The sequence below is a fragment of the Amycolatopsis sp. NPDC104775 genome (assembly GCF_055583325.1).
On record NZ_JBVJOE010000003.1, the window covers coordinates 57409 to 113397 of the forward strand.

Sequence of the window (55989 nt, forward strand, 5' to 3'; positions counted from 1 at the left end):
TTGAACTCGGCGACCAGGTCGTCCCGCAGTTTTCCCCCCGCCTGGGTGAGGGTGCGCAGGGTCGGGTACTTCGCCGGGTCGAACTTCAGCCGGCGCAGCATTTCGTAGTGATAGGGCACGCCGGACAGCGAAGTCACGCCGTGTTCCTTGACCGCATCCCAGAATCCGCGACCCAAAACGCCCGACTGTTCGATAACCACAGTCGCACCACGCAGCAGATGCGAATTCAGCACCGAAAGGCCGTAGCTGTAATGCAACGGCAGGCAGGTCGGCGCGACCTCGTCCGCGTCGATCTCCAGCACCTGCGCGATGGCGTCGGCGTTGGCGAGCAGTCCCTGCCGGGACAGCCGGACCAGCTTCGGATTGCCAGTGGAACCGCTGGTCGGGAGCAGAACGGCGAGGTCGGGATGCGGGACGGCACCGTCGGCCGCCTCGCGCACCCAATGCCCGTCTTCGGCCCGGTAGCCCTCGGGCTCGTCCGCTTCGGGCGCGGCCAGGACGGCAGCGGGCCGGAACCGGGTGATCAGGCCTTCGAGCACCTCCGCGTCGAGCGCGGGGTCGATCAGCGCGATCGCCCGTCCCGCCTCGAACGCGCCGAGGTACCGCAGCACGCTGTCCAGGTCCAGCGACATCCGCGCGAACAGCACGCCGGACGGGAGCTCCGTCACCGCGGCCGCGGACCGCTTGATCTCCGCCGTCAGCTCGTCGCCCGCCAGCGTGCGGCCCCCGGCCACATCGACCAGCCGGGCCCCTTCGCCAACCAGATTCACCGAACCTCCTCGCCCTCGCGAGCGCACTTCACAGCACCAAGCCGCCGTCGACGCCCAGCACCTGACCGGTCACGAACGACGCCTCGTCGCTCACCAGGAAGCGGATCGCCTTCGCCACGTCCTCGGCCACGCCGAGCCTGCCCAGCGGCGTGCGGGCGATGTTGTCCGCCTTCGCGTCCTCGGCGAGGCCCGCGGTGAGATCGGTGTCGATCACGCCCGGCGCGACCGCGTTCACGCGGATGCCGGAGCGGCCGAGTTCCTTCGCCGCCGAACGCGCGATGTTCGCCACCGCTGCCTTCGACGCCGCGTAGACCGTCTGACCAGCACTTCCGTACTCGCCGACGATGCTCGCCAGCACGACGATCGAGCCTGTCTTCTTCCGCATCATCGCCCTCGCGGCGGCTTGCACGGTATGCAGCGTGCCGGCGACGTTGGTGCTCAGCGTGGTGTCGACCAGGTCTTCCTTGATCATGCCGAGGAGCGCGTCCTCCATGATCCCGGCGTTGGCGACGACGATGTCGAGCTTGCCGTGTTCCTTCGCCACGCCGCGCACCAGCGTGGAGACCGCTTTGGCGTCGGTCACGTCGAGCGCGAGCCCGGCCGAAGCGCCGGCGGCGGCCGCGGCCTCCTTCGCGCGCGATTCGTCACGGCCGGTCAGCACCACGGTGGCCCCGGCCTCGGCCAGGGCCTTCGCCGTGGCGAGGCCGATCCCGCGGGTCCCGCCGGTGACGAGCGCGACGCGTCCGGACAGATCAGTCATTCTTCGACTTCAGCTCGGTCACCATGTCGACCGCGACCTTGAAGCTCGACATGTCGATCACCTGGTCGGTGTCGAACTCGACGTCGAACTCGTCCTCGATGGCGGCGACCAGCGCCATGTGGCCGACCGAGTCCCACGCCTCGAGGTCGCGGTACTTGAGGTTCTCGACGTCAACGTCCCCGTCGAGGTCCAGCGCCTCGACGAAGACCTCGCGCAGCTTGGGGGCGATTTCCGACATTCACAGCTCCTAGTGTTCCTCGCGCGGGCGGGCGTCCCACGCTTTGACCACGGTAGAGAGGTCCCCGGGAAGGCGATCGGCCAGCCCGTCGTCCGGCAACGGGCCCTTGCCCTTGAGCCACGGCGAGAGCGCCTCGATCGTCGCCTCGTCGAGGCCGCGCCGGGACAGCCCGACCACATTGACGCCGGTCACCCTGGCGGGGTTGCCTACCGCGATCGTGAAAGCGCCCACTTCGCGGCGGACCGCCGAGCTCATCCCGACCATCGCGCCCGGCCCGATCACGACGCGCTGGTGCAGCACCGTGCCCATGCCGAGGTTCGCGCCGTCCCAGATGTGGCAGTGCCCGCCGGTGATCACGTTCGACGCGACGGTGACGCCCGAGCCGACCAGGCAGTCGTGCGCGATGTGGCCGCCGCGCAGGTAGTAGCTGTCGCTGCCGAGGGTGGTGGTGCGCCAGGTGCCCTGGTGCACGCTCACGTACTCGCGGATGCGATTGCGATGGCCGATCACGACGCCGTAGCCGTCCTGGTCAGGATCACCGGTCGGCGCTTCTTCCCAGGCCGCTGGATGCGGACGCCCGCGGTCCTCGCCGGGCGTCCCGATGGTCACGTGCGGGCCGATCCAGTTCCCGTCGCCGATGCGGGTCGGGCCGACGATGACCGCGTACGGTCCGATGACGTTGCCTTCGCCCAGCTCCACGCCCTCGCCGACGACTGCCGTGGGGTGGATCCGGTTGGGTGCCGCAGGTGACACAGTCGATGATCCGTTCGTCGCTTCCGGCCGGGACGGCCTGGGGTCGAGGGCTGGCGGCGGCGCCCGGTAACGTGTGGCCCGCGTGCACGCAGGGCGTCCGGGCGCAGAACCGGCGGCTTTCCGGCCTCGCGGCCGGAGCGCCTAGCACTGTACCGGACGCATCGATTTCCCCAGCCGAGAGAGACTGCCGATGATCCCCATTACCGTGGTCGACGTCCGAGACGCGGAGGACCTGGTCGTCGAGGTGCTGCGATCCGGCGCCATCGCTCAGGGGCCGATGGTCAAGCGCTTCGAGGACGCGTTCGCGCATGTCGCGGGCACGAAGCACGCCATCGCTGTCAACAACGGAACGACCGCGCTCGTCGCGTCCCTGCAGGCACTCGACCTGCAGCCCGGGGACGAGGTGGTGACCTCGCCGTTCACCTTCGTCGCGACCCTGAACGCGATTCTGGAAGCGGGCGCGACCGTCCGGTTCGCCGACATCCGGCGCGACGACTTCGCGATCGATCCGGACGCCGTCGCGGCCGCGATCGGCCCGCGCACCAAGGTCCTGATGCCGGTGCACCTCTACGGCCAGACCGCCGACATGGGCAAGCTCGCGCCGCTCGCCGCGGAGCACGGGCTGCACGTGGTCGAGGATTCCGCGCAGGCCGTCGGCGCCTCGTTCGAGGGCCGCAAGGCGGGGTCGTACGGCATCGGCTGCTTCTCGCTGTACGCGACGAAGAACGTGACCACCGCCGAGGGCGGCGTGATCACCACGGACGACGACGCGCTGGCGGACAAGCTGCGCGTGATGCGCAACCAGGGCATGAAGGCCCGCTACCAGTACGAGATGGCCGGGCACAACTACCGGATGACCGACCTGCACGCCGCGGTCGGCATTCCGCAGCTGGAGAAGCTCGACCAGCTCACCGCGGCCCGTCAGGCCAACGCGAAGCGGCTGTCCGAGGGCCTCGCCGGCACGCCGGGCCTCGAGGTGCCGCAGGTGCTGCCCGGCCGCGAGCACGTGTGGCACCAGTACACCGTGCTGGTCGGCCCGCACGCGATGCTCTCGCGCGAGGAATTCGCCGCCGCGCTGACCGAAAAGGGCATCGGCAACGGGATCTACTACCCGAAGATCGTTTTCGACTACGACTGCTACCGCGGGCACCCGCTGATCCCGGACGCCCGGGTCGAGGACTTCCCGGTCGCGTCCGCCGTTGCCGCGCAAGCGCTTTCGCTTCCGGTGCACCCGCATCTGACCGAGTCCGAACTGGACCGGATCATCGAGACCGTTCGCGAGGTACTCGGCGCATGACGCACCGCATCGCACTCGTCGGCACCGGCAACATGGGCTCGCTGCACGCGCGGGTCCTGTCGCAGAACGACCGGGTGGACCTGGCCCGCGTGATCGATCCGCGCGAGGAAGCGGGCCGCGCGGTCGCCGAACGCTACGAAACCCAGTGGACGCCGGAAATCGGCTCACTGTCCGATGTGGACGCCGTAGTGCTCGCCTCGGCCACCGAGGTGCATTACGAGCTGGCGCAAGAGATTCTCGGCCAGGGCAAGCCGATGCTGGTCGAGAAGCCGGTGTGCAACAGCCTGGAGTTCTCGCAGGAAATCGTTGCCCTGTCGGCGAAAAAGGACGTCCCGCTGATGTGCGGGCTCCTGGAGCGCTACAACCCGGCCGTGATGACCGCGCGGGCGCTGGTGAACGAACCGGTGCACCTGATGGCGCGCCGGCACGGCCCGTACGCGCCGCGGATCAAGACCGGGGTCGCGTGGGACCTGCTGGTGCACGACGTCGACCTGGCGATCCAGTTCTTCGGCGGGGCCACGCCGGGCCGGGTCACCTCCAGCGCGGGATATTTCCACCCGCAGTCGGTCAGCGGGGCCGAGGACACCATCGAAACGGTGCTGTCGTTCCCCACCGGGCTGGCCACCGTGTCGGCTTCGCGGCTGGCGCAGCGCAAGGTCCGGTCGCTGATGGTGTCCGAACTGGACCGCATGGTGGAGATCGACCTGCTGCGCCGCGACGTGACGATCTACCGGCACGTCTCGCACGATTCGGTCACCCCGGACGGTCTCGGCTACCGGCAGCAGACCGTCATCGAGATCCCGGAACTGGTCACCGCCCGCGAACCGCTGGCGACTCAGCTGGACCGGTTCGTCGACCTGCTGGAGGGCAAGGTCGACGCGGACGTCGAACGGGCGCTGATCCTGCCGTCGCACGAGGTCGTGGCGCAGGTGCTGGCCGAGGCCGCCTGATTTATTCGGTGAGGCGTTTGCCGTCCGCGGAGTAGGCGACCAGCGGGGTCGCCCTCTCCGCGGACGGCACGTCATCCTGGTCGAACCAGAACACGACCACGTCCGGATCCTCGCTCCAGCGCGCCGTGTGCGCCGGGATCGTGCGACCGTCCACTGTGGTCTCGATGCGCGCGGCCGGTCCGCTGAAATAGCCGTACACCGGCACCCAGACGTCGGACACGGTCATGCCGCCCGAGGTGGCGTGGAAGCCGAAAGTGCGGTCCTTGCCGTCGGATTCGTTGGCGAGGTAGAGCGGACGCAGGTTGCCGTCTGGCTCGTACAGGCTGGCCATCACTCCGAATTGGACATCCGGAAGGTTGTCCGGGTCGTCGACTTCCGTCGCGTAGAAGACAAGTTCCGCGCCGTCGGCGTAGGTACCGGTGGAAATCACCTCGCCGAGCGGCTTCGATCGAGCCGTCGTCGGAGCCGGGGCCGGGATTGTCGAGGACACGCTCGTCACCATCGGCGTCGGTGCCGCCGCCGCGTGCACCTGTTCCGGCGCACTGCCCGGCGAACGCAGCCAGACCGCGCCGAACACCACGGCGACCACGGCCGCCGCCGCGCCCGAGGACGTCAAAAACCGCCGCCGCCGCCGGATCCGCCCGCCTTCTTTGAAGATCCGGTCGAGATCGGGCTCCTTGAAGGGTTCGGCGGGCGCTTCCTGAAGCGCGGCGCGCAACCGGTCAAGTTCGTCGGTCATGCGCTCACCTCCCCGACCAGCGCGTCGCCGTCCACACGCAGCTTCGCCAGTGCACGCGAATTGGTGCTCTTCACCGTGCCGACGGACACGCCCAGTTCCTCGGCGACTTGGTGTTCCGGCAAATCGAAGAAATGCCGGAGAACCACTACGGCCCGTTCCCGCGCGGTGAGCCGAGCCAAGGCGTCGGAAAGCCATTCCCGATCGGTGACGGCGTGCGAGATGTCCGGGACTTTCGCCGGTTCCGGCATCTCATCGGTGGCGTATTCGCGAATCGGGCGGCGCCAGAGGTCGATGACGTGATTGGCGAGCACGCGCCGGGCATAGGCGTAGGGGTTCTTGCGCCGCACTCTTGGCCAGGCGGCGTAAGTGCGGGTGAAGGCGGTTTGCGCGGCGTCCTCGGCCTGGTGGCGGTCGCCGGTGAGCAGGTAGGCCGCGTGGGTGAGCCGAGCGGAACAGGACCGCACGAAGTCGGCGAACTCGTCGTCCCCGCGCACTGTCCCACCTCTGTTTCCCGGTCCCGCTGTGGTGTCCAGGTTACGTGGGTGGGAGACGTGCGTCGATGTAATGGCTGGTCAGTCTGATCTCACTGGCGACGCATGGTGTTCGAGGTGGTGCTTGGTGTCAGCGTTGGGCGCGCGGGTCGATCAGCGCGTCCAAATCGAACTTCACCGGAACCCCCGCGACCTCCAGCTCCACCGCGCCGGAATACTCGCCGAAATTCTCGTAATCGCCGTCGATCAAGCGGTACGCGATCATGCTCACCGGCGCGTCCAGATCCACGATCCAGTAATGCTCGATCCCCGCATCGGCGTACTCGAAAAGCTTCGCACCCAGATCGACGTCCTTGGTGGCGGGCGAAAGGACCTCGACCACCAGGGAAACGTCGCTCGCCTCGACCCGCGGGACGTTGGCTTCGATGAGGTCCGACGGCGCGACCAGCACGTCCGGCACCCGCACTGTCGGCGGGACGTCGGCCAGTACCGTCTCGAATTCTCCGACCGCTACCAGCTCCGGCGGCAGCTGCGTCGTCAGCAGATACGGCAGTCTGCTGACGATCAGCTGGTGGAGCGACATCGGACGCGGCGACACTGACAGGACCCCTTCGACGACCTCGACTCGGACCTCCGGGTGCGCCGGAAGGTCCGCCCAGTCGTCAAGGGTCAGGAGGTGGTGAGGCCATTCCAGGACACTCATGACTTCTCCTTCACCGACAGTGACTGAGAACAGTGTCCCATGTTACCCGGAGCATCCGCCAGCGCGTGACGCACCGTGTCCGAATCACTTCCCCGTGAAGTCACCCGACGGGGATCCCCAGCCGGACGGGTCGTCCGACAGTGCGCGGCGGCGGGCGTTTTCCTCGCGGACCCGCTTCACCTCCGCCTCGATGTACTCCTCGTCGTAGCGCTGGAACACCCGCGCCGGGTTGCCCGCCACCAGCGAGCGTGCCGGGACGTCCTTCGCGACCACCGAGTTCGGCTGCACCGTCGCGAAGTCGCCGATCGTCACGCCCGGCATGATCACCACGAGGCCGCCGATGAAACAACCCTTGCCGATTTTCACCGGCTTGCGTTCGATCAAATCACTGCCGGAATGGTTTTCCAGCGCCATGTTCGCCAGCCAGCTCGAATGCGTGAACACCAGCGTGTTCAGCCCGATGCTGGTGTGCTCGCCGATTTCCAGGCCGCCGCTGGCGTCCAGCGCCGCGCCCTCGCCGATCCAGCAGTGTTCGCCCATCGTGAGGTTGTCCGGGCTGATGATCTTGACCCGTTCCCGCACGCGGCACGATTCCGGCAGGCCGTAAAAAGCCGCCCGCTCGGCGTCGTTCATGTACTGCGCGACGAGGTCGTTGAGGATCATCGGACGCAGCCGGTTGCTGCGCTCGTCGTCGAAGAACATCAGTTGTCCGCCACCAGTTTCGTGAGCACCCGCAGGTGTTCCTCGGCCACCACGTCCAGTCCGAAGTTGTCCCGGACCATCGCCGCTTCCCGTTCGGCGATCCGCGCGCGTTCCTTCGGATCGTCCAACAGGGACAGTACGGTCGCCGCGACCGCCTCGGAGTCGTTCGGCCGCACCAGCAGGATGTTCTCGCCGTTGTGCAGTTCGATGCCGGGGTAGTTGTCCTCGGCGACCGACGCGATGGTCGCGGTGCCGGACAGCATCGCCTCCAGCGACGCGGTGCCGCAGCCGCCGTTGAGGTCGTGCGTGACGATGTCCGCGGCCGCGAAATACGCCGGCACGTCCGCCTTCGGCACCGCGCCGGTGACGATCAGCGCGTCGGACACACCCAGTTCCTCGGCTCGCTGCTGGAATGCTTCGTGGTACACCCGGCCGACGATCACCACGCGCAGGCTGGGGTGCCGCTCCAGGATCGCGGGCAGCGCCTCGATCAGCGGCAGCCGGTTGCGGAGCGGGATCACGTGCCCGAGCGACACGATCAGCGGCGCGTCCCCGATTTCCAGTTCCGCGCGCACGTCCTTGGTCACCGGCTTCGCGAAATGCCCGGTGTCCACCGCGATCGGGAAGTACTCGGAGTTCTCGTCGCTCGTGCCGTAGCGCTCGACGCAGTAATCCACGCCGAGCTTGTCGAGGATGATGAAGCGCGGGCGCAGGTATTTCAGCACCGGGTTGACCAGCATCGCGTCCAGCGCGCGGAAAACCCGGCCGTACATCTTGTTCTCGCTGATCAGCAGCGTGTGGATGGTCAGCAGAACGGGCAGCTTGTGCCGGCGCGCGTAGATGCCGACCATCCAGGACAGGTCGAAGAACTGCCCGTGCAGGTGCACCGCGTCCGGTTTGAACTCGTTCAGCAGCTTCCACAGCCGCCGCCAGTTGCCCGGCCGCATCGACGCGAACGTCATGTCGAAGTCGATCGAAAGGCCGAGCTGCGGCATCTTCACCGCGGGAAGGCGCACGACGCGGTATCCGTCGCGCTCCTCTTCCGCCGGCGCGTCACCGTAGGCGGCGGTGATCGCCAGCACCTCGTTCCCGGCGGCCGCGTACTCGGCGGCCAGCGAGGCCGACATGTGCGCGCTTCCGCCCACTCGCGGCGGGAAGAAGTTGTTCACCACCACGATCCGCATGGGCTTTCCTTCGGCCGGGCCCGCAGTGCTCATTACGCATTCCCCTCGGAAGACGCGCCGGCGGAGAGGCTCACGCGGAGTCCCGCACCAGGGCGCGCATGCCCTCTTCGACCGTGATCTGCGGCTCCCAGCCGAGCACCTCGCGGGCCCGGGTGATGTCCGCGGCGCGACGCGACACGAGGACGTCGCGCTTGTTGAACACCGGCTCGACGTCGACGCCGACCGCCTCGATCAGGATCTTCGCCAGGGTGGCGATCGAGGTGTCGATGCCGGTGCCGATGTTGATCGGCAGGTTCGACTGCTCCGACTCCAGCGCGGCGACGACGCCCTTGGCGAGGTCGGTCACGTGCACGAAGTCCATCGACTGGTCGCCCGCGCCGTCGATGATCGGCGGCTGGCCGGCGCGCAGGCGCTGGATGAAGTGGTTGATGACCGAGGTGTAGTACGCCTCGATCTTCTGGCCGGGGCCGTACACGTTGAAGAACCGCAGGGCGTTCCAGGACAGGCCCTTGGTGCGCTCGTAGAACCCGAGCAGGTCCTCGCCGGCGCGCTTGGAGATGCAGTACGGGGTGAGCGGGTTCAGCTTGTCGTCCTCGTGCATCGGCAGCTTCTCCGGCTCGCCGTACACCGAGGCGCTGGAGGCGAACACCAGTCGCTCGACGCCCTCGTCGGCCGCGGCCGCGAAGACGTTGTTGTTGCCGACCATGTTGATGTCGATCGACTCGCCCGGGTCCGCGATCGACTTGTTGATCGACACGGTGGCGAAGTGGATCGCGTGCGTGCAGCCCCGCATGGCCTCGCGGACGCCAACGCCGTAGCGCACGTCTTTCTCGACCAGTTCGACCTTGCCGGTGGCGACGAACTCGTTGACGCGGTCGCGGTCGCCGCGGGTCATGTTGTCGAAGATGCGGACCGTGTAGTCCTTCTCCAGCAGGATCGGGATCACGTGCGAGGCGATGAAACCGCCGGCGCCGGTGAAGAAAACTTTCTTGTCGGACATGGGTTCTCCTCAGGAAGGTCGGCGGGGTCAGGAAAGAGCGGACACGGCTTCGCGCACGGTGGTGACCACACGCTCGACTTCGCTGTCGGTGAGTTCCGCGTGCATCGGGATCGCCAGCTGGCGGCGGAAAGCGTCGGCGGACACGGGCAGCGGCTGCTGCTCGCCGTACACCGGCTGCAGGTGGGAGGCGTAGGTGCCGAAGTTGCACTGCACGCCCTGCTCGCGGATCCGCAGAGCCAGCGCGTCGCGGCTGATCTCCGGGGCCACCGTCATCAAGTATGCCTGCCACGGGTGTTCGCGGTCGGGCGCCTCGACCGGCACGGTCAGCGCGTCGACGTCCTCGAACGCCTCGTGGTAGCGCTTGGCCACCGAGCGGCGGGCGGCGAGCAGGTCGGGCAGCCGGTCGAGCTGGACGCCCATGATCGCGGCCTGGATGTCCGACAGCCGGAAGTTCCAGCCCAGCTCGTGGAAGGTCGGGATCGGCAGCTCTTGCGAGCCCTCGCGGCTGATCGCCGGTTCGATGCCGTAGGTGTGGATCTTGCGCGCGTGCGCGATCAGGTCCTCGCGGTTGGAGACCAGCGCGCCGCCTTCGCCCGCGGTGATGCCCTTGCGGCCGTGGAAGGAGAACGCGGCCAGGTCGGCGAGGCTGCCCGCCGGGCGGTTGCGGTAGGTCGCGCCCGCGGAGCAGGCGGCGTCCTCGAACAGCCACAGGCCGTGCTTGTCGGCGATGGCGCGGTACTCGTCGAAGTCGCCGGGCTGGCCGGCGACGTCCACGGCGAGGATGCCCACCGTGCGCGGCGTGATGAGCGCTTCGATCGAGGCCGGGTCGGCGCTGAAAATGTCCGGGCGGATGTCCGCGAAAACCGGCTTCGCGCCCGCCTGCAGCACCGAGTGGCCGGTCGCCGGGAAGGTGTAGTCGCCGACGATCACCTCGTCGCCGGGCTGGACACCGAGCACTTTCAGTCCCAGGAACAGGGCGGAGCCGCAGTTGCTGGTGGTCAGGGCGTGCGCGGTGCCGGTGGTCTGCGCGAACCGCTCCTCGAAGCGACGGCACGCCGGGCCCGCGCCGGCCAGCCAGCCGGAACGGAACACTTCGGCGACGGCTGCGAGCTCTTCGTCGCCGACGGTCGGCTTCCCGAGCAGGACGGGTTCGCCCACTGTAGATCTCCTGTGCATCGGGGTGTCCCGCATTGCGCGGGGTCGCGCCAAAGTGTATAGAAGTCGCGCTTGGTGCCTGTTTCGGGGACAGAACCCACGGGTAAGCACCCGTTCGGGGCATAGGCTCACCGCATGCGGATCGGGGTGCTGGGGGCCGTCGTCGCGTGGGACGGCGCGGGCGGGACGGTCGCCGTGGGCGGGACGCGAGGCCGGACGCTGCTGGCGTTGCTCGCGGCGGACGCCGGGCGGTTCGTGTCCGCCGAACGGCTCATCGACGGGCTCTACGGCGAGGACCCGCCGGAAGGCGCGGCCAACGCGCTCCAATCGCAGGTCTCGCGGCTGCGCGGTGCGCTGAAACTGCCGATCGAACTCACCTCGGCGGGGTACCGACTCCGGATCGAACCGGACGAAGTGGACGCGCACCGCTTCGAGCGGCTGGCCGGCGCGGGCCACCGCGAGCTGGCCGAGGGCGACCCGACCCGGGCCAGCGATCTGCTCGGCGAGGCGCTCGCGTTGTGGCGCGGACCAGCGTTCGCCGACGTTCCCGCGGCCGAGGTCCAGGCCACTCGGCTGGCCGAACTGCGGGCCGAGGCGGCAGCCGACCGGGTCGACGCGGAGATCTCGCTTGGCCGCGCCGCGGACGTCCTCGACGAGCTTCGCGCCACCGTCGCCGAACACCCACTGCGCGAGCGATCGCGCGCCCAGCTGGTGCGGGCGCTGCACGCGACCGGGCGGACCGCCGAGGCGCTGGCCGCGTTCGAAGACGCCCGCCGCACGCTCGCCGACGAGCTGGGCGCGGACCCTGGTCCAGACCTCACCGAGGCGCACCTAGCCGCCTTGCGCGGCGAGTCCGCGAACGCCGCGACGCCGTTGCCCGCGCAGCTCACCAGCTTCGTCGGCCGCGACGACGAGCTGCGCCAGGTCGCGGACCTCCTGCGACAGGCCCGGCTTGTCACGCTGCTCGGTCCGGGCGGGACTGGGAAAACCCGGCTGGCCATCGAAGCCGCGGCCGATGCGGGACCGTGCGTCTTCGTGGAACTGGCCCCGCACCTCGCCGACGACGTTCCGCAGGCCGTCCTTACCGCGCTCGGTTTGCGCGAGGGGGCCCGCGGTCGGCAGGACCCGGTCGACCGTCTCGTCTCGGCATTGCGCGACCAGGCGACGCTGCTGGTGCTGGACAACTGCGAACACGTCATCGCCGCCGCGGCGCGGTTGGTCGCACAACTGCTGCCCGCTTGCCCTGGGCTACGCATCCTCGCGACCAGCCGGGAACCGCTCGGCATCACCGGCGAACAGCTCGCGCCGATCCCCCGCCTGGCCGTTCCGCCGCCCGGCGCGCCCGCCGTCGAGACTTATCCCGCGGTCCGGCTGTTCCTCGACCGTGCCCGGGCGAGCGACCCGGCATTCCGGCTGACCGGCGAAACGGCGGCCGATGTCGTGCGGATCTGCACCGCGCTCGACGGCCTCCCGCTCGCGCTGGAACTGGCCGCTGCCCGCGTGCGCACGCTGCCGGTCGCCGACATCGCCGCCCGGCTTGACGACCGCTTCCAGCTTCTTGCCCGAGGGAGCCGCACCGCGGACGAACGGCATCGGTCGCTTCGTGGTGTCGTGGAATGGAGCTGGGATCTCCTCGATGACGACGAACGCCGCCTCGCCCGTCGGCTGACCGTCTTCACCGGAGGCGCGACGCTCGCCTACGCCGAGCAGGTATGCGACGTCCCCGTCGACCTGCTCCCCGAACTCGCCGACAAATCGCTCGTGGAACCGTCGAGCGGGCGTTACCGAATGCTGGAGACGATCCGCGCGTTCTGCGCGGAAAAGCTCGACGCCGCTGGCGAGACCGAACAGTTCCGCCGCGCGCACGCAGAGGCGTTCCTGCGGCTCGCGGAAGAAGCCGACCCGAAGCTGCGTACCGCGGAACAGCTGGACTGGCTGCGGAAAATCGACGCTGAGTACGACAACATCGTGGCCGCGCTCCGGTGGTCAGCAGCGGCGGATCCTTCGCTCGCCCTGCGGATCGCCACCGCGTTGTCGATGTATTGGTGGCTGCGCGGACGACGCTACGAAGGCGCGGCGCTGTCGATGGAAATCGTGCGGCACTGCCAAGCGGAACCGCCGGAAGGACACCGCGAGCAGTTCCTCATGTGCCTGCTGACCGCGATGGCCGGCGCCCCCGAAGCCGCCGAGACCGCGAACTATCGGTCCTATGTGGAGCAGTACCTCGTGGACAGTTCGTGGACCCCGGAGCATCCGATGATGCTCATGCTGTCCGGCGTCGTCCTCGGCCCGCCGGAAGACGACGACGCTCGGCTCAGGTTGTCCGGGCTGAAAACGCATCCCGACCCCTGGCTCACCGCGCTCGTGCCGATGGGCGACGGCCTGCGCGCAATGCTCGCCGGGGAATTGGACGAAGCCGAACGGGGCCTGAGAGAAGGCGAAGCACGCTACCGGGCACTCGGCGAACGCTGGGGGTTGTCGATGGCGCTCGACCACCTGTCGCAACTGCTGGTTTTGCGCGGCCAGCACGAAGAAGCGCTCGCCGCGATGACCGAGTCCCTGTCGCTCATGCAGACGCTCGGCGCGACCGACGACTACGCGGACCTGCTCTGCCGTCGCGGCGACAGCCGAGCGTTGCGCGGCGACCTCGATGGCGCGAAGGCGGATTACGAACGGACCGTCGAACTGGCCCACCGCACCGGCATGCCGGAAACGCGCGCCAGCGGTCACGTCGGCCTGTCCGGCCTCGCCCGCCGCTCCGGCGACCTGGCCACCGCACGGGCCCTCGCCGAGCAGGCGCTCACCGAATGCACGGCAGACTCGTTCTCGGCCGCCATCGTGCGGGCAGCCGCGTCGATCGCGCTCGGCTGGATCGACGTCGCCGAGAACCGCCCGGAGGACGCTCGCCGCCGGATGCGGGTGGCTGTCGAGACCGCGCACCGCTGGCATGACCACGGGTCACTGGCCACCGCGTTCGAGGGGGTCGCCGGGGTCTGCGCGGCGGAGGGCCAGTTCTCCGACGCCGCCGCTCTGCTCGGCGCGGCGGCCTCGGTGCGCGGGGCCGCCGTGCCCGGCCAGCACGATGTCGCGCAGGTCACCGCGGCCGCCGAAAAGGCACTCGGACCGGACGGATTCGCCGCCGCCTACACCACCGGTAAGCAGCTAGAACCGCATCAACGCCTCGGGCTGGCCGGATTCTCCCCGGTTCAGTGAACGGGTACCACGCCGTCGGGGGGTACGCAGCGGCGCACCGGAGCGCGTAGCCTTCCCTGCCGTGCGGAACGTCGTGGTGATCGGTGGGGGAATCGTCGGGCTGTCGGTCGCGTGGGAGCTGTCCCAGCGCGGTCAGGACGTGACGGTGCTCGAAAAGGAAGCTGGCTGGGCTGCGCACCAGACCGGGCACAACTCCAATGTCGTGCACGCTGGGCTCTACTACAAGCCGGGCTCGTTCAAGGCGCGGATGTCGGTCGGCGGCAACCGGTCCATTGTGGATTTCGCCCGGCAGTACGGGGTGCCGGTGCAGGTGTGCGGCAAGCTCGTCGTGGCCACCCGCGAGGAGGAGATCCCCGCGCTGAACACGCTCGCCGAGCGCGCCGAGGCCAACGGCGTGCCCGCCAAGCGGATCACCCCCGCGGAGGCTCGTGAGTACGAGCCGGAGGTGTCCTGCGTCGCCGCGCTGCGCGTCGAGTCGACCGGGATCATCGACTTCCCCGCGGTGTGCGCGGCGCTCGTGCGGCTGCTCGACGAGGCGGACGCGGACCTGCGGCTGAACGCGCCCGCGCTGGGCATCCGCCCGGCTCGCGGCGGCGGCGTCGAGGTGGCTACCGGCTCCGAGGTGTTGCACGCGGACGCACTGGTCAACTGCGCCGGTCTGCACGCGGACCGCGTCGCCGAAATGGCCGGCATCAAGCCGAGCGCGCGCATCGTGCCGTTCCGCGGCGAGTACTACGAACTGAAACCGGAGCGCCGCCACCTGGTGCGCGGCTTGATCTACCCGGTGCCGGACCCGACGCTGCCGTTCCTGGGCGTGCACCTGACCCGCATGCTGGACGGCAGCGTCCACGCGGGCCCGAACGCCGTGCTCGCGCTGCGCCGCGAGGGCTACCGCTGGGCGGACGTGTCGGTGAAGGACCTCGCTGACGTCGCCCGGTTCCCCGGTGCCTGGAAGCTCGCGCGCAAGTACGCGTACCCGACCGGCCTCGAAGAAGTGCTGCGGTCGTTCTCGAAGAAGCGCTTCGCCGCCAGCCTCGCGCAGCTCGTGCCCGCGGTCACCGAGGACGACATCGTGCGCCACGGCTCCGGCGTACGGGCGCAGGCGCTTCGCCCGGACGGTTCGCTGGTGGACGACTTCCTGATCGAGTCCACGAAGGACCAGGTGCACGTGCTCAACGCGCCGAGCCCGGCGGCGACGAGCGCGTTGGAGATCGCCAAGTACATCGCCGACCGGGTCACCGACTGAACCGTCCGATGTAGACGGTTCAGCTCGGCAGATTCCCCGACACCATCGGGATTCCGGCCTTGATCACGTCGCACGCCTTGCTCTTGTCCGACAGCTGCCCGCTGACGATCTGGATCGAGGCGGTGTCCGAAACCGCGAGCCCGGCCGCGCAGATCACGCCGCCGGAATCGTTGAAGTTCGGGAACAGCGACCATTTCCGGCCGTTCGCGTCGATCTGCTCGGTCGGCGCGACTTCCATGCCGGGCCAGCGTTTCAGCGGCACGTCCGGACCGACCCAGACCTCGAACGGCTTCTGCCCGCCGTCTCCGTCGGTGTCCTTCCACAGGCAGTAGGTCACGTTCGGCGAGATGACCTTGGAGCTGTCCAATTCGCCCTGCGGCACCATTTTCAGCTGCTGCGCCTGCTCCGGCTTGAGCAGCTGACACGGGTTGACCGACGCGAGCGGCCCCGTCGGCGCGGTGCCTTCCGGCGGCGTGCTCGGCGTGATCGGCGGCGCGGGCTGCCCACCCGGCAGATGCGCGGCGACCTGCGGGATGACCTTCTTCGTGCGCTCGCACGCCTGCGCGTCGTCCGGATAGGACACGCTCACGAAGGCGAACGACTTCGGCCCGAGCGTCGTGTACAGATCGCAGCTGCCGCCCATGAACCCGGCGTAGCGCGTCCACTGGAACCCGCCGAGCGGCACCGGATCGGCCTTCTTGATCGCGCCCTGGAGGTAGTCGTCGAGGCTCAGATCCACCGACCAGCCGACGGACATCACCACGGTGTGCTCGGTGTCCGTCGCGGTCCACAGGCACATCGCGGGCGCGCGCTGTTCCTTGCTGGCCTTCACCGACCTGCCCGGCGGCTTGTACCCAAGCCCGGCGAGCTGCTTCGCGTCGAGCAGCTTGCACGGGTCGACGACCGGCGTCACCGGCCCCTGTCCCGGCACCGGCGAAGCCACGCCGCTCACCTGCTGCGTGCACCCGGCGAGCAGCATCGCGGCCGCCGCCAGGGCGACCGCCGCTCCGTTGAACCTCATCGGCTGTCTCCTCCTCCGCCCCGCACCCTACTGACCAGTGCGGTTCCGCACCCGCGGAACGGCGAGGAACGACCCGGCGATCACGGCTTCGGCACCGCACGGCGCAGGACGAGCGCGGAAACCCCGGCGGCCACCACGACCACCGCGGCGGCGGCGATCGCGATGGCCATCGTCGTCCCGCTCACCCGCGGCCGGAGCGGATGCGAGTTCGGCACCAGCAGAATGACGCCGGAGCCGATCGCCGCGAGCAGCAGGCCGAAAAGCCAGATCCGCACCGAACCCTGGCGAAGCGTCGCGAGAAACTTCGCGTCCGCGGACCGGAACATCGGCCGCCGGTCTCTCCCCCGGAGCAGCATGACCCCGTTGACGACAAGGCAGAACGCCGCGCCGCCGATCGCGATCAGCCCGAACCGGAACGACGCGTGCGTTCCCTTTTCGGCGGTAAAGAGCAGCCAGCCGGCGACCGCCAGCGCCGCGAAGGCCAGCGTGTAGTCCACTGTGGCCAGCGAACCCGCCTTGCGCAGAGCAGGGATCAGGGCTCTGTCGGATGCCATCTGAGGTTGTCTCGCCTTCGCGAAGTTCAGCGCTTGACCGGCTCCAGCACCTCAAGCCCGCCGAGGAACGGGCGCAGCGCCACCGGCACCCGGACCGAACCGTCGGGCTGCTGGTGGTTCTCCACGATCGCGACGATCCACCGCGTGGTCGCCAGGGTGCCGTTCAGCGTGGCGGCCGTCTGCGGCTTTCCGTTGTCGTCGCGGTAGCGGACCGACAGCCGGCGGGCCTGGAAGGTGGTGCAGTTGGACGTCGAGGTCAGCTCGCGGTAGGTCTCCTGCGTCGGGACCCACGCCTCGCAGTCGTACTTGCGGTAGGCGGACGTGCCGAGGTCGCCGGTCGCGGTGTCGATGACCCGGTACGGGACCTCGATCGCGGCGAGCATCTCCTCTTCCCAGCCCAGCAGCCGCTCGTGTTCGGCCTCGGCGTCCTCCGGCTTGGCGAAGACGAACATCTCGACCTTGTCGAACTGGTGCACCCGGATGATGCCGCGGGTGTCCTTGCCGTACGACCCGGCCTCGCGGCGGTAGCACGACGACCAGCCGGCGTAGCGGCGCGGACCGGCGGCGAGGTCGAGGATCTCGTCCGAGTGGTAGCCCGCGAGCGGGACCTCCGACGTGCCGACGAGGTACAGGTCGTCGTCGCGCAGCCGGTACACCTCCGACGAGTGCGCGCCGAGGAACCCGGTGCCGGCCATGATCTCCGGGCGGACGAGCGACGGCGTGATCATCGGTGTGAAGCCGTTCGCCGTCGCGCGCGCCACGGCCATGTTCAGCAGCGCGAGCTGCAGCTGCGCGCCGACCCCGGACAGGAAGTAGAACCGCGAGCCCGACACCTTCGCGCCGCGCTCCATGTCGAGCGCGCCGAGGCCTTCCATCAGGTCGAGGTGGTCGCGCGGGGTGAAGTCGAACGACGGCACCTCGCCGACGGTTTTCAGCACCGCGAAGTCGTCCTCGCCGCCGATCGGCGCGTCCGGGTGCACCAGGTTCGGCAGGACGCGGAACAGCTTGTCGAACTCTTCCGAGGCCTCGTTCTGCTCGACCTCGGCGGCCTTGACCTGCGCCGACAGGTCCTTGGCGCGGGCGAGCAGAGCGGGCTTGTCCTCCGGGGAGGCCTTCGGCACCTGCTTGGACACGGACTTCTGCTCGGCCCGCAGCTTGTCGGCGGTCGCGATCGCAGAGCGGCGGCGCTGATCGAGGTCGAGCAGCTTGTCGACCACTCCCTCGTCCTCGCCACGGGCACGCTGCGACGCGCGCACGGCTTCCGGGTCTTCGCGCAGAGTCCTGGGGTCAATCACGGACAGAAGGGTAGTCGCAGGCCAGCCACGACTTCGACGCGGTTTCCCGTACACACTGTGCGGCGCCCCGCGGACAACCCGACAGTCTGATCGTTGTCGCCCGTTTCCCGCGCTCCCCATACTCGCTAGAACCCGGAGCGGAGGGAACTCACATGACCGACGACCTGCTCGCGCGCCACCGTGCGGTGCTCCCGTCCTGGATGTCCCTGCTGTATGACGAACCGATCGAAATCGTGCACGCGCAGGACCGCCGGCTCACCGATTCCACCGGCCGCACCTATCTCGACTTCTTCGCCGGCGTGCTCACCAACGCCATGGGTTACGACGTCCCCGCGATCAGCGACGCCGTCCGCAAGCAACTGGACACCGGCGTCCTGCACACCTCGACGCTGTACCTGATCCGCTCGCAGGTGGAGCTGGCCGAACGCATCGCGCAGCGTTCCGGCATCCCGGACGCCAAGGTGTTCTTCACCAACTCCGGCAGCGAAGCCAACGACACCGCGCTGATGCTCGCCACCCAGTACCGCCGCAGCAACCAGGTGCTGGCGATGCGGAATTCGTATCACGGCCGGTCGTTCGGCACCGTCGCGATCACCGGCAACCGCGGCTGGTCCGCGTCCTCGCTGAGCCCGATCAAGGTCAACTACGTCCACGGCGGCTACCGCTATCGCAGCCCCTTCCGCGACCTGCCCGACACCGCCTACATCGACGCCTGCGTAGCCGACCTCGTGGAACTGCTGGAAACCGCCACCGCGGGCGACGTCGCCTGCCTGATCGCCGAGCCGATCCAGGGCGTGGGCGGGTTCAGTTCACCGCCGGACGGGCTGTACAAGGCGATGAAGGAAGTCCTGGACGAGCACGGCATCCTGTTCATCTCCGACGAGGTGCAGACCGGGTGGGGCCGCACCGGCGACCATTACTGGGGCATCCAGGCACACGACGTGGTGCCGGACATGATGACCTTCGCCAAGGGTCTCGGAAACGGCCTGGCAGTCGGCGGCGTGGTCGCCCGGGGCGACGTTATGGACTGCTTCCAGGCGGAGTCGTTCTCCACCTTCGGCGGCAACCCGGTGTCCATGCAGGGCGCGCTGGCCGTCCTGGACTACATCGACGACCACGACCTGCAAGCGAACTGCAAAGCCCGCGGCGACCAGCTGATGCACGGTCTGCGTTCGGCGAACAGCCCGTTCGTCGGCGAGGTGCGCGGCAAGGGCCTGATGATCGGCGTGGAACTGGTCGAACCAGGCACCACGACGCCGAATACCGCCGCCGCCAAGCGCATGCTGGAAGAAACCAAAAACCGCGGGCTGCTCGTCGGAAAGGGCGGGCTGCACAAAAACGTCCTGCGCATCGGGCCGCCGATGACCCTCACCGAATCCGAAGCCGCCGAAGGCCTGCGGATCCTGCTCGACTCCCTCGCCGCGCTCTCCTGACCGGTTTTTGTCGTACCCCGGTGCGAAGATCCGTTCTCGTGAACACCGAACAGTTCTGGGCTCTGATCGACCAGGCACGCGGCCAGGCCTCCGCGCCCCGCGACAGCTACGAAGTGGCCGAACAAGCCTGCGCCCTGCTGGCCGCGCGACCGCGGGAGGAGATCGTGGCCGCCCAGCAGATCGTCTGGGACCTGCTGGCCGACTCCTACCGCGGTCCGCTGTGGGCAGCCGCCTACCTGGCCAACGGCGGCTGCTCCGACGACGGCTTCGACTACTTCCGCGGCTGGCTGGTCCTGCAGGGCCGGGAGGTCTTCGAGCGGATCGTGGCCGCCCCGGACGAACTGGCCGAGCTGCCCGCGGCGCGCGAGGCCGCCGAGGACTGCGAAGAACTGGAGTGCGAGGCCGCCTTGGGCATCGCCTCGAGCGCGCACATCGACGCGACCGGAGAGGAGCTTCCCGCCGATTCATTCACCATCCGGTACCCGCCGCTGGACCCGGACTGGGAGTTCGATTACGAGGACGCCGACGAACTGCGGCGCAGGCTGCCCCGGCTGGCCGCGGCCTACCTGGACTGACCCCGCGGCGGAACGGCCGTGCGGGAACGCTTCCCGCACGGCGGTCAGTCAACGCCGCACAAACCGCGCCACATGCTCGGCGAGCGTCTCCCCCGCGTCCTCCTGCAGGAAATGCCCGGCCCCGGCCACCGTCGGATGGTCCAGACCAGCAGCTCCGCGCATGGAACGCCGCAAAATCGGTCCCATCGCCCCGGTGATCGGGTCCCCGTCGGAAAACGCGCACAGGAACGGCACGTCCAGCTCGCTCAGCACAGCCCAAGCCGCCCGGTTCGCGTCCGAGGCCGGATCGTCCGGCCGCGTCGGCACCAGCCCCGGCATCGCCCGCGGTCCGGCCTTGTACATCTCGTTCGGGAACGGCGCGTCATAAGCCGCCCGGACGTCCTCCGGCAGCGCGGTCTGGCAGCCGGACTGCACGCACCGCCCGACGTCCAGGATGTGCGCGCCTTCAACCGCCTCCCGGAACTTGTGCCACACCGGCGGCATGTCCACGTCCCCGGTCGGCAGCCCGGTGTTGGCCGCGACCACCCCGGCGAACCGGCCCGGGTTCTCGGCCACCAGGCGCAGCCCGATCAGCCCGCCCCAGTCCTGCCCGACCAGCGTGACCCCTTCCAGGCCCAGCACGTCGAAGGAGAACCGGCGCATCCATTCGACGTGCCGCGCGTAGCTGTGGTCGACGATCTCCGCGGGTTTGTCCGACCGGCCGAATCCGACCAGGTCCGGGGCGATCGCCCGCAATCCGGCGTCGGCCAGCACCGGAAGCATTTTCCGGTAGAGGAACGACCAGCTCGGCTCGCCGTGCAGGAGCAGAACCGGCGGCCCGTCCGCGGGCCCGGCCTCGACGTAGCCGACTCTGATCAGCCCGCCGTCCGGATCGGACAGGTCGGTGTAGGAAGGTTCGAAGGCGAAATCGGGCAGGTCCGCGAACCGGTCTTCCGGCGTCCTGAGGAGTCGCACGGTTCCCACGTTAGTGGGAACGGGACCGCGCGGCAGTGCGCGAACGCTAGGAAATCGCTACCGCGACGACCAGTCCGAGCCCGAGGTGCGCCGCCGCGACGACGACGCTCGCCGGCGCGAACTTCTCGCTCTGGATCGTCGACCCGACGTCGATCCGGGTCGCCCACTCCAGCAGCCGCACCGCCAGCACCTGCACGATGACGCCGAGCAGGCCGTAGACCAGCGACGTGATCAGCCCGGCGGTGAGGTCGCTCGCCGAGCTGTAGATCGCCACGACCACGATGAACGCCATCGACAGCAGCCCGGACGCGGTCACGATCACCGCGTTCGGCAGCCCGCGGGTGACCAGCTTCGACAGCTTGCCCGGCGTGGTGAAGTCGATCGCGTAGAAACCGGCGAACATCAGCACCAGGCCGACGATGCCGTACAGCAGGATCGCGCCGATCCCGCGCACGAGGTCGGAACCGAAGGTCGCGGGCAGCGCGAGGGTCGTGGTCACGGGGTCTCCCTGGATGGCCAATTCGCACCAGTTGAATCGGACATCCAGGGTTGTATCACGACTCCGGGATCCGGTGCGGCACAAACGCCGCGCCGTCGTCGGTGACCAAACCGCTGGTCTCGCGGATGCCCAGCCCCGCCGAGGAGTCCCCGACGATCCACGCGCCGAGCGCGGGCCGGTACCCGTCGAATTCCGGCAGCGGGTCGAACGCCTGGTAGACGTAGCCTTCCGCGCCGTAGACGCCGTCGGTCTGCGTCTCGTACCCGGTGGCCACGATCTGCACGTTCGCGCCCTCGCGGCCGAGCTTCGGCTTGCGCACGTACTCGGTCAGCAGGCCGGGGTCGTCAGCGAAGGCGGGCAGCAGGTTCGGGTGCCCGGGGTAGTTCTCCCACAGCACGGCGAGCAGTGTCTTGTTCGACAGCAGCATCTTCCACAGCGGTTCTACCCACAGTGTGCGCGGCATGGTCTCCACCGCGAACTTGCCGAACTCCTCGTCGACCACCCATTCCCACGGGTAGAGCTTCACCACCGTGGACATCTGCGCCTCGGCGAGGTCGACGAAGCGCTTGAGCACCGGGTCCCAGCCGATTTCCTCGATCGCGAGCCCGACCGTGTCGAGCCCGGCCTCGGCCGCGGTCTCCTGCAGATACGCCGTGGTCACGTGGTCCTCGCCGCTCGGATCGGCCGCGGACCAGGTGAAATGCAGTTCGTTCGACGGCAGCTTGCCGCCGATCTCCGCCCAGCGCTCGACCAGCTTCTCGTGGATGGAGTTCCACTGGTCGTCTTCCGGGAAGACGTCGGTTTTCCAGTGCCACTGCAGCAGCGACGCCTCCAGCAGCGTGGTCGGCGTGTCCGCGTTGTACTCCAGCAGCTTGGCCGGCGATTTGCCGTCGTAGCGCAGGTCGAAACGGCCGTAGACGTGCGGGTCCTGGCGTTTCCACGACTCCGCGATGTGCGGCCACACCCATTCCGGGATGCCGAAGCGGTGGTACTGCTCGGTGGTCACGACGTTGTCGACGGCCTCCAGGCACATCGAATGCAGCAGTTCGACGTCCGCCTCGAGCGAGAGCACCTCGTCCATGTCGAAGACGTAGTGCACCGACTCGTCCCAGTACGGCCGCGGCTTGCCGGTGCCGTCGCGCGCCGGGGTGCCGTAGACCAGGCCCTGCTCTTCGACGATCCGCTGCCAGTCGCGGCGCGGTTCCCGCCGGTCCCGATACACCTACGAGCCTCCGCTCTTGCCGGTCCCGCCGGTGCCCCCGGAGGTGCCGCTCTTGCCGCTGATGCCGAACCCGCCGCGCTGGATGCTGGTGCCCGACTTGGTCGAAACGTTGGTGTTGCCCGACGGCGCGGTGTACGTGCCGCCGGACACGCGCTGCCCGATGTTGCCGGTGCCGCCGTAGTTGTAGCGGTACTGGGTGTACCCGGTGCCGCCCGGAATCGGGATGAACCAGAACCCGCCGCTGTAGTGCCCGTGGTTGGCGACCGCGTAGTCCTCAGAGCAGTACTTGTCGTCCTGGATGATCCCGTCGGAGGTGACGCAGGACGCGGTGACCTCTTTGGGCTTGGCGATCGTGTAGAACGTCGCGACCAGCCCGACGAGGCCGACGGTGACGCCGCTGCCGATCAGGATCTTGCGTTTGGTGGCCGCCTTCGCGTCGGCCGCTTCCCGGGCCGCGAGGGCTTCCTGCCGTTCGCGCTCCTGGTCGGCGATGGCCTGCTTACGGGCTCGCTGTTCGGCCACCGACGGTTGCCGGGGTTGCGTGTTCTCGTCCTGGAACCGCATCGAACCCGGCTTCTTCGGCTCCTCGGGCGGCTGCACGCCGCTGTTGTCGTCCTGCGTCATGTGCGCTCCGTAATCCCCCAGCACTGCAAACCCCGTGTTCCACCCTAATCGACCCGGCACACGCGCGGTTCATGCGGCGCGGGCATCATGGGTATCGATGTCTCAACGCTCGGAGCGGTTCCCTTCGCGTATGCAGACCCTGACCACCCGCGTGGTGATGGCCGGGGTGTTCTTCGGCGCGGTCATCGCGCTGGCCTTGAGCGTCGCCTTCTCCTGGACCGACACGCTCGCCGGAGGCGCGGGCGGCGGCGAGGGCAAGCTCAGCGAGGCCGCCCAGCAGGCGTTCCACTCGCCGCCGGGCACCTGCCTGACCTGGAGCGCCAAGGACGCCTCGGACGCGCACCAGGTGCCGTGCGAGCAGCCGCACCTGTTCGAGGTCACCACCGTGGTCGACATCGGCGCGAAGTACCCGCAGCAGGCTCCGTTCCCGACCCTCGACCAGTGGCAGGACATCGCGCAGCAGCAGTGCAACGCCGACGTGCGGCCGTATCTCGGCCACCCGCTCGACCCGTACGGCAAGCTCACCACCAACCTGCTGCGGCCCACCTCGGCGCAGTGGTCCGAGGGCGACCGCCAGCTGCGCTGCGGCCTGCAGTTCGCCGGTCCGGGCGGAACGCTGCAGCCCACCACCGGTGCGGCGAAGACCCAGGACCAGTCGATGGTGTGGGCCCCGGGCACCTGCCTCGCGCTGGTCGGCAAGGGCGTCGGCGACCCGGTCGACTGCGGCAAGCCGCACTCCTACGAAATGATCGCGACGCTCGACCTCGCCTCGCACTTCAAGGACGGCTACCCGAAGCTGGACGACCAGAAGTCCTGGCTCGACACCGAGTGCAACAAGGCCGCGAAGGACTACACCGGCAGCTCCGACCTGTCCTCGAAGAAGCTCACGCTGGGCTGGGACTCTCGCGAGCAGGAGAGCTGGGACGCCGGGTCCACCAAGGTCAACTGCAAGGTCGCGGCCACCCTGCCGGACGGCAGCGGGTTCCAGGCGGTCACCGGCAGCGTGAAGAGCGGGGCGTCCGGGTCGTCGAGCCAGCAGCAGAGCCCGCCGCCCAGTTCCAGCGGAGGCAACTGAGCAGTGCCCGTCGAGATGAGCCAGGCGCGGTTCGAGGAACTCGTGTCCGACGCGCTCGACCAGGTGCCCGCGGAGTTCGCCGCGGCGATGGACAACGTCGTGGTGCTGGTCGAGGACTTCAACGAGGAAGCACCGGACATCCTCGGGCTCTACCACGGCATCGCGCTCACCGAGCGCACCAGCCACTACAGCGGGGCGCTGCCGGACCGGATCTCCATCTACCGGGTGCCGATCCTCGACATCTGCGACACCGAGGACGACGTCGTCGAAGAAGTGCTGATCACCGTGATGCACGAGCTCGGCCACCATTTCGGCATCGACGACGAGCGGCTGCACGAACTCGGCTGGGGCTGATTCCGGCGGCATTCCGTCAGCCCGTTGCTCTTCCCTGATCATCTTCGCGCCGCGCTCGCGGAAAACACCGAAGGTCAGCAAAGCGTCACGGAATGCCATCGACCTCCCTAGACTGGCCTCACCAGGGCGTTTCCCTTTCTCGTGAGGTGGTTCGTGTCGCATCGTCAGACGGACAGCCGGCTGCGCTGGCTGCTCGCCTCGAGCGGCACGGCGAATCTCGCCGACGGCATCGCCAAGGTCGCTTTCCCGCTGCTGGCCACCACGCTCACCCGTGATCCGGTGGAGATCGCCGCGCTGTCGGCGGTGCAGTTCCTGCCGTGGCTGCTGTTCGCCATCCCGGCGGGCACGCTGGTCGACCGGATCGACCGCAAGAAGGCGATGCTCGCCGCGAACGCGATGCGCGCGCTCGTCGTCGCCGCGGTGACCGCGCTGCTCGCGTTCGGTTCGGTGGAGATCTGGACGATTTACGTCGCGTCGCTGCTCGTGGGTGTCGCGGAGACGGTCGCGGAGAGCGCGGCGAACGTGCTGCCGCCCGCGCTGGTCGGCGCGGACCGGCTGGAGAGCGCCAACAGCAAGCTGCAGGCGTGCGAGATCGTCGGCCAGACGTTCCTCGGGGGCCCGGTCGGCAGCGCCACCTTCGCGATGTTCGCCGTTTTCCCGTTCCTGCTCTCGTCGGTCGGGTTCGCCGTCGGTGCCGCGGTGCTGCTGGGCATGGCGGGCAGCTACCGGCCGCGGCAGGAAACCACCTCGCACATCCGGGCGGATTTCGCGGACGGCTTCCGCTGGCTGCGGCGGCATTCGCTGCTGCTGCGGCTGCTCGCGATCGCGGGTCTGCTCAGCCTGATCAGCGAACTGGCCCAAGCGCAACTGGTGCTCTACGCGCTGGAAGACCTGCATTTGTCCGACGCCACCTTCGGCGCTTTCGCGTTCGTCGGCGGTGCTGGCGGCCTGCTCGGGGCCGGGTTGACGCCGCGGCTGGCCCGGCGCGTCGGACGGCGGACGGTCCTGGTCGGCGGGGTGCTGTTCTGCGCGCTCGGCTTCGGCGGCATGGGTCTGATCCGCCAGCCGGTGGTGTCCGCGGTGCTGTTCGGCGTTTTCGCGGCGGCGGTGGTGGCGGTGAACGTCGTGCTCGCGACCGCGCGCCACACCTTCGTGCCGGGTGAACTGCTCGGCCGCGTGCTCGGGGTGTGGCGCACCGTCGTCTGGGGCGCGATTCCGCTCGGCGCACTGCTCGGTGGATTGCTCACGAAACTGCTCGGGTCGGCGGGCGACACTTTCACCGCGTCGGGCGTCCTGCTGCTGTTCGTGACCGGCTATGCACTGTTCGCGCTGCGCGCGCACCCGCTCGATGACAAAACGGCCTCGACCGGCGACGGAGCCCGTTCGCAGCAGTGATCCGGCGCGGTTTTGGTGCTGAAATAGCACCTCACCCCGGCTGCCCGGAGGTATGTGATGACCGCGCTCGACACTCCACCGCTGCCGGACGACGACCGCGACACCGAAGTGGAATCACCGCCGCCCGCCACCCGACGGCCGCTCGTCCTCGCCGCTGTCGCCGGGTTCGTGCTCGGCGGATGCGTGCTCGGGCTGCTGTGGGGGCTGTCCGGTCAGCGCGCCGGAGCGAATGTCGACGCCGCGGCCGCCTGTGCGGCGTTCAATCGAGCGGGGCACATCCCGGACACCACCGGCGGCGTCGACGCCGTGCAGTTCACCCGGATGTCCGACGACTCGGTGCACCGGGTCACCGGCGCGATGGAGCTGGCCAAGGCAGCGGCCACGTTCGACGGCAGCTACCAGCCGCTGGCCAAAGCCCTCGACGCGGTGAACAAGATGGTGCTCAGCAGCCGTTTCGACAACCGCGACGGGCAGGCCGCGGTCGTGCAGACAGAACAGCTCTGCGCGCGGGGCTGACCCGCGCGCAGAGAATCCGTCACGACTTGTGCACGGTCTTCACGCCGAGCTGTTTGCCCGGGATGTTCGTGCCCGCGCAGCCGAGGCCGTCGAGAGGCACGAACTTCGACGCTGTCTCCTGCGGCAGGTACACGCGCAGGCCCTTGACCGGCGTCGGCTTGCAGACGCCCGGGTCGAAGTTGCGCACCTGCGCGAACTGCAGATCCGCCGCCGCGGTCTGGCCGGGAGCCAGCTTCACCGGAGCGCCCTTGGCCCCGTCGCGCTCGGCGGCCGGGCCGATCTGGGTCCCGTTTTCGCCGCCAACGTAGGACACGCCAGGGAAGCCCTGGATCGTGCACGGCGTGCCGCTGGTGTTCTTGATCAGCAGCGACCGGTACTCCGAACCCGCACCGGCGTCGCCGCTGCCCAGCGACAGGGACACGTCGCCGGCCTTGCACAGGCCGTTGTCGGCTGGCGGTTTCTCGGCCGGTGCCGCGCCGCCGCTCGGTGCGGACGACGAGGAAGAAGGAGCGGACGACGCGGCGGACGGAGCCGACGACATCGGGCTGCTCGGCGGGGTGTCCGAACTCGCCGGGCCGCTCGCGGCGGGAGCGCCCTGGCCGCACGCGGAAAGCAGCAGGGCCCCCGACGCGCCCACTGCGGACAGGAAGACCAGGGAAAACCACGTTTTCTTCGTGTTTGCCATCTCACTCGCCTCGCTGTGCTGGTGAACGCCTCACTGGTGGAACCTTCATCCGGAGGACGTGCCAGGTCCGGACGGGGTTGCTCCGCATCCGGTGAGTTCCCCACCGGAGCCGCCTTCACTCAGCGTTTCCCCGCACGAGTGATCAACCGCTCACGAAAGGCGGGTGTCCACCCACCGCAGACACTCCCAGCCGTGCTCCCGGGCTTCCAGCTCGACGAACTTCGTGTTCGGGATCAGCGCCTCGTTCGCCAGCTCAGCGGGCACGTTCGAGGCCAGCCACTCCCCGGCGAGCCGGATCGCGCCGCCGTGGCTGACCAGGACGACCACCCCGTCCGGCGAGGTCTCCTCGTGCTTCGCCCGCAGCTCGGTGGCCGCGCCGACCATCCGGTCGCGCACCTGCGCACCGGTCTCCCCGCCGGGGATCGAGACGTGCAGGTCGCCTTCCGTCCACGCCTTCACCACACGCAGGTAGACACCGATCGACTCCAGGTCGGTGTTGCCCTCGAGGTCTCCCGCGTCGACCTCCTTGACGCCCTCGATCACTTGCACGTCGAACCCGAATGCCTCGGCCAGCGGTGCCGCGGTCTGCTGCGCACGCACCGCCTCCGACGCGTACACCGCCACGATCGGCTCGTCTTTCAGCTCTTCGGCGAGCGCCGCGGCCTGCTCGCGGCCGAGTTCCGTGAGCGGCGGACCGGGCAACGCGGTGTCCAGCGCCCGCCGGACGTTGCCCTCCGTCTGTCCGTGCCGGACCAGCAGCAACCTCACGCGCCCTCTCCCTTCAAAACCGCGTCGACCCACGCCTGCGCGTCCAGGAAATCCTGGTTCCCCGCGCCTTCCTCGATCGTGGCCGCGACCTCGTCCGCCCGCGGGTGCGAACCGAGAAAGCGCAGGTGACAGCGGCGGCGCAGGGCGGTCATCGCGTCGATGATCCGAGGTTCGGCGACATGGCCTTCGAAGTCGATGAAGAACCGGTACTCGCCGAAGTTGCTGCGGGTCGGCCGGGCGTCGATCCGGGTCAGGTTGATCCCGCGGCCGGCCAGTTCGACCAGCAGGTCGGACAGCGTTCCGGTGCGGTTGACCGCGGCCGCGACGATCGACGTCCGGTCGGCGCCGGTGGGCGCGGGCAATTCGCCGGGACGGCGCACCATCAGGAACCGGGTCTGCGCGTCGCGGACGTCGGCGACCCCGGTCGCCAGTTCCTCCAGCGGATAGTGCTCGATCGCGACCGGCGCGGAGACCGCGGCGTCGAAATCGCCCTCGACCACGCCGACCGCCGCCGCCGCGGTGGACGACGAGGCGACCGGGGTGGCGTCCGGCAGATTCGCCTCCAGCCATTCGCGGACCTGCGCGAGCGCGTGCGGATGGCTCGCGACGGTGCGGATTTCGCCGCTGCCCGGCCGGGTGAGCACGCTGAAGTGAATGGGCAGGATCGTCTCGGCCGTGGCGACGAGCGGGTCGCCGTCGCTGAGCCCGTCGAGCGTCGCGGGCACCACGCCTTCGACGGAGTTCTCAATGGGCACGCACGCCGCGTCCGCGGCCCCGTCTCGGACGGCCTGCACCGCCAGCCGGACGGTCTCGTAGGGGGTCAGGTCCTCGCCCGGCGCGAGCGCGCGGGCGGCCTGCTCGGTGAACGTGCCCTGAGGGCCGAAATACGCGATCCGCAACACGAGCCTCAGGCTAGCGACCGCGTGCGTGGCGCTTTTCACTCGGACAGCCGGTGGCTAAACCGGTTACGCCGGGTGGCGTTTTTTGCCATGCTGGAACGGTGACCGCCGACTCAGGCACACACGCCGGGCACGGGGAAGCCGTTTCGCCAGGTTCTCCCCGAACGCCGGATTTGGTGCTGTGCGCCGTCGATGAACCGCTCGCCGCGGCGTGGACCTCCGCCGTGGCGGACTTCGGCGGCTCCGTCCGGGTGCACCGCGGTTCGGTGCTCGACATCGCCGCGCAGGCGGTGGTCAGCCCGGCCAATTCCTACGGCTGGATGCGCGGCGGGATCGACGCGGTCTACGCGCGGGCGTTCCCCGGCATCGAGCAGAGCGTGCGCAGCGCGGTACTGGCCTCTTACGGCGGTGAGCTGCCGATCGGCGAATCGGTGATCGTCCCGACCGGCGAGTCCGAACCGGCGTGGCTGATCAGCGCGCCGACCATGCGCGAACCCGGCGAACGACTGCCGGCCGACACTGTCCACCCGTATCTCGCGGCCCGCGCGGTGTTCCTGCAGTGGCAGCGCGGACAGCTGGATTCCGGCCCGGTCGCCTCGGCGGTGCGGACGATCGCGATGCCCGGGCTCGGCACCGGCGTCGGGGGCGTGGCACCGGCCACGTGCGCCCGTCAGGTCGCGGCCGCGTGGCAGGAAGTTTTCGGGGCCAACGGTCACCATCGGTGATCGAATCCCCTGCCAGTTCAGGGGTGCGTGCATCACATCACAGCGCGTTCACGCGCGGTAAGCCCTACCGTTGATACGGCGTTACGGAAGTAGCGCAGACGGAGCCAGCGCAGGCGACGGCCGAGGAGTGTGCGATGCCCACACGGGTCCGTGAACTCAGCCCTTACGTAGAGCTGCATCGGGAACAGTGGCGGGAGCTGCGCAGCTCCACTCCGCTGCCGCTGACCGCGGACGAGCTGGTCCGGCTCCGCGGGCTCGGGGAGCAGATCGATCTCGCCGAGGTCGCTGACGTGTACCTGCCGCTTTCGCGGCTGATCAATCTCCAGGTGAAGGCCCGGCAACAGCTGTACGAGGCCACCACCACGTTCCTCGGCGAGGACTGTCGCAACACCAAGGCTCCGTTCGTGATCGGCATCGCGGGCAGCGTCGCGGTCGGCAAATCGACCACCGCCCGCATCCTGCGCACCCTGCTCGCCCGCTGGCCCGACCACCCGCGCGTCGACCTCGTGACGACCGACGGATTCCTCTACTCGCGGGCCGAGCTGACCCGGCGCGGGATCATGCACCGCAAGGGTTTTCCGGAAAGCTACGACCGGCGCGCGCTGCTGCGGTTCGTCACCGAGGTGAAGTCCGGTGCCGAGCGGGTGTCCGCGCCGGTGTACTCGCACCTGGCCTACGACATCCTCCCGGACCAGGAACAGGTCGTGGAGCGGCCGGACATCCTCATCATCGAGGGACTGAACGTCCTGCAGCCCGGCCCGAGCCTGACCGTCTCGGATCTGTTCGACTTTTCGATTTACGTCGACGCGCACATCGACGACATCGAGCACTGGTACGTCGAGCGGTTCTTGAAGCTGCGGCACACCGCGTTCGCCGACCCGGCCTCGCACTTCCACCACTTCGCCGGACTGCCCGACGACGAGGCCCGCGAAGAAGCGCGCCATCTGTGGCGCACTATCAACGAGCCGAATCTGATGGAGAACATCAAGCCGACCCGGCCCCGCGCGACGCTCGTGCTCCGCAAGGACGCCGACCACGCCATCAACCGCGTTCGACTGCGCAAGCTCTGATTTTCACCCACAAGCGTCTCACCGATCCCGTTCCGCAACAGGGACCGGAATTGCTGGCCGATCGGCCAGCGTCTTCGTAACCACTTGGCCGATACCCGAGGCCCCGGTCGCGAGCGACCCTGAACACAGCAGGAAATCGCACCTGACCTGCGAAGGAGGCCACGATGTTCGCTATCGTCCTGACCTGGGTCGGCGCGGTATTGGGATTGACTCTGCTGGTCGCGATGGCCGCTGGCGGGTTCGTCGTCGACTTCGACGAGGCCTGGCGCGAGCGGCGGGTGAAGGCACGCGGCACGACGGAGCCGACCAGCTGAGGCCCGCGCTTCGGCGCGGGGCAAGATGTGCGGCATGAGTCCGGTGAGCCGCGCGCGCAAAAAGAATTCCCTACCCACCGCCCCCAGCGTCAACGGTCTGTTCAAGGACGTGCTGCGGGACTTCTCCGCGGTCGCGGCCGAGCCCGGTCCGTTCGACATCGACCTGCTCGGTTCCGAGGTCGTCGGGCAGTGGCGGGACGTCGTCGTGGAGGACGAACCGGAAAACCAGCTCGGGCTTGAGCTGATCGCGTTCGCCCAGCGCAAGATCACGCCCGGCGCGGCGGCGCTGCTGACCGCGTTGAAGGTGCTGGCCGAGTCCGAAGAGGAGCGTGCGGCGGCGGCCGAGGCGCTCGCCGTGGTGCTCGGCCGGGGCATCCCGGAGCCGGAGTGGGCGGGCGAGGTCGGGCAGGTCAGCGTCGGCGAATGCTGGCGCACCGGGGACGTCTACGGGGACGAATCGTCGCTGCTGTGCGTCTTTTCCCGCGGCGACCACTCGCTCGGCCTGCTCGCGTTGCTGGACTTCACCGAGGGCGGCCGGGTGCGCGACCTGGTGGTCATCGAGGAGCCGCACGAGGTGCTCGCCGAAATGCGCTCGCAGGTCGAGGAAGACGGCGAACTGGTCGTACTGGAGAAGATCGAGCCCGCCGACGCGCACCGGCTGCTGGTGTCCGGGATCGCGGCCACGGACGCGGTGGACGAGCCGGATGTCGGCGAGGACTACACGCGGTTCCACGCCATCGCGCTGACCTGGGCGCGTTCGCTGCCGGAGCCGTCGGAGGTCCCGCCGGTGGCCGAGTGGAGCGCCGAACAGCGCGAGGGAGCCGTCGAGCAGTTCCTCGCCAACACGAACCTGCCGGACGCCGACGCCGCCCGCGAAATCGCGAACCTGCTGGTAGACCACGGCTGCCGGGTCGAACCGGCGAACCCGCTGCGTGTCGGCCCGGAAAAGCTGGCGCGGTTCCTCGAATCCTTGCTGGACGGCGAATACGAGCTGGAAGACGAGGACTCCGTCGCTCCGGTCGTGCTGGCGTGGGCCGGTTGGGCCGCCGCCCGTGCCGGGCTGTCCGAAGTCGCGACGGCCGCGTTGCTGGAAGAGGTCACCGAATACCTCGGCGAGTACCTTTCGGACGAGGACGAGGAAGAGGACTTCAGCGACTATCTCGACGGCACCGAATCCGCCGAGGAAGCACTGGAAGTGGTGGCCCGTCGCCGGTTCGCGGTGCCCGAACTGTCCACAGTGATCGGTGACGAGGAACTGACCGACCTGGACCCGGGCGACCCGGAACAGCGCAGGCTGCTGGTGATCGGCGCGCACCCGGAGTACCACGAATCGCTGGCCGCGGAGGAATTCGACGGCGCGGACGGCCTCCGGCTCGCCCTTGAGACGTCCATTGTGGACCAGCTGTGGGACGACGAGCCCGCCGAGGTCTGGACCGCCGCGCAGAACCTGCTGCGGCAGGACCTTTCCCGCGCCGACGTGCTCGACCGGCTGGTGACTGTCCTCGAAGGACAGTTGACCGAAACCGAGGAGGACGACCAGCTGGACTACGACCTGGACGCCTACCGCGCCGCACTGGCCGAGATCTAGCCCTTCGGAAGCGCGATCCGGGCCGACCGGATCTCCGCGAGCAACCGGGTTTTGCGGCGGTGGACGTTCACCAGCTCGGCGACGTAGCCGGTGAACTCCTCCGCCGTACCCGCTTGTTTGTGCAGCGTGCGGAGTTTCTTGAGGCACTGCGCCGCTTCCTGGTACGCGCTGGCGTCCTTCCGGGCGATCAACTGCTCGATTCGCTCGCGATACTCCGGAATGGATTCTTCTTCTTTCCGCGACGGCTCCGCCTGCCGCGGCTTCTCTTGGGGCTTCTCTGTCCTTTGTGGCCTCTCCGCCCGCTGCGGAGTCAGCACCCGCGCCGCGTACGCGATCGCCTCGCTGTGCCGTCCCGCCGCTCGCAGCACCCGGACGATCTTGAGACTGATGTCCACCCGTGGCGGTTTGGCCGCGAGAATGGCGACCAGCCCGTCCACGTCCCCGCTGGCCTCCGCGATTTCCTCCCGCAGCCGTTGCGCGATCTCGTGCTTCTCGCCCGGCTCGTTCGCTATTTCGTCCACAATGGACTTCATTCGGGCGAGCCCGGCGTCCCCGAGTGCCGCCGCGAAATCCGCCACCGCGATCGCCCGCCCGCTGAACGCCGCCTCCAGCACCCAGTCCGCGAGCTGCGCCGGATCCGGCGGACGGGCCGCACAAGCCCGCGCGTACAACGCGACCGCCTGGTCAAGCCGCGCCTCGAGGTCCGCGGCGAGGTCGCCGTGCTGCTCGAGCATGCCCACGATGTCGTCCACCGCCCGGCGGGCGAGCGGGGCGAGATCAGCGCGGCTGCCGGAGTCGAGCAGCCGCCGCACAGTGTCGAGAACCGCACCGATTTTGGCGGTGTACTCGACCGGGTCGGGGACGCTCACCCGAACAGTCTGCCGTATCGCCCGTAACCGGCGTGTGGGCCAACGGCGTACTCTTTTCGGCCCAACCCGGACACCCCAGGTGAGCACCGCGCGTGATAATCAGGTCCAGTGACCCTCGACGACCTCATCCAGCGCCTCCGCGACTTCGCCGCCGCCCGGGACTGGGAACCGTTCCACACCCCGAAAAACCTGACGATGGCCCTGTCCGGCGAAGTGGGCGAGCTGATCGCCCTGTTCCAGTGGCTGACCCCGGAGGAAGCCGCGAACTGGCGCTCCGACCCGGCCCAGGAGTTCAACGTCCAGGACGAAATCGCCGACGTGATGCTGTACCTGGTCCGGCTGGCCGACGTACTGGGAATCGACCTGCTGGAAGCGGCGAACGCGAAGGTGGACCGGAACGAGAAGAGGTTCCCTCCGCTAGCTCGCTGACCTGATCCGCTTCGTCTCGTCCAGATACCAGCCGCCGACCAGCGTTCCGACCGCGAAGACGGCCAGCACGATCCCCGGGCCCACTCCGGCGCCGCCGAACATCGCGGCCACGGTGAGGACCATCAGGATCAGTCCGAGTCCGATCAGCACCCGGCCGACGAGCCTGCTGTGGCCCGTCTGGTGCCCTTGTTGTTTTGGCTGCGGGACCGGAGCGCTCTCGAAGCCGAGCAGCACCGCAGCCTCGTCGAGCCGCGCGACGTGCGCACCGAGTTCGAGCGCACGGGAAAGCCGCGGTTCGGCCTCCCGCACGCCTGAGTCGTACACCAGGTGCGTGACCGAACCCGTCAGGTTCTTCGCGAGTTGGAACCCTTCCGAGAGCACCCGCGCCCGCAACTGGTCCGCCGCCGCTGTCGCGCCGAGCACCAGGACTCTCGTCGGCTTGCCGCCGGTCGCGGTGACCTTGAGGTCCACCACCCCTTCCAGCGCCCCGAGCGCGTCCGCGACCTGACGGAGTTCGCGGTACTCGGCGGACGTCACCACGCCGTCGGCCTCCGCGACCCGGCGCAGCTCAGCGACGAGACCGGCGTGCACCCGCCGCACCTCCGCCGGGTCCAGCCCAGCTTCGGCCGCGAGGTCTTCCAGCGCCCAGACCTCCTCGTCGGTCACGAACTGATCGCCGACCGCTTCGGCAAGCAGATCGAGGTACGCCTGCGCGACCGGCCCGCCGTCGCCCGCGGAAACCCGGTCCACCGCCTCGGCCATCCAGCCCTTCTCCGCCCCGGTGACCGACCGGCGCAGGGCTGTCGCTTCGGTGGCATACCGCGGCAGCTCCGGAAACCGCACTGGCTGCGTCAACCGCAACCCGTGCGTCCCGAGGAGAGCGATCATCGCCTGCGCGCACGCCCGTGCGGCCGGTTCGGCGAGATAACCGGGGAAGTCCTCGATGCCGAAGGCGCGGGCGATGGTGGCGAGGCGGTAGTTGGGCAGCGGCAATGCCGCCTGCGCGACGTCCTTGAGCGAGATTCCCGGCAGCGGCGGCAGCCGGACGCCTAGCTGGCCGATCTCGACGAGAAGGCCGTCCACCGAGGACAGGTCGTGTGCGACGACGACCGCGCCTCGGCACAGCTCGAACAGCCGGCTGAGGATGTCTCCCAAAGCAGGCGCGGCAGCCAGTTCCGCCGCGGTGATGCGGTGCGGATTGCGCCGGTTCGCGTCAGCGGCGACGACCGTCGCGAACTCGCCGAGGAACGTCCCGTCCCCGCGAAACCGGATCGCCGCGATCTCCAGGACTCGGCCGGTGCGCAATCCGGTCGCCTTCACGTCGATCGCGGTGAATTCCGTGCCGCTCGCGGACACTCGCCCGGTCGAGGACAGGGACAGTCGTTCGATCAGCTCAGCCATCGTGGACGCGCTTTCTCCTGGACGGTTCCCCTAACCATCGGGAGAAGCGGGCGAATCGTCACACGCGGGACGGAAAACACTGACTTTGTGACGCATCCGTGACTTCTTCTTCGCTCGAGAAAATCCGACTGTTCGGGCGCGTAACACTGGCCGCTGTTTTTGCGAACACCATTCGGCACCCGCCGCAGGAAGAGGAATTCCGAATGCACCCCACGCCCGCGCCGCCGGCGCGTCCCAAGCTGAAATTACCGGCCTGGCTGAAGATCGTTCTCAGCGCCTTCGCGGTTCTCTTCATTCTGGGCGCGGTGTTCGGAAAGTCGGCGCCCACGCCGGAGCCAGCTGCCGCGCCAGCCGCGCCGCCGATCATTACCCCGGCAAGCACATCAGTCTCTCCAGCACCGGTGACTTACACCGTAGCCACCATCACCGACGCCGCCGACGTCGAACTGGCTGGTTCCGATGGCAGCCGTCGCAGCGTGCACATCCTCGGTCTCGAAGTGGCGACCGGAAGCAACTGCTACGGCAGCGAAACCGCGGCATGGGCCAATAACAAGCTTGCTGGCGCGACGGTAAAGATCACTACGGACACTACAGACGGCGTCGCGCTGGCCTTGAGCGACGGCACCGATTATGCGACCGCGGCACTCTCGGCCGGGTACGCCCGGCTGGCCGGGAATGTCGTCCCCGATTCGCTGCGCAACGCGTCGAACTCAGCCCAGCAGGCAGCGACCGGATTGTGGGCGGAACCGTGCAAGGGAATGATCACCGCGCCGACTCCGGTCGTGATTCCGGCGCCGCCGAAGGAAACTCCCGCTCCGCCTGCCCCGCCGCCTGCTCCGCGCACGTCGGAACAAGCCGCGCCGCCGCCGGTTGAGGAAGCACCACAACCTGAGCAACCGAGCAGCGTGTACTACAAGAACTGCGCGGCCGCGAAGGCCGCCGGGGTGGCACCGCTCCATCGCGGCGACCCGGGTTACCGCCCCGCCCTGGACCGAGACGGCGACGGGATCGCCTGCGAGCGGTGACTCCTTGGTGTCGTGCGGCACCACCGGCGGACGAACCGCTCCACGCCCCGTAACCTGGAGATATGCCGATCCAGGTGCTGCTAGTAGACGACCACGAACTCGTCCGGCGGGGCCTGCGCGACCTGCTCAGCGACGAGGCCGACCTGGAAGTGGTCGCCGAGGCCGGGAGCGTCGAAGAGGCGCTCGCGGTGGCCATGCACGTCGAGCCGGACGTCGCGGTCGTCGATGTCCGGCTCGGGGACGGCGACGGCATCACGCTCTGCCGTGAGCTGCGGTCGAAGCCGAATCCGCCGGCCTGCCTCATGCTCACCGCGTTCGACGACGAGGAAGCCATGGTCGGCGCGATCATGGCGGGCGCTTCGGGCTATCTGCTCAAGCAGGTTCGCGGCCAGGACGTGGTGAACGCGGTCCGCGAGGTGGCCGCCGGTCGGTCGCTGCTCGACCCGGTCAGCACTGCCCGCGTGCTCGACAAGCTGCGCCACCCGCCGACCGACGAGCTGGCCGCCTTGACCGATCGCGAGCGGGACGTCCTCGAGCTGATCGGACAGGGGATGTCGAACCGCGAGATCGCCGAACGTCTTTTCCTCGCCGAGAAAACGGTGAAGAACTATGTGACGTCCGTGCTCGCGAAGCTCGGCATGCAGCGTCGCACCCAGGCCGCGGCGTGGATCGCCCGGCGCGGCAAGTGAATCAGCTGCCCGCGACGGCGCGACCGTAGCGTTCGGACAGCAGCCGCAGCCGCGGGATCAGCTCTGGCGGCGATTCGACGGTGAAGTCCATCATCAACATTCCAATGTAGACAGCCACGGTGTCCAAACTGTCCGCGCCGGTGACGAGCACACAATGGTTGTCGTCAATAGGTTCGACGACGCCGACTGTCGGATTGATCCGCGCCAAGACCTGGTCAGCCGGGGCGTCGATGCGCAGACGCGCGTGCACGAGCCACCCGCTCGCGGCGATCGTGCGCATCGCGAAGGCGGTGTAATCCCCGCCGGGCAAGGGATTCGGCTCGAACCGGCGGCGGGTCGGCATCCGCGGCCGCATCAGGTCGACGCGGTAGGTCGCCCAGCTGCCGTCCTGCGGGTCGCGGGCGACCAGGTACCACCGCCGTTGCCAGCTGAGCAATCGATACGGCTCGACCAGGCGCAGCTCGTCCGCGTAGTCGAACCGGAGCCATTCGACGTGCCGGATCGCCCGCGCGACCTCCTGCAGCACGGCACCGTCGACCTGCGGATCGGGCGCGTCGGTGCCCGTATTCTCCGGACCGCGATCGATCGTCGACCGCAACGCGTCGACCGTTGGCCGCAGCCTCGACGGCAAGACCTGTTCGAGCTTCGCGAGCGCCCGCGCGCCCGCCTCCTCGACCCCGGAGATGCCCGCCGCGGCCCGCAGACCGACGGTGACCGCCACCGCTTCCTCGTCGTCCAGCAGGAGCGGCGGCAGCTTTCCGCCGGAGCCGAGCCGGTAGCCGCCGACGTTCCCGCGCGTCGCCTCGACGGGATAGCCCAGGTCACGCAGCCGTTCGACGTCGTTCCGGATCGTCCGGGCCGAGACGCCGAGGCGTTCCGACAGCTCCCTTCCGCTTCGGCCAGCCGCCGTCTGCAGGAGAGCGAGCAGCGTCAGCAACCGCGCCGTCGGATCGGCCATCGAAACTCCTTTTTCTATTAGGAACTTATCCTACCTAATAGCCTCCTAATGTCTTTCTCATGACGAACGCAACCGCCTCCCTCGCCCTCCGCCCCTTCACCGTCGAGGTCACCGACGCCGAACTCGCGGACCTGCACGACCGCCTCGCCCGCACCCGCCTGCCGCAGCCGTCGCCGACCGACGACTGGGACGCCGGCACCCCGAACGCCTACCTGCGGACGGCGCTCGAAGCGTGGCGGGCCTTCGACTGGCGCGCCGCCGAAGCGCGGATCAACTCCGTCCCGCACTTCACCACCGAGATCGACGGCCAGACGTTCCACTTCATCCACGTCCGCTCCGCCCACGCCGGCGCGACGCCGCTGCTGCTCGCGCACACCTACCCCGGCTCGTCGGTCGACTACCTCGACCTGATCGACCGCCTCGTCGACCCGGTCGCGCACGGCGGCCGCGCCGAGGACGCCTTCGACGTCGTCATCCCCGACGCGCCCGGCTACGGCTTTTCCCAGCCCCTCGCCGAATCCGGCTGGACAGTCGCCCGCGTCGCCGCCGCGTACGACCGCCTGATGCGCGGCCTCGGGTACGAGAGCTACGGAATCCACGGCTCCGACAACGGCGCGCTGGTCGCCCGAGAACTCGGCCTGCTCAACCCGGACGGCTTCCTCGGCCTGCACGTCCTGCAGCTGTTCTCGTTCCCGTCCGGCGACCCGAGCGAATTCGAACGCCTCGAACCGGCCGACCACGCCGGCCTCGCACACATGCAATGGTTTCAATCAGTCGGTGGCTACAACACGATGAACGCCTCACGCCCGCAGACGGTTTCCGTCGGCCTCAGTGACTCCCCGATCGGATTACTCGCCTACAGCGAGCTGTTCAACTCCTTCGGCAACGGGACGTCCCTCGTGCCGCTGGAAACGATCCTGCTGGAGGTGAGCGTGAACTGGTTCGCCAACGCCGCTTCCGGGATGAGCCGCAGCTACCTGGAGAACGCCCGCGCGCAAGCGGAGCCAAGGGTGAGCGACGCGCGCACCGGGGTCGCGGTGTTCAAGGACGACTTCCAGACCATCAAGACCTTCGCCGAACGCGACAACACGAACATCGTGCACTGGAGCCGCTTCGAGGAAGGCGGCCACTTCGCGGCACTGGAACGCCCCGACCTTCTCGCTTACGACATTCGCGCTTTCTTCGCTAACCGCGACTGACCCTTGCTGATTCCGCGCCAAAACCCCGTCCGCGTTGCTGCGGACGGGGTTCTCGGCGTCCAAGACAGAGCTGAGGGTAGCCGACCGCCAGGGATTGATTCACCCAATTGAGTGCCGAATGGATGTTCGATTTGTGGATACCATGGGGAACGGCTCGGTGGCAGGCGAGATAATTCGAGGAGGGAGTGTGTTCATGACTCGTGAAGGCTGAATCTCTTAGTGCGCGGTGTGTTCACAGCGGTGGGTTCACAGCGGCGCGAGTTGAGACAGCGTGTTTGCTGCGAGCGATTCGGCACCAAACCGAGGCAGTGCGTTCACTGCGATCCGAGACGACGGATTCGAGACTGTGGTTTTAGGCGCGTGAGGTGGCAAGCCTGAAACAGCAGTAGGCCGAGGTGGCGTTTCAGTACTGCGCTAGGTCGCCGCAACGCGGGGTCGACGACACAGTGCAGGCCAAGCAGTCCGGCTGACGTTTGATGAGTCCGGCGCGATGATGGCTCAGTGCGAAGTGGTTACCGCGACGTGCTCGCACGGCGCGGTAACCGCCGCTCGGACACGGGTTGGGTGGGTTCGCTCGGACGCAGGGCTGGGTGGGTTATTGCGTTGCAGGCCAGAGTGATTCGGTTGCTGCGGTCTGTGCGTTGCTGCAGTCTGTGCACTGTGCACTATCGCCGATGGGTCGCATCGCAGCACGGTGGTGCCGCAGGATGGCTGGCTGACGTACGCCCAAGGCGACCGGCGGGCGTCAGAGTCCGACTGGTGAGCGTTGCAGTGCGACTGCCGCGGCTCGCATCGCAGTGCGGCCAACGTTGTCGCGTGGCAGGAGTCGCAACGCGGCTCACACCGCAGGGCGGCCAACATTGCTGCGTGGCAGGAATCGCAACGCGGCTCGCATCGCAACGCGGCGACACCGCAGTGCGGACTGGCGCGACGTTCCGCTCGCATCGCAGCACGGCCAGCGCCGCCGTGCAGCGACGTCGCAGCGCAGCGAGCGTGTCGCGTGGCGGAAGCCGTAACGCGGCGGCACCGCAGTGCGGACCGGCGAGCTCGTATTGCAGCGCGGCCAGCGCCGTCGTGCAGCGGCGCCGCAGCGCAGCGAGCGTGTCGCGTGGCGGAAGCCGCAACGCGGCTCGCATCGCAACGCGGACTGGCGCGACGTTCCGCTCGCATCCCAGCAACGGCCAGCGCCGCAGTGCAGCGGCCTCGTCGTGCAGTGGCGTCGCAATGCGGCTGACATCGCAGCGCAGCGGCACCGCGGTGCGGACTGGCGCGCGTTCCGCTCGCATCGCAGCACGGCCAGCGCCGCAGTGCAGCGGCGTAGCAGCGCAATGGACGTTGTCGCACGGCGAAAGCCGCAATCCAGCTCGCTCCGCAGTGTGATGGCACCGCGGTGCGGCTCACGTCGCAATGCGACTGGCACCGTCACGCGGCTAGCGTCGTCGAGCGGCGGCGTCGCAGCGAACGGCACGTTGCGGCTGCACTAACCCGTCCAGCGCGACGGATAGACGTCCGTTGTGGCTGATGAAAACCGTTGCCGCCTGGCGACTTTCCCCACTATCACCACCACGCGGCCACCGAAAGCACTCACTCAAGCGGCAGATCGAACGCGACAAGCGTACCCAAACTCGGCGAGGAATTAAGGAAAAACCGACCCCCAGCTGCATCGGCACGTTCGGCGAGATGCCGAAGCCCCCGGGTAGCAACCCCTTGCGGAACCCCAGAACCATTGTCCCGCACGCGAAGCTTCACACCCTCCGCGTCCCGGGTCAGAGTCACCCGGGTTTCACTCGCGCCGGAGTGTCGGACCACATTGGACAGTGCCTCCCGCAGTGCGGCACGAATGTGATCGGCCCGCTCGGCCGGGATGTCGGCGAACTCGCCGGACAGCTCCAGAGTCGGCGGATACCCGAGCAGCTCGCCAGCGATGCGTACCTCGCCACGCGCGGATTCGGCGAGGTCCGTCGGGGTCCCGGGGTCGTGACGTGGCTCCGGCGACCGCAGCGCGCGCACGGTGCCGCGGATTTCCTCGATGGTCTGGTCCAGCTGGTCGATCGCGTCGGACAGCCGGGCCCCGTCGGCCTGCGCGAAGCGTTTCCGCATATTGCGGCGGACCCGGTCCAGCTGCATCCCGGTGCCGTAGAGCCGTTGCACGATCACGTCGTGCAGCTCGCGTGCGATGCGTTCACGCTCTTGGTACAGGGTCACGCGATGCCGGGCGTTGGCACCCTCCGCAAGCGCGAGCACCACTCCGGCCTGCGCCGCGAACGCCGCGAGCATCTCGACCGTGCCCGCGGAAAACGGCTCGCGCCCCTGCCGCCGGTACACCGTGAGCGCACCGAGCACCCGCCCACCGGACCCGAACGGCGCGGCAGCGAACGGGCCGTACCCGCGCAGTTCGTCCGGCACATACGGGGCCGTGCGCGGATCGACGATGAAGTCCTCCGCCGCGATTGGCTCGCTGCCGCGCGCGACCTGGCCAGCCGCGGAGTCCGTCTCGAGCGTCAGCCCGCGCAACTCCCCGACCGGCCCGCCTTCGACGTCGCCCGTCGGCACCTCCGCGAGCAAGCCGTCGACCCCATACGCCGCTTCGACTACGACACGCCCGTCGTCGGCGCTCACCATCGCCAGGCCGAGGTCAGCGTCCGCCAACTCGACCGCCCTGGCCACGACTGTTTCCAGCACCGCTTCCGGGTCGTCCCCGGACAGCGCGGTGCTGGTGATCTCCGTGGCCGCGGAAAGCGCACGCGCGGCAAGTGTCGGGTCCATGAGCAACTCCGACCTTAGCGCGGCCCCGAGCCCCAGACCCGAAATCGTGACCGTCACCAACAACCCTCCGTCACGCCGCCACCCGCGGCACCGACCGCCGCACGACGCGCCCGTCCCGAACCTCGAAAACGATGTCCGCTCGCAGCTCTTCGTCCGCATTGTGCGTTACGTGCACGACTGTCCGTCCAGCAAGCTCCGTACGCAACATCGTCCGCAACGCCCGCGCCGTCGGCTCGTCAAGATGCGATGTCGGCTCGTCCAGCAACACCAACTCCGCCGACGGAGCCGCCAGCAACGCCCGCGCCAACGCCACCCGCTGCGCCTGCCCACCGGACAACCCGGCCCCCGCACTGTCGAGCACCGTCGCCAAATCCAGCTCGGGCAACCGCACCTGATCCAGCACCCGCCGCAAATCGGCCGTCTCCGCCAGCGGATCCGCGAGCCGCAAGTTCTCCGCCACCGTGGTCGACACAAGCATCGGCTCCTGCGGCGCCCAAGCCACCTTCCCCGGCACGTCGACCTCGCCGCTGCGAGGCTGGAGGAACCCCAGCAAGGCCGCAACCAGCGTCGACTTCCCAGCCCCACTCGGGCCGACAACCGCCACGTAAGCCCCCGTCGGCACGCTCAACTCGACGTCCTTGAGCACCGCCTCGCCACCGGGCCACCCCAGCTCAGCACTCCGCAACCGAACGGCGGCTGGCCGGTCCAATTCGCCCACGGACTTAGCGGCGGTGGGCGCTGCCTCCCCGCCGGGCCACCCCAACTCAGCACCCCGCAACCGAACGGCGGCTGGTCCGTCCCACTCGCCCGCAGGCTGAGCGGCGATGGACGCTGCCTCGCCCCGCACTCCGGCATCCCGCTGCCAGACCGCGGTCGAGTGATCGAGGCCCGGCGCACTCGGAGACTGAGCGATGACGGAACCCGTCTCATCCCGCGCCCCAACCGCAGCAGGGTCCGCCGCACCGCCAGGCCGAACGGTGGCCGAATCCGCCTCACCGCGGGCCCCCACCACACCTGCACCCCGCGACCGAACCGCAGTCCCGCGCGATCCCGCAGCATCCGCAGGCCGAACCGAAGCCCCCTCACCCCGCTGGCCCGCTTCCGACCTCCCACCAAGCCGCCCGCTCCGCACCGCCTCAAACTCAACCCCGGCGGCAACGTCCTCCGACCCACCAACCACCGCGCCAAGCCGAACCCGAGCCGCCCGCAGTGTGTCCCCATGCACCGCCGCCTGGGGCAACAACGCCAGCACCTCCGCCAGCGCCAACGGCACCAACGCCAGCAGCGGAGCCATCACCCCCGCCAGCTCCCCACGGCCGACCGCCCCCGCCGCGAGCATCGTGCTGACCACCGCGGCCGCGCCCGTCGCCAGCGTGATCAATGCGTCCGCCGCGCCCGCGCCGAATGCCTGTCGCCGGGTGTCGGCCGCCAGTTGGGTGTCTGTCGAAGCGAGCTCGCGACGCCTCGAAGCCGCCCGGCCGTAAGCGAGCAGCTCCGCGGCCGACGAGAACAGCACCAGCACCCGCGCCGCGACGTCACGGCGTCCGGCCGCGAGAGCCGAAGTCGCCCGTCGTTCCAAGCGCAACGCGACCGCCGGTGCCGCCAGACCGACCAGCACAGTCAAGGCCAGCACCAAACCGGCCGAGGGCAGCACCATCGTCTGCACCGCGATGGCCCCGGCCGCGACCAACCCGACGACGATCGGCGGCGAGACAACTCGCGGCAGCAAATCCCGCACGGTGTCGACGTCCGTCACCAATCGTCGCTGGCTCTCCCCGGCTTCGAGGCTGCGCGCCGGTCCCAGGCGTACCAACGCATTCCACAGTTGAACCCGCAAGCGTCCGGCGATCCGGAAGGCGGCGTCGTGTGTCACTAGCCGTTCGACATAACGCAGTCCGGCTCGGCCGAGTCCGAACGCGCGCACTCCGACGACCGCGACCGTCAAGGTCAGGATTGGGGGCTGCAACGACGCTTTGGCGATCAACCAGCCGGAGGTCGCGGTTAGGGCGATCCCCGCCAGGAGCGCGAGGGCTCCCAAGAAGGCACCGGAGAACAGTCGCCAGTCGAGCAACATCCGCCAGGGAAGAGGTCGCGCCTTGGAATTGTCCGAAGTGGACTCAGCGATCTGCGCGGAAGATGAGTCCGAGACGGCCACTGCGGCAGAACGTTCGTGCGCGGCGATTACCGCCGCCGCACCGTTCTCGACGGCTCGCTCGACAGCGTCCAGCACTCGCCGTGCGTTGACTTCGTCCAGGTGTGCGGTCGGCTCGTCCAGCAGCAACAACCATGCGCCCGACTGAACCCGCAGCAGCGCGCGAGCCACGGCGACGCGCTGACGTTGCCCCACCGAAAGCCGGTCGACCGGGCGGTCAGCAAGGCCCTGCAGGCCCAGTTCGGCGAGCACGCCGTCGACGTCCGATCCGGCGACCGCGAGTTCTTCCCGCACGGTGCCGCCGCTGAAAACCGGTGACTGCGGGACCCATGCAATACCAGCGCGCCACCGTTCGAGATCGGCTTCGGCGAGCGGGACGTCACCGGCCAGCACCGATCCGTCGTAAGAAGGGACGAAGCCCAGCAGTGTCGCCAAGGTTGTCGATTTACCGCCACCGCTCGGAGCGCGCAGCCACACGATCTGGCCGCGCCGGACTGCGAAACTCTCGCCGCCGGGGGCGAAACCGCCACGTCGGGCGACTTTTAGGTCGGACACAACCAACGATCCACAGGGTGCGGTCCGCGTTCCTTCGGCCGGGACGGGCTCCGCGAGCACCTCAGTCACCCGGCGGACCGCTTCCACGCCGTCCTCGCTCGCGTGGAAGGCCGCGCCGACCGCGCGGATCGGCTGGTAGCACTCGGGAGCGAGGATCAGCACGCCGAGTCCGATCGCCAGCGGCAGCGATCCCGACACCAGCCGGACGCCGATGACGACCGCCACCAACGCGACCGACAGCGTCGCCGCGAGTTCGAGCACGAATGCCGAGGAGAACGCGACCCGCAACGTCTTGAGCGTCGCGCGACGATGCCGTTCCGACAGTTTCCGCACGGTTTCGGCCTGTGCGTCGGCCCGCCGGAACGCGGTGAGCACCGGCAACGCCCGAACCAGTTCGAGCAGCAGACCGGACATCCGGTGTACCGCGTCCGTCGCGCCGGAAACGCGGTCGGCGGTGAATTTTCCGACCAGGACAGCGAACATCGGCAGCAACGGGACCGTCGCGGCGATGATCACCGCGGACGGCCAATCTGTCCACAGGATCGCCGCACCCGCCGCGAGCGGAACGACCGCTGCGGTGACGAGCGCGGGAAGGTACTCGCGGAAATAGGAGTCGAGTGCGTCGAGGCCGCGCGTGACCAGCGTCGTGAGTTCGCCGTGCCCGCGCCGGGCGAGCCATTCCGGACCGAGGCGCAACGCGTGGTCGACGACGCGGGCGCGCAGGTCGCGTTGCGCGGTCGCGGCGGCGCGCGCGGAGACCACCCGCACCGCCCAGCTGGTGCCTGCCCGGCCCACGACGAGCGCGAACAGAACAGCCAACTGGACGGTGCGGCCCCCATCCCCCAGCCCCCGGGAGACCACGTCCGCGAGGATGCTCGCTAGCAGAAATGCTTGCCCGACAAGGAAAACCGCGTTCCCGAACGACAACACCGCGACCAGGATCAGCGCTCGGCGCGCGGCCGGCCCCAAGGCCGAGAGCGCGCCGAGCGGACCCTTGCCCGGCCGCACAGGGTCCATGGGGGACCCGGTGGCGGAAAGGGGTGCGCGGCCGGGAAGTTCAGTCATGGTCAGTGCGCCGCCGGGATGTGCTGGACGCCGATGCGCTTGCGGAAAACCCAGTAGGTCCAGCCTTGGTAGATCAGCACCGCTGGCGCGCCGAACGCGCCGACCCAGGTCATCACCGTCAGCGTGTAGTGGCTGACCGCGCTGTTCGTGATGGTCAGCGAGTGTGCCGGGTCGAGCGTCGACGGCAGGACGTTCGGGTAGAGCGCGCCGAAGAAAGTCACCGCGGCGGCCGTGATGACGACGGCGAGCGCGGCGAACGCCTGGCCGTCGCGGTCGACATAGAGCCGCAGCCACGCCACCACCGCGGCGAGGACGACGATCACCAGCGAGATGAGCGTCCACAGTTTGCCTTCGCGGGCCTGGACGACCACCAGGAACGCGACCAACGGCAGCAGCCCGACCGGAAGGATTCGCAGCGCTAGCATGCGTGCACGTTCCCGCAGGTCACCGGTGGTTTTCAGGGCAAGGAACGCCGCACCGTGCACGAGCGAGAACCCGACGATGGCCACCGCGCCCAGCAACGTGTCCCACCGAACCGACTCGAACGGCGACCCGACGCGGTTGCCCTGCGCGTCCAGCGGCAGGCCGAGCACGGTGGTCGCGAGCAGCAGTCCGACTCCGAGCGGCGGAACCCAGGAACCGATGATGATCACGCGGTCCCACACGCGCCGCCACCGTTCGGAGTCGACCTTGCCGCGGTACTCGAACGCGACGCCGCGCCCGATGAGCGCGATGAGGACGAGCAGCAACGGAAGGTACGCCCCCGAGAAAAGCGACGCGTACCAGCCGGGGAACGCTGCGAACGTCGCACCGGCCGCGACGATCAGCCACACCTCGTTGCCGTCCCAGACCGGCCCGATCGTGTTGACGAGGACGCGCCGCTCGGTGTTCGTCTTCCCGAGGACCGGCAGCAGCATCCCGACGCCGAAGTCGAACCCTTCGAGGAAGAGATACCCCAGCCAGAACAACGCGACGATCGCGAACCACAGCGTTTCGAGTGTCATGCCCGCTCACCTCGTCCGGCACCCGCCGGCGTCATCCGATCGGCCACCGGGTTGTCCCCACGATGGCCCTGAGTTATCCACAACCCACGGAGTTGTCCACAGATTTGCTGTGGGTAACCCGCGAGAGCCACCGAGCGATTACGCTGGGTACGGGGCGTCCCCCCGGTGAGGGTGGGGGCTGCTTTCGCGGCGGAGGGCTCACGTCGAAGCCCAGTCCAGGCCAGTGGAGCGGGCCGCGCCCAGACCCGGCCCTCCGGATCCTCTGGCGGCACCCCGGCCCGCTCCACCGGGTCAGTAGGCGAACGAAAGCGCCTGGTCATCGGAGTCCTCGGAATCATCAGAACCGTCCGGATCTTCGGAGTGAGCAGGAGGCATCACCGCGTCCACCCCGCCCCGTACGTACTTGCGCATCAGGTACAGCTCCACCACACCCAGCACCGCGTACAGCACCGTCAAAGAGATCAGTGACGTCAGCACCTCGCCGACGGTCAGTTTCGACACCGCCTGCGCCGTGAACATCCACATGCCCTCGACCCCGGTCGGATTCGGCGCCACCACGAACGGCTGACGACCCATCTCGGTGAAGATCCACCCCGCGCTGTTGCCGATGAACGGGGTCGCGATGCCGCCCAGCACCATCAGCGGGAACCAGCGGCCACCGGGGATCCGGCCTCGCCGGGTGAGCCACAGGGCCAGCAGGCCGATGCCCGCGGAGATCGCGCCGAAGCCGATCATGATCCGGAAGCCCCAGTACGTCACGGGCAGGCTGGGCACGTAATCGATCGGCTTGCCTGCCAGCGCGCCGAGCGCCGGGTCGTTCGGGTAGTTGGTGCCGTATTTCGCCTGGTATTCGGTGACCAGATTCTCCACGCCCTTGACCTCGGTCGAGAAGTCGTTGTGCGCCAAGAACGACAGCAGCGCGGGCACGTTGAAGGTCTTGACGTCCTCGCAGTTCGCGTTCGCCACGTCGCCGATCGCGATGATCGAGAAGCTCGCCGGTTTTTCCGTGTGGCACAACGCTTCCGCTGACGCCATCTTCATCGGCTGCTGTTCGAACATCAGCTTGCCCTGCATGTCTCCGGTGATCGCGAGCACCGCGAACGCCACCACGCCGACCCAGCCACCCAGCCGCAGCGACGAGCGCCAGACGTCGCGGTGTTCGTCAGAAGATGAACGCTTGCGCCACAGGTGCCATCCGGCCACGCCGACCAGGAACGCCGCGGCCACCGAGAACGCGCCGGCGAGGGTGTGCGGGATCGCGGCGAGCGCCGTGTTGTTCGTGAGGACCGCGCCGATCGAGTTCATCGTCGGCTTGCCGTTCACGAACTCGACGCCCACCGGATGCTGCATCCACGAGTTCGCGGCGAGAATGAAGTACGCCGAGGCCATCGTGGCCAGCGAGAACGCCCAGGCGCAGGCCAGGTGGATCTTCTTCGGCAACCGGTCCCAGCCGAAGATCCACAGGCCGAGGAAGACCGACTCGACGAAGAACGCCAGAAGACCCTCCATCGCCAGCGGCGCGCCGAACACGTCGCCGACGAACCGGGAGTAGGCGCTCCAGCTCATCCCGAACTGGAACTCCTGGACGATCCCGGTGACCACGCCCATGGCGAAGTTGACCAGCAGCAGCTTGCCCCAGAACTTCGTCATCTTGAGGTGCCGCAGCTTGCCGGTGCGCACCCACGCCGTCTGCATGGCCGCGACCAGCACCGAAAGTCCGATGGTCAGCGGGACCATCAGGAAGTGGTAGACGGTGGTGATGCCGAACTGCCACCGCGCGAGCTCAAGGACATCCACGTGTCCGATCCTCCGCGCGCACCCCCGCCCCAGCCAGTTCAACACGTCCTGAACAGACTGGGACCAACGTCCCGACCTGCTGAAATCCGGCCACGCGCCCGGGCGGAGCTACCCCGATCAGGTGGCTAGCGGGTCTCTTCGACCAGCCACGACAGGTACCGCGGGCTCCCGCCGATGATCGGCGTCACGATGACCTCGGGCAGGTCGTAGGGATGCCGCACGTTCAGGAATTCCTCCAGCGCGCCGGAGCGATCCGCGGCCGTCTTGCATTCGACGCGCCATTCGGCCGCCGTCTGCACCTCGTCCTCCCACCGGAAGACGCTGGTGATCGGCCCCACGATCTGGGCGCACGCGGCGAGCCGGGCCTCGATGGCGCTCGCGGCGAGAGTGCGCGCGGCGGCCTCGGAGTCGACGGTGGTGGTGACGACGACGTGGTCAGCAGACATGACCCGCACCGTACCGTAGCCGGAAAAAAGAATTCGGCGCACCGAAAAAAATTATCCGGACCACCGGCGGCGAGCATTCTGCCGACCTGATCAGGCAATTCGCGAAACCCATCAGCTTGCGGTTTTCTGAATCTCCCCTTTATCGTTGCAGTGAAAGGGGTGAGCACGAACCCATGTCTCCCGCATTGATCGCTCTGTTCAGCGCGTTCGGCCTGGTACTGGCCGTCGAGCTGCCGGACAAGACGCTCGTCGCGACCCTGGTGCTCACCACCCGTTTCCGGGCCTGGCCGGTATTCGCCGGAGTATGCGCCGCGTTCGCCGCGCAATGCGTGATCGCGGTGGCTTTCGGCAGTCTTCTCACGCTCTTGCCGGAAACCCTTGTTTCGGTGCTGGTCGCCGCGATGTTCGGCGTCGGCGCGTTCCTGCTGCTGCGCGAGGGCTTCAGCGAGGGCAGCGAGGCGGGCGAGGACGCGTCGCGGTCCGGACCCGGACCGGTGTCGTTCCTGCGGTCGGCGCTCACGTCGTTCGGCGTGCTCTTCGCCGCGGAGTGGGGCGACGCCTCCCAGCTGGCGACAGCCGGTCTCGTCGCGCGCCTCGGCAATCCGTTCGCGGTCGGCGTCGGAGCCTTCGTCGCGCTGGTTTCGGTCGCCGGGCTGGCGGTGTTCATCGGCGCGAAGATCCGCGACCGGCTCCGGCCGAAGCTGATCCAGCGGACCGCCGGGTTCGTGTTCGCCGGATTCGCCGCGTTCGCGCTGGTGCAGCTGCTCTGGTAACGGCGGCTTCACAGGAACGCCAGGTAACCTCTTCGGAACTTCCGAACGAGGACCAGGTGAACCCCCGGTGACGCCATGGTCTCCGCCATGACCGTCGAGGAGCGCCCGTGCCGACCACCTCCCGCGCCGCCGGGTCGCCGGTTTCGCCGGTGCACGGCCGCCTCGCGCTGGTCGGCATCGGGGCGGCCGTGGTCATCGCCACGGACCTGCACCTGCGGCTCTCCGCGCAGATCAGCCCGATCTGGCAGACGCTGTCGGAGTACGTCTACGGCAGGCTCGGCGACCATTCGGCCGCGCGGCTCTTCGCCGTCATGTGCCTGGCTCTCGCACTGGGTTCGCTGGCGTTGCTGGCCGGGCTGGTCAAAGCCCGCCGCTCGCCCGCGGTCGTCCTCCTGCTCGGCGTGTGGTGCGCCGGCCTCACGATCTGCGCGACTGTCCCGGTCGACCCCAACGGCGAAGCCCGCTCCTTCGACGGCCAGTTGCACAACGCCGCCGCCCTCACCGCGTTCCTCGCGCTCCCCACGGCCGCCTGGCTGCTGACCCGCCGCGGCGGCCGATCCTGCCCGTGGGAACCGCGCCGCACGACGATCCGCCGGCTGGCTGTCGCGAGTTTCGCCAGCGTGGCCGTGGTGCTGGGCGGCTTCGTCTTCACCCTGATCACCGGACCCGCACAGCAGGACGTGACGCTCGGGCTGTTCGAGCGGCTCCTGTTCACCGTGGATCTGGCGCTGCTGCTGACCATGGTCCGCCCGCTGCTCGCCGCTTCCCGCCGCTAGGCCCGCAGCACCTCGGCAAGCCGCAAAGCCGCCTCCACCGCCAACGGCCCGACCTCGTCCGAGGCCAGCGGCTCCAGCGAGATGACCCCGACGCTCGCCCGCAGCCCCGGCACCCCGCGCACCGGCGCGGCGACCCCCGAAGCACCCGCTTCGATCTCGCCCGTCGAGACGCTCCACCGGTCGGTACCGCCGGGCCGCAACGCCATCGCCCGCCCCGCCGCGCCGGAAGCGAGCGCGTGCCTGCTGCCGACCCGGTACGCCACGTGGTAGCTCGTCCACGACGGCTCCACCACCGCGACGGCCTGCGCGTGATCGCCCTGCGCCACCGTCAGGTGCGCCGTAGCGCCGACTTTCTCGGCCAGTTCGCGCAGCACCGGCCGCGCGGCCTCGCGCAGCTGTGGCAGCACCTGACCGGCCAGCCGCAGCACCCCGACGCCGAGCCGCACCTTCGTGCCGTCTCGCCAGATCAGGCCGCGTTCGGCCAGCGGCACCAGCAGCCGGTACACCGCCGCGCGGCTCGCGCCGATGGTCACCGCCAGTTCGGAGATGGTCGCCGCCTGCTCGCCCGAATCGGCCACCGCTTGCAGCAGCGCCAGACCGCGGTCGAGGGTCAGCGACCCCTCCCTGCTCACAACAGCTCGAGTTCACCCAGGTCGGCCACCGGCTCGGCGAACGACGCCGCCGCGTACGACCCGAAAAGCTCCCGCACGGCCTTCGCGGCGGGCTCCGGCAACGCGCGGGCTTCGTCCGCGAGCGCCTTGCCGTCGGTCGATTCCAGCGCCGCCCGGACGTCGCCGCCGGAGAGGCAGCGCGCCGACGCGACGAGCAGGTTCAAGAAGCCGTGGTGCGTGAAACCGGTCTCCGGGTCGACGTGCCGGACCGCGCGGTGCAGGCTGTTCGTCGCCTTGAACGACGCCCCCGGCGATCCGCTGACCACGGACAGGAAGTCCGCGACCTCGTCCACGCTGGGAAAGTTCTCTCCCGCCTTGCCGCCGCAGCGGATCTTCGGCCAGCTGCCGTGCTCGATCACGTTGCGGACGCCGTCCAGCCAGCCGACGCCGCGCCGCGGTTCGACCACCCGGATGACGTCCTCGGGCACGAACTCCGAGACGCGCTCGAGCCACACCTCGTCGACGTCGGACGGGGCGGGCATCTCCACCATCCGCAGCGACAGCAGCTCGCTGCGCGATTCGACGATCGAGATCGCCTTCGGAACCCCGCCGAGCCCGGTGTCGATGATCAGCGACAGCGGCAGCGGCTCCTTGGGCTTGATCTTGATCAGCTCGGTGATCAGCTCCGGCAGCCGCGAGGCCTGGCACAGGAAAACCCCGAGTACCCCGGCGTGTTCCCCGCTGCGCGATTCGAAGTGCGCGCGCAGCGCCTCCGGCATCGCGACGTCCGCGGGCGGGAAGAGCGCCGAGTCGTCGACGAGCCGCGCGAACAGGGGAGGAATTCCACGGGGGCCGGGGGGCGTGAGTTCCACAGCGCTTGACACGACTGACACGCTAGTAGCGTACGGCAAGGGGACAAAATCGTTCGCTCTGCGGACACTTTTCGAGGCCCTCCAGACGAGCCCGAGTTCCGTCCGATTCGCCGAATTCTCCCGGCAGCGCTGTCTTGCTGATCCCCTGACCAGCACTTTCCCGTTCCCTGGGTGATCTTCCCGCGCACTCTTCCCTTTGCGCGGCAATTCAGGTTAGGCTCACCTAAGTAGGAGGTGAGCCGTGACCGAGGCACCCGTATCCGTGCGCCGCCCGCCCGCGCCGAATCCCGCCGAACGCGCCAAGACGATCGCGACCCGCGGCGGCCCGGCGACGATCATGCCGACCGTCGAGCGCGCCGGCTGCGACGCCGAACGCGTCGAGCCCGTCCTGCATCACGTGCACCACAGCGGAAGCGTCAGCATTCTTCTGCCGGACGAGCACCCGATGGTGTGCGCGTCCCGGCAGGCTCAGCGCGGCGAGCTCGCCGTCATGGTCGAGCTCGCCGACCACGCCCCGGTAGCGCTGCGGGAACCGGTCCGCGGCCTGCTGTGGATCACCGGATGGCTCCGGCCGCTGACGGCGGTTTCGGCCCGCGCGCGTGCGGTGTCGATCGCCGAACAGCGGCCGGACCACCGGCTTCTCGACGTCGGCCACGGCCTCACGCTGCTCCGGCTGACCCCTGCGTCCCTGGTCCTCGCCGACGCGGAGGGCACGCATTCGCTGCGGCCGCACATGTTCAGCGCGGCCCCGCCGGACCCGTTCCACGACTACGAGGCGGAATGGCTGCGGCACCTGGAAAGCGACCACCCGGACGTGGTGGAACAGCTGGCCCGGCACCTGCCCGCGGAGCTGCGCGGCGGCCGGATCCGCCCGCTCGGCCTGGACCGGTACGGCCTGCGCCTGCGCGTCGAATCGACGGCGGGCGACCACGACGTCCGGCTGGCGTTCTCCCGCACGGTCGACAGCCCGCCGCAGCTGGCCGCGGAATTGCGGCGGCTCATCGGCTGCCCGTTCCTGCGCGGCGAAGCCTGACTGTCAGCTGTCCGCCAGCTCCGGAGGAAACCCGCCGGTCGCGATCGGCCCCCACCGGTCGATCGTGATCCGGATCAGGCTCTTGCCCTGTTTGCGCATCGCCTCGCGGTATTCGTCCCAGTCCGGGTGCTCGCCCGAGATGCTGCGGAAGTAGTCGACCAGCGGCTCGACCGAATCCGGCAGGTCGATCACCTCGGCGGTCCCGTCGACCTGCACCCACGGGCCGTTCCACTCGTCCGACAGCACGCAGACCGACACTTTCGAGTCGCGCCGGAGGTTGACCGCCTTCGCCCGCTTTGGATACGTCGCGATGACGATGCGGCCCTCGTCGTCGACGCCGCAGGTGTTCGGGGACAGCTGGGGCCGTCCGTCGGCGCGGGTCGTCACCAGGATCGCGCGGTGACGCGGTTTCAGGAACGCGACCAGTTCAGCGCGCTCGACCTTCGTGTTGGTGGCGATAGTCCTCGGCATACCCCGACGGTAGCGTGCGTTCATGCGCACCACAGAACGTTCCGGAGGGCCGTCCGGCCCGCGATCCTGGCTCAACCCGGCGCTTCCGGCGTTCCCGGCTCAGCTCACCGACCCCCGCGAGCGGCGCGCGGTCAAGATCGAGCTGATCCTCGTTTTCGGCATCACGCTGGGGATGTCCGGTGCGCGCAGCCTGCTGTCCCTTGTGGACTCTCTGCTGCGGCCGACCCCGTTGGCGCAGCAGCAGGTCCAGCTCAACGTCCCGCGCGCCGCCGCGAGCCTGCTGGACCTGCTCCAGCAGTTGCTCAGCGCCGCGCAGCTCGTCGGCTGGGGCGGGCTCGGGCTGTACCTGCTGTGGCGGGCCGGGCTGAAACTGCGCGAAATCGGCCTGAGCCGCCGGATCCGCTCCGACGCGCTCATCACCGTCGGAATCGCCGCGCTGATCGGCATTCCCGGGCTCGCGCTGTACTTCGTCTCGTATCACCTCGGGTTCAGCCTCGCGGTGCAACCGTCCACTTTGGGCGACACCTGGTGGCGGCCGATCGCGCTGACGCTTTCCGCGTTCGGCAACGCTTTCGCCGAGGAAGTGCTCGTGATCGGGTATCTGCTCACGCGGCTGCGGCAGCTCGGCGTGCGCGAGAACGCGTCGCTGTTCGGCGCGGCGGTACTGCGCGGTTCCTACCACCTGTACCAAGGGTTCGGCGGGTTCGTCGGCAACCTCGTGATGGGCCTGGTGTTCGGCCGCGTGTGGCAGCGCTCCAACCGGCTGTGGCCGCTCATCGCCGCGCATACTTTGTTCGATGTGGTGTCCTTCGTCGGCTATTCGTTGCTGAAAGGCCGTCTTTCCTGGCTCCCGTGATGCCCGCTCATTAGGCTCGCACTTCGTGAGCGAGACGAGCGAGAGCACCGCACCGCCCAGGGTCGACAGCGAAGTCGGGCCGCTTCGGGCAGTCCTGCTGCACCGGCCGGGAAACGAGCTGAAACGGCTCACTCCCCGCAACAACGACAAGCTCCTGTTCGACTCCATCCCGTGGGTGAGCCGCGCCCAGCAGGAACACGACGCGTTCGCCGACGTCCTGCGCGGCCGCGGCGTCGAAGTGCTGCTGCTGGCCGACGTTCTCCGCACCGCGCTGGAAGACCAGCGCGCGCACGCCGCCGGGGTCCACGCCGCGGTGGACGACCGGCGGCTCGGCAGCGATCTCGCGGATTCGCTGAGGTCGCACCTGACGAGCGTCGACGCGCCCGCGCTCGCCGAGGTCCTGATGGCGGGCATGACGTTCGAGGAGCTGCCGTCGGCCGAGGGCGCGTCCCTGGTGCGGATGATGCACCATCCGCGCGACTTCGCCGTCGATCCGCTGCCCAATCTGCTCTTCACCCGCGATTCGTCCGCGTGGATCGGCGACCGCGTCGCGATCTCGTCGCTGACCATGCCCGCGCGGCGGCGGGAAACGGCGCTGCTCGACCTCATTTACGCCTACCATCCGCGATTCCGCCACGCCGCCCGCGCTTACGGCGCGCATTCCGCGCCGATCGAAGGCGGGGACGTGATGCTGCTGGCTCCCGGCGTCGTCGCGATCGGCGTCGGCGAACGCACGACCCCGGCCGGAGCCGAATCGCTCGCTCGTTCCGTATTCGCCGACGGGCTCGCGCATACCGTGCTCGCGGTGCCGATCGAACAATCGCGCGCGACAATGCATCTCGACACCGTATGCACGATGGTCGATGTCGACGCCGTCGTGATGTATCCGCTCGCCCGCGATTCCCTCACCGCGTTCACCATCAAACCGACCGGCGACGGCGGCGTGAAAGTCGCCGGCCCGACGCCATTCCTCGAAGCCGCCGCGGAGGCGATGGAGATCGACCGGCTGCGGGTGATCGACACCGGCCTCGACCCGGTCACCGCGGAGCGCGAGCAGTGGGACGACGGCAACAACACGCTGGCACTGGCCCCGGGCGTGGTCGTGGGGTACGAACGCAACGCGGAGACCAACGAGCGGCTCACCGAGGCGGGAATCGAGGTGCTGCCGATCGCCGGGTCCGAACTGGGGTCGGGCCGCGGCGGGCCGCGCTGCATGTCGTGCCCGGTGCGCCGCGATCGTCCGCCGAAGAAAAGTTAGCCTCTCCTTAATAAGGGTCAACACATTAAGGGAAGGCTAAGCAAAATAAGTATTTCCTTCTTGAGGAATGGTAACCCTAATAGGGTGGAGATCACCAGCCAAAAGTGGAAAAAAATCCGCTATTGACGTACCGTGACGGACATGGCCCTCATGAAGAAAGAACCGCGCTCCAAGTTCTACGAACTGCTGCAGGCGCAGATCCACAACGAGTTCAACG

56 protein-coding genes (2 of these 56 cut by a window edge) are annotated in these 55989 nt (G+C 69.0%); 24 read left to right on the forward strand and 32 right to left on the reverse strand.

Features of this window, described 5'->3' with window-relative positions:
• The 4 genes in view from ACZ63D_RS14555 to ACZ63D_RS14570 are tightly spaced (at most 28 nt apart) and all read right to left on the reverse strand, a layout consistent with a single transcriptional unit that may run on beyond the window.
• Window positions 1-770, reverse strand: the 5' portion of a protein-coding gene (locus tag ACZ63D_RS14555; RefSeq protein ID WP_465354808.1) for an AMP-binding protein. Its footprint begins 640 nt before the window's first position; 770 of the gene's 1410 nt are visible here — the first part of the coding sequence; the start codon lies at window positions 768-770; its stop codon lies beyond the left edge, outside the window.
• A gap of 28 nt (window positions 771-798) precedes the next feature.
• Window positions 799-1530 carry an SDR family NAD(P)-dependent oxidoreductase gene (locus ACZ63D_RS14560; protein ID WP_465354809.1) on the reverse strand — a complete coding sequence of 244 codons (732 nt, stop codon included), beginning with the start codon at window positions 1528-1530 and terminating at the stop codon, window positions 799-801.
• Complete coding sequence (locus ACZ63D_RS14565; protein WP_465354810.1) at window positions 1523-1768, reverse strand: acyl carrier protein; 246 nt, start codon at window positions 1766-1768, stop codon at window positions 1523-1525. The genes ACZ63D_RS14560 and ACZ63D_RS14565 overlap by 8 nt, the downstream gene beginning before the upstream one ends.
• Window positions 1769-1777: 9 nt before the next feature.
• Window positions 1778-2521 carry a UDP-N-acetylglucosamine acyltransferase gene (locus ACZ63D_RS14570; protein WP_465354811.1) on the reverse strand — a complete coding sequence of 248 codons (744 nt, stop codon included), beginning with the start codon at window positions 2519-2521 and terminating at the stop codon, window positions 1778-1780.
• A 190-nt stretch (window positions 2522-2711) separates the two neighbouring features.
• On the opposite strand from ACZ63D_RS14570, the gene ACZ63D_RS14575 reads away from it, so the two are divergent.
• On the forward strand, window positions 2712-3818 hold the full coding sequence (locus tag ACZ63D_RS14575) for a DegT/DnrJ/EryC1/StrS family aminotransferase (protein WP_465354812.1): 1107 nt from the start codon (window positions 2712-2714) through the stop codon (window positions 3816-3818).
• Window positions 3815-4768 (forward strand): Gfo/Idh/MocA family protein, encoded by a 954-nt coding sequence (locus ACZ63D_RS14580; RefSeq protein ID WP_465354813.1) that lies wholly within the window; start codon window positions 3815-3817, stop codon window positions 4766-4768. Before ACZ63D_RS14575 ends, ACZ63D_RS14580 begins: the two co-directional genes overlap by 4 nt.
• Before the next feature lies 1 nt (window position 4769).
• On the opposite strand, the gene ACZ63D_RS14585 is transcribed toward ACZ63D_RS14580, so the two are convergent.
• The 7 genes from ACZ63D_RS14585 to ACZ63D_RS14615 all read right to left on the reverse strand — a co-directional run bounded on the left by ACZ63D_RS14585 (window position 4770) and on the right by ACZ63D_RS14615 (window position 10763).
• Window positions 4770-5507: a hypothetical protein gene (locus ACZ63D_RS14585; protein ID WP_465354814.1), complete on the reverse strand. Its 738-nt coding sequence runs from the start codon at window positions 5505-5507 to the stop codon at window positions 4770-4772.
• Window positions 5504-6001, reverse strand: a complete 498-nt coding sequence (locus ACZ63D_RS14590; RefSeq protein WP_465354815.1) for a SigE family RNA polymerase sigma factor — start codon at window positions 5999-6001, stop codon at window positions 5504-5506. Before ACZ63D_RS14590 ends, ACZ63D_RS14585 begins: the two co-directional genes overlap by 4 nt.
• 127 nt (window positions 6002-6128) lie before the next feature.
• The gene (locus ACZ63D_RS14595) at window positions 6129-6701 is read right to left on the reverse strand and encodes a Uma2 family endonuclease (RefSeq protein WP_465354816.1); all 573 of its coding nucleotides are present in this window, start codon (window positions 6699-6701) and stop codon (window positions 6129-6131) included.
• Between the two features lie 84 nt (window positions 6702-6785).
• Window positions 6786-7403: an acyltransferase gene (locus ACZ63D_RS14600; RefSeq protein WP_465354817.1), complete on the reverse strand. Its 618-nt coding sequence runs from the start codon at window positions 7401-7403 to the stop codon at window positions 6786-6788.
• A complete protein-coding gene (locus ACZ63D_RS14605) occupies window positions 7403-8620 on the reverse strand; it encodes a glycosyltransferase family 4 protein (protein ID WP_465354818.1) in 1218 nt (405 codons plus the stop codon). Before ACZ63D_RS14605 ends, ACZ63D_RS14600 begins: the two co-directional genes overlap by 1 nt.
• A 37-nt stretch (window positions 8621-8657) precedes the next feature.
• Window positions 8658-9587 (reverse strand): NAD-dependent epimerase/dehydratase family protein, encoded by a 930-nt coding sequence (locus tag ACZ63D_RS14610; protein WP_465354819.1) that lies wholly within the window; start codon window positions 9585-9587, stop codon window positions 8658-8660.
• A gap of 27 nt (window positions 9588-9614) precedes the next feature.
• Window positions 9615-10763, reverse strand: a complete 1149-nt coding sequence (locus ACZ63D_RS14615) for a DegT/DnrJ/EryC1/StrS family aminotransferase (protein ID WP_465354820.1) — start codon at window positions 10761-10763, stop codon at window positions 9615-9617.
• Between the two features lie 114 nt (window positions 10764-10877).
• Between ACZ63D_RS14615 and ACZ63D_RS14620 the strand changes: the two genes are divergently transcribed.
• The gene (locus tag ACZ63D_RS14620; RefSeq protein WP_465354821.1) at window positions 10878-13955 is read left to right on the forward strand and encodes an AfsR/SARP family transcriptional regulator; all 3078 of its coding nucleotides are present in this window, start codon (window positions 10878-10880) and stop codon (window positions 13953-13955) included.
• 61 nt (window positions 13956-14016) lie between these two features.
• Entirely contained in the window at window positions 14017-15201 is a 1185-nt protein-coding gene (lhgO, locus tag ACZ63D_RS14625) for an L-2-hydroxyglutarate oxidase (RefSeq protein WP_465354822.1), read from the forward strand.
• A gap of 19 nt (window positions 15202-15220) precedes the next feature.
• Here the strand turns inward: lhgO and ACZ63D_RS14630 are convergent, their stop codons facing one another.
• The 3 genes from ACZ63D_RS14630 to serS all read right to left on the reverse strand — a co-directional run bounded on the left by ACZ63D_RS14630 (window position 15221) and on the right by serS (window position 18071).
• Window positions 15221-16222, reverse strand: coding sequence for a DUF3558 family protein (locus ACZ63D_RS14630; protein WP_465354823.1), 1002 nt, complete (start codon window positions 16220-16222; stop codon window positions 15221-15223).
• A gap of 80 nt (window positions 16223-16302) precedes the next feature.
• Window positions 16303-16776 carry a hypothetical protein gene (locus tag ACZ63D_RS14635; RefSeq protein WP_465354824.1) on the reverse strand — a complete coding sequence of 158 codons (474 nt, stop codon included), beginning with the start codon at window positions 16774-16776 and terminating at the stop codon, window positions 16303-16305.
• 26 nt (window positions 16777-16802) lie between these two features.
• Window positions 16803-18071 carry a serine--tRNA ligase gene (gene serS / locus ACZ63D_RS14640; protein WP_465354825.1) on the reverse strand — a complete coding sequence of 423 codons (1269 nt, stop codon included), beginning with the start codon at window positions 18069-18071 and terminating at the stop codon, window positions 16803-16805.
• Between the two features lie 152 nt (window positions 18072-18223).
• Here serS and ACZ63D_RS14645 point away from each other — a divergent pair, with 152 nt between their 5' ends.
• Window positions 18224-19504, forward strand: a complete 1281-nt coding sequence (locus ACZ63D_RS14645) for an aspartate aminotransferase family protein (RefSeq protein WP_465354826.1) — start codon at window positions 18224-18226, stop codon at window positions 19502-19504.
• Window positions 19505-19542: 38 nt separating this feature from the next.
• Window positions 19543-20079, forward strand: a complete 537-nt coding sequence (locus ACZ63D_RS14650; RefSeq protein ID WP_465354827.1) for a DUF4240 domain-containing protein — start codon at window positions 19543-19545, stop codon at window positions 20077-20079.
• A 48-nt stretch (window positions 20080-20127) separates the two neighbouring features.
• Here the strand turns inward: ACZ63D_RS14650 and ACZ63D_RS14655 are convergent, their stop codons facing one another.
• Genes ACZ63D_RS14655 through ACZ63D_RS14670 form a run of 4 tightly spaced genes read right to left on the reverse strand, consistent with a single transcriptional unit; the run spans window position 20128 to window position 23378 of the window.
• Window positions 20128-21042 carry a haloalkane dehalogenase gene (locus tag ACZ63D_RS14655; protein ID WP_465354828.1) on the reverse strand — a complete coding sequence of 305 codons (915 nt, stop codon included), beginning with the start codon at window positions 21040-21042 and terminating at the stop codon, window positions 20128-20130.
• A gap of 37 nt (window positions 21043-21079) precedes the next feature.
• On the reverse strand, window positions 21080-21532 hold the full coding sequence (locus tag ACZ63D_RS14660) for a DUF350 domain-containing protein (protein WP_465354829.1): 453 nt from the start codon (window positions 21530-21532) through the stop codon (window positions 21080-21082).
• Between the two features lie 55 nt (window positions 21533-21587).
• On the reverse strand, window positions 21588-22754 hold the full coding sequence (locus ACZ63D_RS14665) for a glutathionylspermidine synthase family protein (RefSeq protein WP_465354830.1): 1167 nt from the start codon (window positions 22752-22754) through the stop codon (window positions 21588-21590).
• Window positions 22755-23378, reverse strand: coding sequence for a hypothetical protein (locus ACZ63D_RS14670; RefSeq protein ID WP_465354831.1), 624 nt, complete (start codon window positions 23376-23378; stop codon window positions 22755-22757). It abuts the gene before it with no gap.
• A 97-nt stretch (window positions 23379-23475) separates the two neighbouring features.
• Between ACZ63D_RS14670 and ACZ63D_RS14675 the strand changes: the two genes are divergently transcribed.
• The 4 genes from ACZ63D_RS14675 (at window position 23476) to ACZ63D_RS14690 (ending at window position 26718) form a co-directional block, all read left to right on the forward strand.
• Window positions 23476-24453 carry a septum formation family protein gene (locus ACZ63D_RS14675; RefSeq protein WP_465354832.1) on the forward strand — a complete coding sequence of 326 codons (978 nt, stop codon included), beginning with the start codon at window positions 23476-23478 and terminating at the stop codon, window positions 24451-24453.
• A gap of 3 nt (window positions 24454-24456) precedes the next feature.
• Window positions 24457-24807: a metallopeptidase family protein gene (locus tag ACZ63D_RS14680; RefSeq protein WP_465354833.1), complete on the forward strand. Its 351-nt coding sequence runs from the start codon at window positions 24457-24459 to the stop codon at window positions 24805-24807.
• Between the two features lie 153 nt (window positions 24808-24960).
• Window positions 24961-26202 (forward strand): MFS transporter, encoded by a 1242-nt coding sequence (locus ACZ63D_RS14685; protein WP_465354834.1) that lies wholly within the window; start codon window positions 24961-24963, stop codon window positions 26200-26202.
• A gap of 57 nt (window positions 26203-26259) precedes the next feature.
• Window positions 26260-26718, forward strand: coding sequence for a hypothetical protein (locus ACZ63D_RS14690; RefSeq protein ID WP_465354835.1), 459 nt, complete (start codon window positions 26260-26262; stop codon window positions 26716-26718).
• Window positions 26719-26737: 19 nt separating this feature from the next.
• Here the strand turns inward: ACZ63D_RS14690 and ACZ63D_RS14695 are convergent, their stop codons facing one another.
• From ACZ63D_RS14695 to pheA, 3 genes are all read right to left on the reverse strand, one after another.
• Window positions 26738-27403 (reverse strand): DUF4232 domain-containing protein, encoded by a 666-nt coding sequence (locus tag ACZ63D_RS14695; protein ID WP_465354836.1) that lies wholly within the window; start codon window positions 27401-27403, stop codon window positions 26738-26740.
• A gap of 150 nt (window positions 27404-27553) precedes the next feature.
• Complete coding sequence (locus tag ACZ63D_RS14700; protein WP_465354837.1) at window positions 27554-28171, reverse strand: histidine phosphatase family protein; 618 nt, start codon at window positions 28169-28171, stop codon at window positions 27554-27556.
• Entirely contained in the window at window positions 28168-29073 is a 906-nt protein-coding gene (gene pheA / locus ACZ63D_RS14705) for a prephenate dehydratase (protein ID WP_465354838.1), read from the reverse strand. The genes ACZ63D_RS14700 and pheA overlap by 4 nt, the downstream gene beginning before the upstream one ends.
• Window positions 29074-29171: 98 nt before the next feature.
• Here pheA and ACZ63D_RS14710 point away from each other — a divergent pair, with 98 nt between their 5' ends.
• The 4 genes from ACZ63D_RS14710 (at window position 29172) to ACZ63D_RS14725 (ending at window position 32767) form a co-directional block, all read left to right on the forward strand.
• Window positions 29172-29795, forward strand: a complete 624-nt coding sequence (locus ACZ63D_RS14710) for a macro domain-containing protein (RefSeq protein ID WP_465354839.1) — start codon at window positions 29172-29174, stop codon at window positions 29793-29795.
• A gap of 134 nt (window positions 29796-29929) precedes the next feature.
• Window positions 29930-30865, forward strand: a complete 936-nt coding sequence (gene coaA, locus ACZ63D_RS14715) for a type I pantothenate kinase (RefSeq protein WP_009085796.1) — start codon at window positions 29930-29932, stop codon at window positions 30863-30865.
• Between the two features lie 164 nt (window positions 30866-31029).
• Window positions 31030-31179, forward strand: coding sequence for a hypothetical protein (locus tag ACZ63D_RS14720; RefSeq protein ID WP_465354840.1), 150 nt, complete (start codon window positions 31030-31032; stop codon window positions 31177-31179).
• Window positions 31180-31213: 34 nt separating this feature from the next.
• On the forward strand, window positions 31214-32767 hold the full coding sequence (locus ACZ63D_RS14725) for a hypothetical protein (RefSeq protein ID WP_465354841.1): 1554 nt from the start codon (window positions 31214-31216) through the stop codon (window positions 32765-32767).
• Here the strand turns inward: ACZ63D_RS14725 and ACZ63D_RS14730 are convergent.
• Complete coding sequence (locus tag ACZ63D_RS14730) at window positions 32764-33636, reverse strand: hypothetical protein (RefSeq protein ID WP_465354842.1); 873 nt, start codon at window positions 33634-33636, stop codon at window positions 32764-32766. The two genes, ACZ63D_RS14725 and ACZ63D_RS14730, sit on opposite strands and share 4 nt — an antisense overlap.
• Before the next feature lie 108 nt (window positions 33637-33744).
• Between ACZ63D_RS14730 and ACZ63D_RS14735 the strand changes: the two genes are divergently transcribed.
• Window positions 33745-34065 (forward strand): nucleotide pyrophosphohydrolase, encoded by a 321-nt coding sequence (locus ACZ63D_RS14735; protein WP_465354843.1) that lies wholly within the window; start codon window positions 33745-33747, stop codon window positions 34063-34065.
• On the opposite strand, the gene ACZ63D_RS14740 is transcribed toward ACZ63D_RS14735, so the two are convergent.
• Window positions 34054-35466 carry a 3'-5' exonuclease gene (locus tag ACZ63D_RS14740; RefSeq protein ID WP_465354844.1) on the reverse strand — a complete coding sequence of 471 codons (1413 nt, stop codon included), beginning with the start codon at window positions 35464-35466 and terminating at the stop codon, window positions 34054-34056. The two genes, ACZ63D_RS14735 and ACZ63D_RS14740, sit on opposite strands and share 12 nt — an antisense overlap.
• 98 nt (window positions 35467-35564) lie before the next feature.
• Here ACZ63D_RS14740 and ACZ63D_RS14745 point away from each other — a divergent pair, with 98 nt between their 5' ends.
• Complete coding sequence (locus ACZ63D_RS14745) at window positions 35565-36491, forward strand: thermonuclease family protein (RefSeq protein WP_465354845.1); 927 nt, start codon at window positions 35565-35567, stop codon at window positions 36489-36491.
• A gap of 62 nt (window positions 36492-36553) precedes the next feature.
• Window positions 36554-37180, forward strand: coding sequence for a response regulator (locus ACZ63D_RS14750; protein ID WP_465354846.1), 627 nt, complete (start codon window positions 36554-36556; stop codon window positions 37178-37180).
• A 1-nt stretch (window position 37181) separates the two neighbouring features.
• Here ACZ63D_RS14750 and ACZ63D_RS14755 read toward each other — a convergent pair whose 3' ends face one another.
• Window positions 37182-38138 (reverse strand): helix-turn-helix transcriptional regulator, encoded by a 957-nt coding sequence (locus ACZ63D_RS14755; RefSeq protein ID WP_465354847.1) that lies wholly within the window; start codon window positions 38136-38138, stop codon window positions 37182-37184.
• A gap of 59 nt (window positions 38139-38197) precedes the next feature.
• Here ACZ63D_RS14755 and ACZ63D_RS14760 point away from each other — a divergent pair, with 59 nt between their 5' ends.
• Window positions 38198-39337, forward strand: coding sequence for an epoxide hydrolase family protein (locus ACZ63D_RS14760; protein WP_465354848.1), 1140 nt, complete (start codon window positions 38198-38200; stop codon window positions 39335-39337).
• A gap of 1584 nt (window positions 39338-40921) precedes the next feature.
• On the opposite strand, the gene ACZ63D_RS14765 is transcribed toward ACZ63D_RS14760, so the two are convergent.
• The 5 genes from ACZ63D_RS14765 to cutA all read right to left on the reverse strand — a co-directional run bounded on the left by ACZ63D_RS14765 (window position 40922) and on the right by cutA (window position 49122).
• The gene (locus ACZ63D_RS14765; RefSeq protein WP_465354849.1) at window positions 40922-42103 is read right to left on the reverse strand and encodes a GAF domain-containing sensor histidine kinase; all 1182 of its coding nucleotides are present in this window, start codon (window positions 42101-42103) and stop codon (window positions 40922-40924) included.
• A gap of 70 nt (window positions 42104-42173) precedes the next feature.
• Window positions 42174-45827 carry a thiol reductant ABC exporter subunit CydD gene (cydD, locus tag ACZ63D_RS14770; protein ID WP_465354850.1) on the reverse strand — a complete coding sequence of 1218 codons (3654 nt, stop codon included), beginning with the start codon at window positions 45825-45827 and terminating at the stop codon, window positions 42174-42176.
• Window positions 45828-45877: 50 nt separating this feature from the next.
• Window positions 45878-46879 carry a cytochrome d ubiquinol oxidase subunit II gene (gene cydB / locus ACZ63D_RS14775; RefSeq protein WP_465354851.1) on the reverse strand — a complete coding sequence of 334 codons (1002 nt, stop codon included), beginning with the start codon at window positions 46877-46879 and terminating at the stop codon, window positions 45878-45880.
• Between the two features lie 291 nt (window positions 46880-47170).
• Window positions 47171-48676 carry a cytochrome ubiquinol oxidase subunit I gene (locus ACZ63D_RS14780; RefSeq protein ID WP_465354852.1) on the reverse strand — a complete coding sequence of 502 codons (1506 nt, stop codon included), beginning with the start codon at window positions 48674-48676 and terminating at the stop codon, window positions 47171-47173.
• 125 nt (window positions 48677-48801) lie between these two features.
• Window positions 48802-49122, reverse strand: coding sequence for a divalent-cation tolerance protein CutA (gene cutA / locus ACZ63D_RS14785; RefSeq protein WP_465354853.1), 321 nt, complete (start codon window positions 49120-49122; stop codon window positions 48802-48804).
• A gap of 173 nt (window positions 49123-49295) precedes the next feature.
• On the opposite strand from cutA, the gene ACZ63D_RS14790 reads away from it, so the two are divergent.
• Both ACZ63D_RS14790 and ACZ63D_RS14795 read left to right on the forward strand, forming a co-directional pair.
• Entirely contained in the window at window positions 49296-49895 is a 600-nt protein-coding gene (locus ACZ63D_RS14790) for a TMEM165/GDT1 family protein (RefSeq protein WP_465354854.1), read from the forward strand.
• A gap of 107 nt (window positions 49896-50002) precedes the next feature.
• Complete coding sequence (locus ACZ63D_RS14795) at window positions 50003-50671, forward strand: DUF998 domain-containing protein (protein ID WP_465354855.1); 669 nt, start codon at window positions 50003-50005, stop codon at window positions 50669-50671.
• Here the strand turns inward: ACZ63D_RS14795 and ACZ63D_RS14800 are convergent.
• Together ACZ63D_RS14800 and ACZ63D_RS14805 are read right to left on the reverse strand one after the other, a co-directional pair.
• Window positions 50668-51303 carry an IclR family transcriptional regulator gene (locus ACZ63D_RS14800; protein WP_465354856.1) on the reverse strand — a complete coding sequence of 212 codons (636 nt, stop codon included), beginning with the start codon at window positions 51301-51303 and terminating at the stop codon, window positions 50668-50670. The two genes, ACZ63D_RS14795 and ACZ63D_RS14800, sit on opposite strands and share 4 nt — an antisense overlap.
• The gene (locus ACZ63D_RS14805) at window positions 51300-52154 is read right to left on the reverse strand and encodes a hypothetical protein (protein ID WP_304597981.1); all 855 of its coding nucleotides are present in this window, start codon (window positions 52152-52154) and stop codon (window positions 51300-51302) included. The genes ACZ63D_RS14800 and ACZ63D_RS14805 overlap by 4 nt, the downstream gene beginning before the upstream one ends.
• Before the next feature lie 241 nt (window positions 52155-52395).
• On the opposite strand from ACZ63D_RS14805, the gene ACZ63D_RS14810 reads away from it, so the two are divergent.
• Window positions 52396-53187, forward strand: a complete 792-nt coding sequence (locus ACZ63D_RS14810) for a DUF2470 domain-containing protein (protein WP_465354857.1) — start codon at window positions 52396-52398, stop codon at window positions 53185-53187.
• Between the two features lie 3 nt (window positions 53188-53190).
• On the opposite strand, the gene ACZ63D_RS14815 is transcribed toward ACZ63D_RS14810, so the two are convergent.
• Entirely contained in the window at window positions 53191-53658 is a 468-nt protein-coding gene (locus ACZ63D_RS14815; protein ID WP_465354858.1) for a PPOX class F420-dependent oxidoreductase, read from the reverse strand.
• A 22-nt stretch (window positions 53659-53680) separates the two neighbouring features.
• Here ACZ63D_RS14815 and ACZ63D_RS14820 point away from each other — a divergent pair, with 22 nt between their 5' ends.
• The 3 genes from ACZ63D_RS14820 to ACZ63D_RS14830 all read left to right on the forward strand — a co-directional run.
• Entirely contained in the window at window positions 53681-54514 is an 834-nt protein-coding gene (locus tag ACZ63D_RS14820) for a CPBP family intramembrane glutamic endopeptidase (protein ID WP_465354859.1), read from the forward strand.
• Window positions 54515-54539: 25 nt separating this feature from the next.
• Entirely contained in the window at window positions 54540-55772 is a 1233-nt protein-coding gene (locus tag ACZ63D_RS14825; protein WP_465354860.1) for an arginine deiminase, read from the forward strand.
• Window positions 55773-55913: 141 nt separating this feature from the next.
• Window positions 55914-55989, forward strand: the 5' end (the start) of a protein-coding gene (locus ACZ63D_RS14830; RefSeq protein WP_465354861.1) for a ferritin. It continues 476 nt past the right edge of the window; only the first 76 of its 552 coding nucleotides appear in the window; its start codon is at window positions 55914-55916; its stop codon lies off the right edge, out of view.

Bases quoted from the DNA above. Each gene is read 5' to 3' on its own strand.
- ACZ63D_RS14760 (WP_465354848.1), top strand. From the start codon at position 38,198: ATGACGAACGCAACCGCCTCCCTCGCCCTCCGCCCCTTCACCGTCGAG.
- ACZ63D_RS14575 (WP_465354812.1), top strand. From the start codon at position 2,712: ATGATCCCCATTACCGTGGTCGACGTCCGAGACGCGGAGGACCTGGTC.
- ACZ63D_RS14615 (WP_465354820.1), bottom strand. From the start codon at position 10,763: ATGCACAGGAGATCTACAGTGGGCGAACCCGTCCTGCTCGGGAAGCCG.
- ACZ63D_RS14670 (WP_465354831.1), bottom strand. From the start codon at position 23,378: ATGACGCAGGACGACAACAGCGGCGTGCAGCCGCCCGAGGAGCCGAAG.
- ACZ63D_RS14755 (WP_465354847.1), bottom strand. From the start codon at position 38,138: ATGGCCGATCCGACGGCGCGGTTGCTGACGCTGCTCGCTCTCCTGCAG.
- cydB (WP_465354851.1), bottom strand. From the start codon at position 46,879: ATGACACTCGAAACGCTGTGGTTCGCGATCGTCGCGTTGTTCTGGCTG.
- ACZ63D_RS14690 (WP_465354835.1), top strand. From the start codon at position 26,260: ATGACCGCGCTCGACACTCCACCGCTGCCGGACGACGACCGCGACACC.
- ACZ63D_RS14695 (WP_465354836.1), bottom strand. From the start codon at position 27,403: ATGGCAAACACGAAGAAAACGTGGTTTTCCCTGGTCTTCCTGTCCGCA.
- ACZ63D_RS14720 (WP_465354840.1), top strand. From the start codon at position 31,030: ATGTTCGCTATCGTCCTGACCTGGGTCGGCGCGGTATTGGGATTGACT.
- ACZ63D_RS14790 (WP_465354854.1), top strand. From the start codon at position 49,296: ATGTCTCCCGCATTGATCGCTCTGTTCAGCGCGTTCGGCCTGGTACTG.
- ACZ63D_RS14820 (WP_465354859.1), top strand. From the start codon at position 53,681: ATGCGCACCACAGAACGTTCCGGAGGGCCGTCCGGCCCGCGATCCTGG.
- ACZ63D_RS14725 (WP_465354841.1), top strand. From the start codon at position 31,214: ATGAGTCCGGTGAGCCGCGCGCGCAAAAAGAATTCCCTACCCACCGCC.
- ACZ63D_RS14610 (WP_465354819.1), bottom strand. From the start codon at position 9,587: ATGTCCGACAAGAAAGTTTTCTTCACCGGCGCCGGCGGTTTCATCGCC.
- ACZ63D_RS14580 (WP_465354813.1), top strand. From the start codon at position 3,815: ATGACGCACCGCATCGCACTCGTCGGCACCGGCAACATGGGCTCGCTG.
- ACZ63D_RS14595 (WP_465354816.1), bottom strand. From the start codon at position 6,701: ATGAGTGTCCTGGAATGGCCTCACCACCTCCTGACCCTTGACGACTGG.
- ACZ63D_RS14765 (WP_465354849.1), bottom strand. From the start codon at position 42,103: ATGGACCCGACACTTGCCGCGCGTGCGCTTTCCGCGGCCACGGAGATC.
- ACZ63D_RS14560 (WP_465354809.1), bottom strand. From the start codon at position 1,530: ATGACTGATCTGTCCGGACGCGTCGCGCTCGTCACCGGCGGGACCCGC.
- ACZ63D_RS14605 (WP_465354818.1), bottom strand. From the start codon at position 8,620: ATGAGCACTGCGGGCCCGGCCGAAGGAAAGCCCATGCGGATCGTGGTG.
- ACZ63D_RS14630 (WP_465354823.1), bottom strand. From the start codon at position 16,222: ATGAGGTTCAACGGAGCGGCGGTCGCCCTGGCGGCGGCCGCGATGCTG.
- ACZ63D_RS14620 (WP_465354821.1), top strand. From the start codon at position 10,878: ATGCGGATCGGGGTGCTGGGGGCCGTCGTCGCGTGGGACGGCGCGGGC.
- coaA (WP_009085796.1), top strand. From the start codon at position 29,930: ATGCCCACACGGGTCCGTGAACTCAGCCCTTACGTAGAGCTGCATCGG.
- cydD (WP_465354850.1), bottom strand. From the start codon at position 45,827: ATGGACCCTGTGCGGCCGGGCAAGGGTCCGCTCGGCGCGCTCTCGGCC.
- ACZ63D_RS14565 (WP_465354810.1), bottom strand. From the start codon at position 1,768: ATGTCGGAAATCGCCCCCAAGCTGCGCGAGGTCTTCGTCGAGGCGCTG.
- ACZ63D_RS14600 (WP_465354817.1), bottom strand. From the start codon at position 7,403: ATGTTCTTCGACGACGAGCGCAGCAACCGGCTGCGTCCGATGATCCTC.
- ACZ63D_RS14635 (WP_465354824.1), bottom strand. From the start codon at position 16,776: ATGGCATCCGACAGAGCCCTGATCCCTGCTCTGCGCAAGGCGGGTTCG.
- ACZ63D_RS14645 (WP_465354826.1), top strand. From the start codon at position 18,224: ATGACCGACGACCTGCTCGCGCGCCACCGTGCGGTGCTCCCGTCCTGG.
- ACZ63D_RS14675 (WP_465354832.1), top strand. From the start codon at position 23,476: ATGTCTCAACGCTCGGAGCGGTTCCCTTCGCGTATGCAGACCCTGACC.
- ACZ63D_RS14750 (WP_465354846.1), top strand. From the start codon at position 36,554: ATGCCGATCCAGGTGCTGCTAGTAGACGACCACGAACTCGTCCGGCGG.
- ACZ63D_RS14585 (WP_465354814.1), bottom strand. From the start codon at position 5,507: ATGACCGACGAACTTGACCGGTTGCGCGCCGCGCTTCAGGAAGCGCCC.
- ACZ63D_RS14815 (WP_465354858.1), bottom strand. From the start codon at position 53,658: ATGCCGAGGACTATCGCCACCAACACGAAGGTCGAGCGCGCTGAACTG.
- ACZ63D_RS14740 (WP_465354844.1), bottom strand. From the start codon at position 35,466: ATGGCTGAGCTGATCGAACGACTGTCCCTGTCCTCGACCGGGCGAGTG.
- cutA (WP_465354853.1), bottom strand. From the start codon at position 49,122: ATGTCTGCTGACCACGTCGTCGTCACCACCACCGTCGACTCCGAGGCC.